General features: G+C 72.2%; 40 protein-coding genes and 5 pseudogenes (1 of these 45 only partly in view). 23 read left to right on the plus strand and 22 right to left on the minus strand.

The features are described 5' to 3' along the window. The 3 genes and pseudogenes from B1L11_RS11920 to B1L11_RS11925 all read right to left on the minus strand — a co-directional run. Positions 1–1,144, minus strand: the 5' portion of a protein-coding gene (locus B1L11_RS11920) for a cell wall metabolism sensor histidine kinase WalK (protein WP_079314528.1). The gene continues 275 nt to the left of window position 1, outside the view; 1,144 of the gene's 1,419 nt are visible here — the first part of the coding sequence; the start codon lies at positions 1,142–1,144; its stop codon lies off the left edge, out of view. A gap of 145 nt (positions 1,145–1,289) precedes the next feature. Continuing rightward, a pseudogene (gene pulA / locus B1L11_RS50460) lies at positions 1,290–3,339 on the minus strand (pullulanase-type alpha-1,6-glucosidase). Further along, complete coding sequence (locus tag B1L11_RS11925) at positions 3,252–7,022, minus strand: pullulanase-associated domain-containing protein (RefSeq protein WP_256862445.1); 3,771 nt, start codon at positions 7,020–7,022, stop codon at positions 3,252–3,254. The pseudogene pulA and the gene B1L11_RS11925 overlap by 88 nt, the downstream one beginning before the upstream one ends. 120 nt (positions 7,023–7,142) lie before the next feature. On the opposite strand from B1L11_RS11925, the gene B1L11_RS11930 reads away from it, so the two are divergent. Further along, a complete protein-coding gene (locus tag B1L11_RS11930) occupies positions 7,143–7,787 on the plus strand; it encodes an amino acid-binding protein (protein ID WP_256862446.1) in 645 nt (214 codons plus the stop codon). A gap of 6 nt (positions 7,788–7,793) precedes the next feature. Here the strand turns inward: B1L11_RS11930 and B1L11_RS11935 are convergent, their stop codons facing one another. Beyond that, positions 7,794–9,065 (minus strand): ABC transporter ATP-binding protein, encoded by a 1,272-nt coding sequence (locus B1L11_RS11935; RefSeq protein WP_079314529.1) that lies wholly within the window; start codon positions 9,063–9,065, stop codon positions 7,794–7,796. Positions 9,066–9,378: 313 nt separating this feature from the next. On the opposite strand from B1L11_RS11935, the gene B1L11_RS11940 reads away from it, so the two are divergent. From B1L11_RS11940 to B1L11_RS11965, 7 genes and pseudogenes are all read left to right on the plus strand, one after another. Further along, positions 9,379–10,674 (plus strand): extracellular solute-binding protein, encoded by a 1,296-nt coding sequence (locus tag B1L11_RS11940; RefSeq protein WP_079314530.1) that lies wholly within the window; start codon positions 9,379–9,381, stop codon positions 10,672–10,674. Positions 10,675–10,677: 3 nt separating this feature from the next. Next, positions 10,678–11,640, plus strand: coding sequence for a carbohydrate ABC transporter permease (locus B1L11_RS11945; RefSeq protein WP_079314531.1), 963 nt, complete (start codon positions 10,678–10,680; stop codon positions 11,638–11,640). Next, positions 11,634–12,500, plus strand: coding sequence for a sugar ABC transporter permease (locus B1L11_RS11950; protein ID WP_079314532.1), 867 nt, complete (start codon positions 11,634–11,636; stop codon positions 12,498–12,500). The genes B1L11_RS11945 and B1L11_RS11950 overlap by 7 nt, the downstream gene beginning before the upstream one ends. A 26-nt stretch (positions 12,501–12,526) precedes the next feature. Beyond that, positions 12,527–14,149 carry a glycoside hydrolase family 13 protein gene (locus B1L11_RS11955; RefSeq protein WP_079314533.1) on the plus strand — a complete coding sequence of 541 codons (1,623 nt, stop codon included), beginning with the start codon at positions 12,527–12,529 and terminating at the stop codon, positions 14,147–14,149. A gap of 10 nt (positions 14,150–14,159) precedes the next feature. Further along, positions 14,160–14,243, plus strand: a pseudogene (locus B1L11_RS50465) (LacI family DNA-binding transcriptional regulator); the annotation flags it as partial. A 194-nt stretch (positions 14,244–14,437) separates the two neighbouring features. Continuing rightward, positions 14,438–15,097, plus strand: a complete 660-nt coding sequence (locus B1L11_RS11960) for a substrate-binding domain-containing protein (RefSeq protein WP_256862458.1) — start codon at positions 14,438–14,440, stop codon at positions 15,095–15,097. 172 nt (positions 15,098–15,269) lie between these two features. Then, entirely contained in the window at positions 15,270–16,163 is an 894-nt protein-coding gene (locus B1L11_RS11965) for a carbohydrate kinase family protein (protein ID WP_079314534.1), read from the plus strand. Between the two features lie 213 nt (positions 16,164–16,376). On the opposite strand, the gene eda is transcribed toward B1L11_RS11965, so the two are convergent. The 3 genes from eda to edd are packed head-to-tail and all read right to left on the minus strand — an operon-like array spanning position 16,377 to position 19,776. Further along, positions 16,377–16,994 (minus strand): bifunctional 4-hydroxy-2-oxoglutarate aldolase/2-dehydro-3-deoxy-phosphogluconate aldolase, encoded by a 618-nt coding sequence (eda, locus tag B1L11_RS11970; protein ID WP_079314535.1) that lies wholly within the window; start codon positions 16,992–16,994, stop codon positions 16,377–16,379. Beyond that, positions 16,991–17,950: a glucokinase gene (locus B1L11_RS11975; protein ID WP_079314536.1), complete on the minus strand. Its 960-nt coding sequence runs from the start codon at positions 17,948–17,950 to the stop codon at positions 16,991–16,993. The genes eda and B1L11_RS11975 overlap by 4 nt, the downstream gene beginning before the upstream one ends. Beyond that, positions 17,947–19,776, minus strand: a complete 1,830-nt coding sequence (gene edd / locus B1L11_RS11980; protein WP_079314537.1) for a phosphogluconate dehydratase — start codon at positions 19,774–19,776, stop codon at positions 17,947–17,949. Before edd ends, B1L11_RS11975 begins: the two co-directional genes overlap by 4 nt. A 241-nt stretch (positions 19,777–20,017) precedes the next feature. Here edd and B1L11_RS11985 point away from each other — a divergent pair, with 241 nt between their 5' ends. Then, positions 20,018–21,169 (plus strand): ROK family transcriptional regulator, encoded by a 1,152-nt coding sequence (locus B1L11_RS11985; protein ID WP_079314538.1) that lies wholly within the window; start codon positions 20,018–20,020, stop codon positions 21,167–21,169. Between the two features lie 70 nt (positions 21,170–21,239). Here B1L11_RS11985 and B1L11_RS11990 read toward each other — a convergent pair whose 3' ends face one another. Continuing rightward, a complete protein-coding gene (locus B1L11_RS11990) occupies positions 21,240–22,100 on the minus strand; it encodes a sigma-70 family RNA polymerase sigma factor (protein WP_079314539.1) in 861 nt (286 codons plus the stop codon). 74 nt (positions 22,101–22,174) lie between these two features. Between B1L11_RS11990 and B1L11_RS11995 the strand changes: the two genes are divergently transcribed. The 3 genes from B1L11_RS11995 to B1L11_RS12005 all read left to right on the plus strand — a co-directional run bounded on the left by B1L11_RS11995 (position 22,175) and on the right by B1L11_RS12005 (position 24,126). After that, complete coding sequence (locus B1L11_RS11995; RefSeq protein ID WP_079314540.1) at positions 22,175–22,591, plus strand: DoxX family protein; 417 nt, start codon at positions 22,175–22,177, stop codon at positions 22,589–22,591. Positions 22,592–22,716: 125 nt separating this feature from the next. Beyond that, positions 22,717–23,481 (plus strand): ion transporter, encoded by a 765-nt coding sequence (locus tag B1L11_RS12000; protein ID WP_079314560.1) that lies wholly within the window; start codon positions 22,717–22,719, stop codon positions 23,479–23,481. 48 nt (positions 23,482–23,529) lie between these two features. Further along, the gene (locus B1L11_RS12005) at positions 23,530–24,126 is read left to right on the plus strand and encodes an HD domain-containing protein (protein ID WP_079314541.1); all 597 of its coding nucleotides are present in this window, start codon (positions 23,530–23,532) and stop codon (positions 24,124–24,126) included. Positions 24,127–24,152: 26 nt separating this feature from the next. On the opposite strand, the gene B1L11_RS12010 is transcribed toward B1L11_RS12005, so the two are convergent. After that, positions 24,153–25,106 carry a zinc-dependent alcohol dehydrogenase family protein gene (locus B1L11_RS12010; RefSeq protein WP_143737205.1) on the minus strand — a complete coding sequence of 318 codons (954 nt, stop codon included), beginning with the start codon at positions 25,104–25,106 and terminating at the stop codon, positions 24,153–24,155. 92 nt (positions 25,107–25,198) lie between these two features. Between B1L11_RS12010 and B1L11_RS12015 the strand changes: the two genes are divergently transcribed. Then, positions 25,199–25,813 carry a TetR/AcrR family transcriptional regulator gene (locus B1L11_RS12015; RefSeq protein WP_179155099.1) on the plus strand — a complete coding sequence of 205 codons (615 nt, stop codon included), beginning with the start codon at positions 25,199–25,201 and terminating at the stop codon, positions 25,811–25,813. A 13-nt stretch (positions 25,814–25,826) separates the two neighbouring features. Here B1L11_RS12015 and B1L11_RS12020 read toward each other — a convergent pair whose 3' ends face one another. The 4 genes from B1L11_RS12020 to B1L11_RS12035 all read right to left on the minus strand — a co-directional run bounded on the left by B1L11_RS12020 (position 25,827) and on the right by B1L11_RS12035 (position 29,578). After that, positions 25,827–26,393, minus strand: a complete 567-nt coding sequence (locus tag B1L11_RS12020; RefSeq protein WP_079314544.1) for an AAA family ATPase — start codon at positions 26,391–26,393, stop codon at positions 25,827–25,829. Next, on the minus strand, positions 26,390–26,641 hold the full coding sequence (locus B1L11_RS12025; RefSeq protein WP_256862447.1) for a hypothetical protein: 252 nt from the start codon (positions 26,639–26,641) through the stop codon (positions 26,390–26,392). Before B1L11_RS12025 ends, B1L11_RS12020 begins: the two co-directional genes overlap by 4 nt. A gap of 69 nt (positions 26,642–26,710) precedes the next feature. After that, a complete protein-coding gene (locus B1L11_RS12030) occupies positions 26,711–28,072 on the minus strand; it encodes a S8 family serine peptidase (protein WP_079314545.1) in 1,362 nt (453 codons plus the stop codon). A gap of 18 nt (positions 28,073–28,090) precedes the next feature. Beyond that, complete coding sequence (locus B1L11_RS12035) at positions 28,091–29,578, minus strand: LCP family protein (protein ID WP_256862448.1); 1,488 nt, start codon at positions 29,576–29,578, stop codon at positions 28,091–28,093. On the opposite strand from B1L11_RS12035, the gene B1L11_RS50470 reads away from it, so the two are divergent. Further along, entirely contained in the window at positions 29,568–29,789 is a 222-nt protein-coding gene (locus tag B1L11_RS50470; RefSeq protein ID WP_256862449.1) for a hypothetical protein, read from the plus strand. The genes B1L11_RS12035 and B1L11_RS50470 overlap by 11 nt on opposite strands. A 290-nt stretch (positions 29,790–30,079) precedes the next feature. Here B1L11_RS50470 and B1L11_RS12040 read toward each other — a convergent pair whose 3' ends face one another. After that, complete coding sequence (locus tag B1L11_RS12040) at positions 30,080–31,483, minus strand: neutral zinc metallopeptidase (protein ID WP_256862450.1); 1,404 nt, start codon at positions 31,481–31,483, stop codon at positions 30,080–30,082. A 699-nt stretch (positions 31,484–32,182) separates the two neighbouring features. Between B1L11_RS12040 and B1L11_RS12045 the strand changes: the two genes are divergently transcribed. The 4 genes and pseudogenes from B1L11_RS12045 to B1L11_RS54745 all read left to right on the plus strand — a co-directional run bounded on the left by B1L11_RS12045 (position 32,183) and on the right by B1L11_RS54745 (position 38,508). Beyond that, positions 32,183–33,052 carry a LysR family transcriptional regulator gene (locus tag B1L11_RS12045; RefSeq protein WP_079314547.1) on the plus strand — a complete coding sequence of 290 codons (870 nt, stop codon included), beginning with the start codon at positions 32,183–32,185 and terminating at the stop codon, positions 33,050–33,052. A gap of 217 nt (positions 33,053–33,269) precedes the next feature. Then, positions 33,270–35,699, plus strand: coding sequence for a LuxR C-terminal-related transcriptional regulator (locus B1L11_RS12050; protein ID WP_179155100.1), 2,430 nt, complete (start codon positions 33,270–33,272; stop codon positions 35,697–35,699). Between the two features lie 171 nt (positions 35,700–35,870). Beyond that, a complete protein-coding gene (folP, locus tag B1L11_RS12055) occupies positions 35,871–36,749 on the plus strand; it encodes a dihydropteroate synthase (RefSeq protein ID WP_079314563.1) in 879 nt (292 codons plus the stop codon). Between the two features lie 572 nt (positions 36,750–37,321). Continuing rightward, a pseudogene (locus B1L11_RS54745) lies at positions 37,322–38,508 on the plus strand (Cmx/CmrA family chloramphenicol efflux MFS transporter). A gap of 70 nt (positions 38,509–38,578) precedes the next feature. On the opposite strand, the gene B1L11_RS12065 reads toward B1L11_RS54745, so the two are convergent. The 4 genes and pseudogenes from B1L11_RS12065 to B1L11_RS12080 all read right to left on the minus strand — a co-directional run bounded on the left by B1L11_RS12065 (position 38,579) and on the right by B1L11_RS12080 (position 44,053). Then, positions 38,579–40,360 carry a bifunctional UDP-sugar hydrolase/5'-nucleotidase gene (locus B1L11_RS12065; protein ID WP_218671054.1) on the minus strand — a complete coding sequence of 594 codons (1,782 nt, stop codon included), beginning with the start codon at positions 40,358–40,360 and terminating at the stop codon, positions 38,579–38,581. Positions 40,361–40,567: 207 nt separating this feature from the next. After that, positions 40,568–41,985 (minus strand): annotated as a pseudogene (locus B1L11_RS12070) (aspartate aminotransferase family protein). A gap of 8 nt (positions 41,986–41,993) precedes the next feature. After that, positions 41,994–43,240: pseudogene (locus B1L11_RS53880) on the minus strand (sensor histidine kinase). A gap of 138 nt (positions 43,241–43,378) precedes the next feature. Continuing rightward, positions 43,379–44,053: a response regulator transcription factor gene (locus B1L11_RS12080; protein ID WP_079314548.1), complete on the minus strand. Its 675-nt coding sequence runs from the start codon at positions 44,051–44,053 to the stop codon at positions 43,379–43,381. 133 nt (positions 44,054–44,186) lie between these two features. On the opposite strand from B1L11_RS12080, the gene B1L11_RS12090 reads away from it, so the two are divergent. The 4 genes from B1L11_RS12090 (at position 44,187) to B1L11_RS12105 (ending at position 47,868) form a co-directional block, all read left to right on the plus strand. Next, positions 44,187–45,344, plus strand: coding sequence for a DUF2092 domain-containing protein (locus tag B1L11_RS12090; protein ID WP_143737201.1), 1,158 nt, complete (start codon positions 44,187–44,189; stop codon positions 45,342–45,344). After that, positions 45,341–46,396, plus strand: coding sequence for an ABC transporter ATP-binding protein (locus B1L11_RS12095; RefSeq protein WP_143737202.1), 1,056 nt, complete (start codon positions 45,341–45,343; stop codon positions 46,394–46,396). The genes B1L11_RS12090 and B1L11_RS12095 overlap by 4 nt, the downstream gene beginning before the upstream one ends. Next, positions 46,383–47,330 (plus strand): ABC transporter permease, encoded by a 948-nt coding sequence (locus tag B1L11_RS12100; protein WP_079314551.1) that lies wholly within the window; start codon positions 46,383–46,385, stop codon positions 47,328–47,330. Before B1L11_RS12095 ends, B1L11_RS12100 begins: the two co-directional genes overlap by 14 nt. A gap of 64 nt (positions 47,331–47,394) precedes the next feature. Beyond that, a complete protein-coding gene (locus B1L11_RS12105) occupies positions 47,395–47,868 on the plus strand; it encodes a hypothetical protein (RefSeq protein WP_079314566.1) in 474 nt (157 codons plus the stop codon). Here the strand turns inward: B1L11_RS12105 and B1L11_RS12110 are convergent. From B1L11_RS12110 to B1L11_RS12125, 4 genes are read right to left on the minus strand one after another with little or no spacing between them, the layout of a single operon-like run. Beyond that, positions 47,795–48,598, minus strand: a complete 804-nt coding sequence (locus B1L11_RS12110; RefSeq protein ID WP_079314552.1) for an ATP-binding cassette domain-containing protein — start codon at positions 48,596–48,598, stop codon at positions 47,795–47,797. The two genes, B1L11_RS12105 and B1L11_RS12110, sit on opposite strands and share 74 nt — an antisense overlap. Positions 48,599–48,603: 5 nt before the next feature. After that, positions 48,604–49,392 (minus strand): ABC transporter permease, encoded by a 789-nt coding sequence (locus tag B1L11_RS12115; RefSeq protein WP_218671055.1) that lies wholly within the window; start codon positions 49,390–49,392, stop codon positions 48,604–48,606. Positions 49,393–49,398: 6 nt separating this feature from the next. Further along, the gene (locus B1L11_RS12120) at positions 49,399–50,199 is read right to left on the minus strand and encodes an ABC-2 family transporter protein (RefSeq protein ID WP_079314553.1); all 801 of its coding nucleotides are present in this window, start codon (positions 50,197–50,199) and stop codon (positions 49,399–49,401) included. Then, positions 50,196–50,582: a hypothetical protein gene (locus tag B1L11_RS12125; RefSeq protein WP_079314554.1), complete on the minus strand. Its 387-nt coding sequence runs from the start codon at positions 50,580–50,582 to the stop codon at positions 50,196–50,198. Before B1L11_RS12125 ends, B1L11_RS12120 begins: the two co-directional genes overlap by 4 nt. 116 nt (positions 50,583–50,698) lie before the next feature. Between B1L11_RS12125 and B1L11_RS12130 the strand changes: the two genes are divergently transcribed. Next, on the plus strand, positions 50,699–51,347 hold a 649-nt coding region (locus B1L11_RS12130), incomplete at its 3' end, for an alpha/beta hydrolase (protein WP_256862453.1).

A 51,347-nucleotide genomic window follows, 5' to 3' on the forward strand; every position in this document is an offset into this window, starting at 1 on the left:
GCCTGCCGTCGTTGCGCACGCACAGGACGGCCGCGTCCTCGGTGCGCGCGACCCGCACGCAGACCACCGTCAGCGCGTGCCGCTCGGCGTTGTCGAGCAGGTTCGCCACCACCCGGGCGAGGTGGCGGCGCAGGCCCCTGACCGTCACCCCTGGGGTGTTGTGAAGGTGGGTCGGCAGCCGTTCCGACCGCCGCTCTATCTCGGTGACGACCAGGTGGGACAGGTCGACCTCCTCCCGGGCGGTCTCGGGAACCGTGGGGATCCGCGCGAGCAGGAGCAGGTCGGCGACGATCGCCTCCAGGCGCTCGGTGTCGCGCAGCGCGGCGCAGACGGCCTCGGGGGTGTCCTCGGGATGCAGCCGCGCGCTCTCCAGCTGGGCCCGGATCCCGGCGATGGGGGTGAGCAGTTCGTGCGAGGCGTCGGCGGCGAACTGCCGCTGCCGCTGGATCGTCGTGTCCAGCCGGGACAGCGCGTCGTTGGCGGCCTGGGCCAGCCGGGAGAACTCGTCGTCGCCGGGCGGCTCGGGCACCCGGCCGCCGGGGTTCCTCTCGGTGATCTCGGCGAGCTCCGACCTGATCGCCTCGACCGGCCGCAGCGCGCGGCCCGTCACCTTGTACGCCGTCCAGCCCGCGAGCGCGGTGAGCAGCAGGGCCGCCAGGAGCAGCGCCGGCAGCGTGAACGGGGTGTTGAGGATCGCCGGGGCAGCCCGGCCCGCGTAGACGAGGTCGGAGCCGGGCCCCGGGGAGACCCGCAGCACGGTCACGTACAGGCAGTCGTGCCCGGCGGGCGAGCAGGCCGTCGTCTGGGTGACCTCGCGGTCGGGGGCCGGGCGTAACGGGCTGAGGCGCGGCAAGGTCCTGGCCGCCGCGCTCTCGGCGACGACCCGGCCGTCCGGTCCCGTCACCTCGATCAGGTCGATGTCGTTCCCGCCGGTCGGGATGGGGTTGCGCAGGCGCCCGTCGCGGATCTGCGCGGCGACGTGCGTGGCGGTGTCCAGGCTGCGGTCCCAGATGCGGTCCGCGACCAGGTCGCGGACGAGCACGTGCACCACGACCGCGAGCGGGATCAGCAGGATCGCCGCTGTCCCGGTGGCGAGGAGTGCCAACCGGGCTCGCAGTGACGGGGAGCGCCTGGGGAGGAGCATTACCCGAGGCTACTCATGGTCATCTTTTGGGAAACTCGCGACAGCGAAAAGCTCGTCCCAAAGTTGCCCAAAGTCTCTCATCGAGTGCAACCGGGCGCGGGTGCCCGCCGCCCGGTTGGACTCCAGTGGCGTCCCTACGGCGCCCCTACGGTGTCTCGGTGAACACCGCGACCGTGCGGGCGGGCACGGTCAGCGTGCCGGTCGCCGGATCCGCCGCCGCCTGCCGGACCACCGGGTCGTCCGACGCCGCCTGCACGGGGTGCAGCACGACCCGGGCGCCCTTGAGCGCGGGCACGGCGGGTGCGGCGGTCTTCCCGGTGGCGTTGAACACCACGTAGATCGCCTTGTTCGCGGGATCGACGCCGGTGGCGTCGATGCGCATGACGATCACTCCGGGGGGCGCCGGACGGCGGGAAGGAGACCCGCCTGCCGATCTCCGTGGCGGAGCCCAGCGAGAAGGCGGGGGAGGAGTACCGGATCCGCAGGAACTCGCCGAACCTCGCCCGGGCCGACCCGATCGCGGCGCAGTCGGGCCGCAGCGCGGGGTCGGCCAGCAGGGGCCGCGCGTACGGCCAGCGCGCCTCGTTGTCCTTCGCGGGCGGCAGGCCGCCGCCGAAGCCGTTGCCCTGGCGGCAGTCCCACAGCAGGCGGTTGAACCAGTCGCCCGAGTCGTAGGAGTTGCGGTCGAGCGACTTCGACCGCAGCCGCTCGCTGCCGGCGTGGACGAACGCGGTGCCCTGGCCGAGCAGGACCGTCGCCAGCGACAGCGACTGCATCCTGACCCGGTCGGCCATCGGGGTGTCCTTGGGCAGCTTGTAGGCGAGCGCGTCGAACAGCGTCTCGTTGTCGTGGGCGTCCACGTAGGTCACCGTGTCGCCGGGCACGGCGGCGTACCCGGCGGGGCTGCCGTTGTAGTCCACCTCGGACCCCTTGACGGGCTTCCCGGACGACCCGGTGAACGTGAAGTCGCGCAGGTTGCCCGCGAGCCCGAGCTTGACCAGGTCCTCGTAGTGCGCGAGGCGGTCGCCGGGCTCATCGCCCAGGCCGGAGCCGAAGCCCCGGACGCCGGGGTCCGCGTCGAACGGCGTGCCGCCGCGCACGGCGTCGCGCAGCCGGTCGCTGAACGTGCCGATCCCGGTGCCCGCCATGTTGGCCTGGGTGGCCTGCTCGAACCGGGCGCCGTCGGCCACCTCGCCGAAGTTCCAGCCCTCGCCGTACAGGATGATCGACTTGCCGTCCACGCCGTCCTTCTCGGGCGTGAGCGCGTCGAGGGCCTTGCGCACGGCCAGGATGTTCGCCTTCGGGTGGTGGCCCATCAGGTCGAACCGGAAGCCGTCGACCTTGTACTCCTTCGCCCAGGTGACGATCGAGTCGACGACGAGCCGGCCCATCATCGCGTGCTCGGGTGCGGTGTTCGCGCAGCAGGTGGAGGTGGCCACCGTGCCGTCGTCCATGAGCCGGTGGTAGTAGCCGGGGACGACGCGGTCGAGCACGCTCGTGGGGTCCTGCCCTGCGGCGTGGGTGTGGTTGTAGACGACGTCCATGACCACCCGCAGGCCCGCGCCGTTGAGCCCCGCGACCATCTCGCGGAACTCCTTGATCCTCCGGTCCGGGTCGGTCGCGTACGAGCCCTCCGGCACGGTGTAGTGCAGCGGGTCGTAGCCCCAGTTGAACGAGTCCTTGGCGGCCGTCTCCGCGACGCACACCTGCTGCCGGTCGGAGTCGGGCGGCAGCGCGGCCAGGTCGCAGCCGGGCTCGGTGCGGTCGGCCTTCCGGTCGGGCACGGTGGCGAAGTCGAAGGCCGGCAGCAGGTGGACGTGGGTCAGCCCGTCCTTCGCCAGGCTCCGCAGCTCGGTCATCCCGGCGCTGCCGGTCTCGGTGAACGCCTTGTACGTGCCGCGTTCGGCGGCCGGCACGGTGGCGTCGGAGGCCGAGAAGTCGCGCACGTGCAGCTCGTAGATCGACGCCCGGTCCTGGCGCACCGCCGGGGGCTTCTTCAGGCCCGTCCACCCCTCGGGTCGCAGCGACCGGTCGTCCAGGTCGACGATCTGGCTGCGCCCCGAGCCCGCCGAGACCGACAGGCTGTAGGGGTCGGTCACCTCGTTGGTCACGATCTTCCCGGCGGCCGGGGCGTAGACGGTGACGAGGTAGGTGTAGTACCTGCCCCGCCACGACGCCGGCCGTCGATCGACCACACGCCCGTCGCGTCGTCCCTGCGCATGCGGTGGACCGTCCTGCGGTCGGCGGACGGGCCGTCGTAGAGGGCCAGCTCGACCTTCTGCGCGGTCGGCGCCCACACCGCGAGCCCGCCGCGGCCGGTGGGGCCGAGCGGGACCTCGGCGGCCCCGGCGTAGAGGTCGTCGAGGACGCCGGGGATCTGCACGCCGGTGGCGGTCAGCAGCGCGCCGGAGGGCCCGCGCTCGATCGCCACGACCTGGCCGCGCAGCGCGTCGCGGACGAGGCCGGCGTCGCGGGGATCCACCTTCAGCGCGCCGTACGCCGCCAGATGCGGCCACGCGGCCTTCTGCGCGTCGCTGAGCGTCCCGGGCGTCAACCGGATGAGATGGACGTCCCCGGTCAGGTCGCCCTTCTCGTACGCGATGTCGCCCTTGGGGGAGTAGGCCAGCGCGTAGTGGTTCGCCGCGGCGACCCTGCCCTTCCACGCGACCGTGTCCCGGTCGATCCACTGGGCCGTGGCCTTGGCCAGGTCGGCGTCCGCCCCGGTGGCCGCGGGCTGCGGCAGCAGGTATCCGTCCACACCTGACAGTTTCCACACCTCGTGGCCGGTCACGCCGAGATCCAGGGCCTGGTCGGCCTGCTGGTCCTTCTGATCACCCTTGTGGATGATCCAGCCGAGCGTCTTCGCGTCCTGTTTCAGCGGCACCTCGAAGTACACGCCGAAGGCGTCGGTCCCGGCCGGCTTCAGCGGGTCGCCCCACTCGACCGAGCCGGACGCGTCGCCCCAGAAGTGCAGGCCCCAGCCGTCGTAGTCGCCGTCGGCGCGGTGGTAGTGCAGCACCGCGACGTTCCGCGCCGCCGCCGCGCTGCCGTGGATCGCCGTACCGCCCGAGTTCACGTACGCCTCGGGCTGCCTGGCCGGCACGAACGACTGGTCGGGCCCGGGGTCCTTCGTGTCGCCCTTGTGGATGATGTAGTTCAGCGGCGCGTCGGCGTTCTTCAGCGGCACCCGCCAGAAGGGCCCGAACGCGTCGGTCCCGTCCGGCGGGCGCGGCGCGCCCCACTCGGTGCCCGCGCCGTCGGCGAGCGCGTCGCCCCACAGGTGCAGGCCCCAGCCGGCGTACGCGCCGTCCGGGCGGCGGTAGTGGATCGTGGCGTACCCCTCGGCGGCGGCCCGGGAGGCGTACACGTCCGGCCTGCCCTCCACGAGCCACACCTCCCCCGTACGGGCCGGGTCGACCATCCGGTCGCCCTGGTCCTTGGTGTCGCCCCTGTGGGCGATCAGCCCGACCTCGGTGGCCCCCGGCTTCAGCTTGAGCCAGGCGAATCGGCCGAACGCGTCCTCGCCCTCGAAGGCGACGGGGGACCCCCACTCGACCGTCTGGTCGATGTCGCCCCAGGCGTGCAGCCCCCAGCCGTCGTAGTCGCCGCCCTCGCGCTTGTAGTGGACCACGAGGTGGTCGCGCTTGACCGCGCCCGGCTCCTCCTCCGCGGGCTCCGGCCCGGCCGTCGCGGTCGCCGTGGCGCCCGCGTACCGGCCCGCCGCGTCCTTGACGACGGCCTTGTACGTGAGCGGGGTGCCCTCGGGCACACCGGTCAGATCATGAAATATCCGGTAGGTGTGGCCGTTGGGGGCGTCGTCGGTGCCGAGCACCCGCCACGGGGCGTCCCCGGCCTTGACGGCGAAGGTGACCTGCGCGAACCCGTCGCCGGGCACCTCGGCGGAGATCGCCACTCTGCCGTCGCCGGCCGTGCCGCGCAGCGCCTCGCCGGGCAGCGTGAGGGAGATCTCCGGCGCACCGGCCGGAGCGGCCAGGGCCTTGTCCGCGCGGTAGACGACGGCCGACAGCGGCGGCACGGTCACGGCCAGCTTCCCGTCTGCCGCGCCGGTCAGCCGTTGCGCCCCACCGTAGACCTGCGTGAACGAGGCGCCGGGGGAGTATGTCGGGATCTGGACGGTCTTGGCCGCCGCGCCGTTGTTGAGCGCCACGACGAACTCGACCCGTTCCTTGGCGGCGATGCGGGAGAACGCGAACACGTTCCCGCTCGCCAGCCGCACGATCTGGGCGCCGTCGGCGAGCGCCGGGTAGCGGTCGCGCAGCCGGGCCAGCTCCGCGATCGAGGTGTAGAGGGGATGCGTGGTGACGAAGTTGGCGGTCGCGTGGGTGGCGGTGGTGCCGATGAGGTCGTCGTCGAGGTAGTCGGCCGTCTTCGAGGCGAACATCGGCTGCCGGGCGTCCTTGTCGCCCCCGCCGCCGGTGAAGCCCTGCTCGTCGCCGTAGTACACGACCGGCTGGCCGCGGGTCAGGTACATGAGCTGGTGGGCCAGGCGGTCGCGGGCGAGCAGGGTGGCGTCGTCGGCCGAGGGGTCGTCCTGTCCGAGGAAGTAGCCGATCCGGCCCATGTCGTGGTTGCCGAGGAACGTCGGCAGCGACGAGGCGTTGGAGTCGGCGTCGGTGAAGTAGTCGTCGGCGGCGTACAGCCTGCCGAGGCTCGCGGCGTCGCCGCCGCTCGCGTACGAGCGCGCCGCCTCCTGGAAGCCGAAGTCCAGCGTGGCGTCGAGCGTGCCGGTGGTGGTGTAGCGGCTCTCGAACGCGGGGTCGGAGCTGTAGACCTCGCCGAACATGAAGAACCTGTCGTTGCCGAGCTTGGCGGCGTAGCCGTGCAGGGCGGGCGCGAAGCGCTGCCAGAACTCCATGTTGACGTGCTTGGCGGTGTCGATCCGGAAGCCGTCGATGCCGGTCTCCTTGACCCACGTCCTGTAGATGTCGGTCATGCCCTTCACGACCTCGGGCCGCTCGGTCCACAGGTCGTCGAGGCCGGAGAAGTCGCCGTACTCGGAGCTCTCGCCGGAGAAGGTCGAGTCGCCCCGGTTGTGGTACATCGTCGGGTCGTTCAGCCAGGACGGCACCTTCGAGGGGGCCGTCACCACCGGCGTGTACGGGAACGACTCGGCGGTGACCTTCGGGAAGTCGTCGCGCAGGGCGTAGTCGCGGTCGTCGAAGGCCCGGCCGGAGGCGTCCACGTAGGGGTAGGCCGCCTTGCCGCGATAGCCGTACGTCTTCTCGGCGTAGTCGATGAGGTCGGCGGTGTGGTTGGTGATGATGTCGAAGAACACCTTCATGCCGCGCTTGTGGGCCTCCTTGACGAGGCTCTTCATCTGCGCGTTGGTGCCGAGGTGCGGGTCGATCCTGGTGAAGTCGGTGATCCAGTAGCCGTGGTAGCCGGCGCTGGCGTTCGCACCCGTGCCCTGCACGGGCCGGTTCTTGAACGACGGCGTGAGCCAGATGGCCGTGCTGCCCAGACCCTTGATGTAGTCGAGCTTCCCGATCAGGCCCGCGAGGTCGCCGCCCTGGTAGAAGCCCTTGTCCGCGGGGTCGAAGCCGGTCGTCAGGCGGTCGCCGGACAGCCCGCCCCGGTTGTTGGAGGGGTCGCCGTCGGCGAACCTGTCGGTCATCGCGAAGTACAGCCGCTCGCGGGACAGGTCCGTGCGGAGGGCGTCGCGGGCGAGCTCGGCGTCGGACGGCGCGCCGGCCGCGACGGCGCCCGCGGCCGCGCTCGCCGCGACCGTGCCTGCCGAGACCAGGGCCGACGCCGCCGGGGGAGAGGTCAGGGGGAAGGCGATGAGCGCGGCGGCGAGTGCCGCGACGGTGGACAGCGCTATGGGCACGCGCGTACGCCGGTGCTGGGGGGTCACCATGGCCCGGAAGCTACTGTCGGCCCCGGCTCCCGCAAGACTTTGCTGCAAGTTCCAGAAACATTGCAGCCATTCCGTGACCCACCCGCGTAACAGCCGTGAAACCTGTGTCCGACACTGTTGGTGTCGCACGAGAAGGAGGTGGTGGGGATGCTGCTGCGGCTGCGGGTCTCGCTCCCCGACCGGCCCGGGGTGCTCGGCCAGGTGGCGCGCGCGTTCGGGGTCATGGGCGCGGACATCCTGCAGGTCACCGTGCTGGAACGGCAGGCGGGCCGCGCGGTGGACGACTTCACCGTCTCCTGGTCGGGCGTGTTCGAGCCCGGCGAGCTGCGCGAGCGGATCGGCGTGGTCCCCGGCGCGCGGGTGGAGGCCGTGTGGCCGACCCGTGAGGTGCCCGGATCGACCCCCGACTACGACCTGCTCGGCCACGTCGCCGCGGACCCCGAACGGGCGTACGTCACCCTCGTCGACGCGGTGCCCGACCTGGTCAGCGCCGAGTGGGCGGTGGCGGTCGACTCGGCCGACGGCACGATCGTCCACGGCAGCTGGCAGGCCCCGGAGAAGGTGCCCGCGGCCGAGCTCACCCCGCTGCGCGCCTCGGCGTTCGAGGAGGGCGGGCTGCACCTGGTGAGCGTGCCGATGGACGGCGTCCACCTGGTGGTGGCCCGCTCGCAGGGGCCCGCGTTCCACCGGGCGGAGCTGGACAAGATCGTCCGCCTGGTGGCGATCGTCTCCGTGCTGGCCGGCGGCGTCAGCCGGCCGGTCTGAGGGGTGTCAGCGGCGCGGCGGGTCGATGCGGGTGCCGTCCATCGTGAACAGCATGAGCCGGGAGACGTCCACGGCGACCCGGCCGGCGTCGCCCGCGCGCCACACGGGCCGGTTGCCGAGCCTGACGATCAGGTCCGCGCGGCGGTGCGTGCCCGACTGCGAGAGCGGCGGCGGCTGCTCCTCCTCCACCGCGGCCGCGCCGTTCAGCAGGCGGCGCATCATCGACCGCGCCTTGCCGCCGCCTCCCGCGCCGTTCATCTGGCGGCGGTCCGGCGGCTCCGGCACGTTGACGGCCGGGATCCCGGCCTCCAGGTAGGCGAGCCACTCGTGGCCGTGATACTCCAGCGTCCTGACCCGGCCGAAGAAGGTCGGGCCCTCCGTCCGCTCCGGCACCGGCACCAGCCCGTCCGGCCGGATCCCCACGATGATCTGCATGCCGGTGTGCTGCGACACCGCGTACGCCCGTGGATCGGTCCAGGGCATCGTGATCTGGTGAGGGCCGAAGTCGAGCATGATGAACTGGTTCTGCGGGGTACGCACGGTCGCCGCGAGCAGGTTGAGCTGCTGGGAGTTGAGGAACGCGGCGGTGAACGCGGTCGCGGGGTCGTTGTAGACCTGCGCCGGGGTGCCGATATCCTGCAGCACGCCCCGGTTCATGATGGCGATGCGGTCGGCCAGGGTGAGGGCCTCGACCTGGTCGTGCGTCACGTAGATGGTGGTGACGCCGAGGGCGCGCACCAGCGACGAGATCTCCATGCGCAGCTCGGTGCGCATGCCGGCGTCCAGGTTGGACAGCGGCTCGTCCATCAGGAACAGCGAGGGCTGGCGCACGATCGCGCGGCCCATCGCCACGCGCTGGCGCTGACCGCCCGACAGCGTGCCCGGCCGCCGGTCGAGCGTCTCGTCGATGTGCAGCGCGCGCGACAGCTCGACGACCCGCTGCTTGACCATCGTGGGGTCGGCCTTGGCGATCTCCAGCGGGAACGACAGGTTGCCGCGCACCGTCCGGTGGGGATACAGCGCGCCGTTCTGGAAGACCATCGCGACGTCCCGGTCCCGGGGCGCGAGGTGGTTGGCGAGCTGCCCGCCCAGCCACAGGTCGCCGGAGGTGATCTCCTCCAGGCCCGCGATCATGCGCAGCAGCGTGGACTTCCCGCAGCCCGACGGCCCCAGCAGGACGAGGAGCTCACCCTCGTCCGCGCGCAGGTTCATGCGGTCGACCGCGAGGTACCCCCCCGGGTAGATCTTCGTCACGTTGTCGAGGACGACGGTGCTCATGCGCGCTCGTTCCTCCCGGGCAGGCACGCCCGGATCCCCAGCCTTCGGTGTGAATGATGAGGTAGTACATCGCGTCGCGGGCACTCGTGTCCATACGTGTCGTGAAAGATCCGGCATCTACGTGCAACTTCTCGTTACTCCTAACTTTCCCCTTGCTAAAGACGGTTGTCAGGGTCGCGCCGTGACCTCCCCGCGCCCCTCTGGGAGGCGTCAAATGTAACGAAATTGCTGAAAGTTTCTGTAAGGCCTTTCATCCCGCTCGCGCCCCTGTTACGTTCCGCTCAAATCCCCCTGAGCAAGGAGTGCGACGCAGATGAGGCGAGTCCTCACGTCCGCGGCGGTGGCCGCGGCGCTCGCTTTGGCGGTCACCGCCTGTGGCGACGGTTCCGGCGACGCCGGATCGTCCCCGGCCAAGAGCGCCGCCCCCGCCGAGGTGTCCGGCACGGTCACCTGGTGGGACACCTCGGACGCCACGACCGAGGGCCCGGTCTTCCAGGAGATCATCAAGGACTTCGAAGCCAAATATCCGAAGATCAAGGTCAACTACGTCAACGTGCCGTTCGCGGACGCGCGGGACAAGTTCAAGACCGCCGCGCAGTCCGGTTCCGGCGCGCCCGACGTCCTGCGCACCGACGTGGGCTGGGTCGCGGAGTTCGCCTCGCTCGGCTACCTCGCGCCGCTCGACGGCACCCCCGCGGTCGACAAGCCCGAGGAGTTCCTGCCCGTCCCGGCCGCCAGCGGCAAGTACAACGGCAAGACGTACGGCGTGCCGCAGGTGACGGACACCCTCGGCCTCCTGTACAACAAGGAACTACTGAAGAAGGCGGGCTACGACGAGCCTCCGGCGACGATGGCCGACCTCAAGAAGGTGGCGCTCGACGTCAAGTCGAAGACCGGAGCGGGCGGCCTCGCCCTGAACGTGGACGCCTACTTCCTGCTTCCGTTCATCTACGGCGAGGGCGGCGACTTCGTCGACGTCCAGAACAAGAAGATCACGATCTCGTCCCCGCAGAGCGTGGCGGGGGTGAAGATCGTCGAGGACCTGATCACGTCCGGCGCCGCCGTCAAGCCCGCGCTGCAGGACAGCTACACGAACGCCGAGACCGCGTTCAAGGACGGCAAGGTCGCGATGATCTTCAACGGCCCGTGGTCGAACGCCGACAACCTCGGTGGCAAGGTGTTCAAGGACAACCCGGACAACTTTGGCGTCGCCCCGGTCCCGGCCGGCTCGGCGAAGGCGGGCTCGCCGCTGGGCGGCCACGACTACACCGTGTACGCGGGCTCGAAGAACCTGGACGCGTCCTACCTGTTCGTCCAGTTCATGGACAGCGCGGAGAGCCAGGCGAAGATCGCCGGCAAGCTCGGCCTGCTGCCGACCCGCCAGCCCGCCTACAGCGCCTCCGAGGCCACGGCCAACCCGAAGATCGCCCAGTGGCAGAAGCCGATGGAGACGGCCGTCGAGCGTCCGTGGATCCCCGAGGCCGCCTCGCTGTTCCAGCCGCTGGTCGAGGGCTACCAGAAGCTCGCCGGCGGGCAGACGACGACCGAGCCCATGCTCAAGGACGTCGCCACCGCCTACCAGGGCATCCTCAAGGGCTGGAGCCTGTAGGACATGACGGCTGACGTCGTCGCGACGAGAAGGGCCGCGCCCCGTTCCGGGGCGCGGCGCCTCCTGTCGCGTCACTGGTACGCCTGGGCGATGATCGCGCCGGTCGTCATCGTGATGCTGGTGCTGGTCGGCTACCCGCTCGTGCGAGGCGTGTACCTGTCGCTCACCGACGCGACCGAGGGCAACATGGGCCGCACGATCGGGATGAACGTCATCCCGTCCACGTACGAGTTCGTGGGCCTGAAGAACTACGCCGACATCCTCACGTCCTCGGAGTTCCTCGGCCGGCTGACCTGGACGGTCGTGTGGACCGTGGTGTGCGTCGCCCTGCACGTGAGCATCGGCCTCGGCCTGGCGATGCTGCTGAACCGGCCCATGCGGCTGCGGTCGCTCTACCGCATCCTGCTCGTCCTGCCCTGGGCCGTGCCGGCCTTCGTGTCCGCCTTCATCTGGCGCTACCTGCTGAACGGCGAGTTCGGCGTGGTCAACGCCATGCTGCGGGCCGCCGGGTTCGCCGGGATCAGCTGGCTGGACGACCCGTTCTGGGCCAAGGTCTCGGTGATCGCCTGCAACGTGTGGCTGGGCGTGCCGTTCATGATGCTCGCGCTGCTCGGCGGCCTGCAGGCCATCCCGCGCGAGTTGCACGAGGCCGCCGAGGTGGACGGCGCCACGCCCTGGCAGCGCTTCCGGCACATCACGCTGCCGGGCCTGCGCCCGGTGTCGAGCACGGTCGTCCTGCTCGGCACGATCTGGACGTTCAACCAGTTCCCGGTCATCTTCCTGCTGACCAAGGGAGGACCGGGCGGAGCCACGGAGATCCTCGTGACGTACGCCTACCGCCAGGCGTTCGAGGGCATCAGGAACTACTCGGGCTCCGCCGCCTGGGGCATGGTGATCCTCGCGCTGCTCGTCGTCATGGCCACGGTCTATCGGCGCGCGCTCAGGCAGCAGGGGGAGGCATGGTGAGCCGGGCCGCTCCCGCCCCCGCCTGGAGCCGCGACAGGCGCAGCCCCGGCAAGTCGATCGCCCTGCACCTCACGCTGATCGCGGCGAGCATCGTGTCGGTGTTCCCGGTCGCGTGGCTGGTGCTGACCTCGCTCAAGCCGCGGACGGTCATCGAGACCGCCTCGGTCGCGCCGATCGACCACCCCACGTTCGCCAACTACACGCAGGTCCTGGGGGAGACCAGGTTCCTGACGTGGGCCGCCAACTCCGTCGTCGTCTCGCTCATCACGGCCGTGCTCGGCGTGCTGCTGTCGGCCACCACCGGCTACGCGGTCAGCCGCTTCCGCTTCCCCGGCTTCCGCTCGGTGATGTGGATGCTGCTGATCACGCAGATGTTCCCCGTGGCGATCCTGATCGTGCCGATCTACAACCTGATGGCCGGGCTCGGGCTGATCAACCAGTTCCCGTCCCTCGTCATCGCCTACCTCACCTCCACCGTGCCGTTCTGCGCGTGGATGATGAAGGGCTACTTCGACACCGTCCCCACCTCGATCGACGAGGCGGGCCGGGTGGACGGCCTGACCCCCTTCGGCACGTTCTGGCGGCTCATCCTGCCGCTGGCCAAGCCCGGCCTGGCCGTGGCCGCGTTCTACTCGTTCATCACCGCCTGGGCGGAGGTCGCGTACGCGACCGCGTTCATGACGGGCGACGACAAGTACACGCTCGCGGTCGGCCTGAGCCAGTTCGTCGGCCAGCACAAGGCGGAGTGGGGCCTGCTGACGGCCTCGTCGGTGCTGATCGCCATCCCGGCGGCCGTCGTCTTCCTGCTCGTCCAGCGCCACCTCGTCACCGGCCTGACGGCCGGCGCGACGAAGGCGTGACCCTATATGAGAATCGGGGGATCCCAATGACCGAACTCGCCGTCCAGCCGTCCGCGGTCGCGACCCGGTGGTGGCGCGACGCGGTGATCTACCAGGTGTACGTCCGCAGCTTCGCGGACGGCAACGGCGACGGGATCGGCGACCTGCTCGGCGTGCGCAGCCGCCTGCGCTACCTGTCCGACCTCGGCGTGGACGCGATCTGGCTGACGCCGTTCTACCCCTCGCCGATGGCCGACTTCGGGTACGACGTGGCCGACTACCGCGACGTCGACCCGATCTTCGGCTCGCTCGCGGACGCCCAGGCGCTGATCGCGGACGCCCACCGGCTAGGCCTGCGGATCATCGTGGACGTGGTGCCCAACCACACCTCCGACCGCCACCCCTGGTTCGAGGCGGCGCTGCGGGCCGGGCCGGGCAGCCCGGAGCGGGAGCGCTACATCTTCCGCGAGGGCAAGGGCGCGGCGGGCGAGCTTCCGCCCAACGACTGGGAGTCGATCTTCGGCGGGCCCGCCTGGACCCGCGTCGCGGACGGCCAGTGGTACCTGCACCTGTTCGCGCCCGAGCAGCCGGACCTCAACTGGGAGCATCCGGAGGTGCACCAGGAGTTCGCCGACGTGCTGCGGTTCTGGCTCGACCTCGGCGTGGACGGCTTCCGCATCGACGTGGCGCACGGCATGGTCAAGGCGCCCGGCCTGCCCGACGTGGGCGCCCGGGGCCAGGCCGAGATGATCGGCGCGCAGGTCGTGCCGTTCTTCGACCAGGACGGCGTGCACGAGATCCACCGGGCCTGGCGCCGCATCCTCGACTCCTACGAGGGCGAGCGGATCGGCGTGGCCGAGGCGTGGGCGCCCTCGCCCGAGCGGCTGGCCAACTACGTCCGGCCGGACGAGCTGCACCAGGCGTTCAACTTCCACTTCCTCAAGACGCCCTGGGACGCGACGCGCTTCCGCGAGGTCATCGACGAGTCGGTGCGCACGTCGGCGCTCGTGGGCGCGCCCCCGACCTGGGTGCTGTCGAACCACGACGTCAAGCGGCACGTCACCCGCTACGGCGGCGGCGAGCGCGGCCTGCGCAGGGCGCGGGCGGCGGCGCTGCTCATGCTGGCTCTGCCCGGCTCGGCCTACGTCTACCAGGGCGAGGAGCTGGGACTGCCCGAGGTGCTCGACCTGCCCGAGCAGTACCTGCAGGATCCGCAGCGGCTGCGCGACCCCGACAGCGGGCGCGACGGCTGCCGGGTGCCGCTCCCGTGGACCGCCGCGGGCGAGCCGCCGTACGGCTTCACACCGCCGGGCATCTACGAGAGCTGGCTGCCGATGCCGGCCGACTGGCGCGACCTGTCGGTGGAGGCCCAACTGCGGGACGGCGCGTCGATGCTCAGCCTCTACCGGACCGCCCTCGCCCTCAGGCGCGAGCACCCGGATCTGGGCGACGGCACGCTGACCTGGATCGACAGCCCGGCCGGCACGCTGGCGTTCCGGCGCGGGGACTCGTTCGCCTGCGTGCTCAACATGACGCCGGAGTGGGTGGAGATCGAGCCGGGCCAGGGGTACGGCGACCTGCTGCTGGCCAGCGGAGGACCGGAGGCCGCCGGTGACGTCGTCCGGCTCGCTCCCGACTCCGCCACCTGGTGGACCGCGAGAGATGTCTAAAGTAATGCTCATGAACAACACACGGCTCGCCGACATCGCCGCCCAGGCCGGAGTCAGCGAGGCGACGGTGAGCCGTGTGCTCAACGGCAAGGCGGGGGTCTCCCCGGCCACCCGCCAGGCCGTGCTCACCGCCCTCGACCTGATGGGCTACGAGCGGCCGCAGCGGCTGCGCCAGCGCAGCAACGGCCTGATCGGCCTGGTGATCCCGGAGCTCGGCAACCCGATCTTCCCGGCGTTCGCGCAGGCGATGGAGAAGTCGCTGATCCAGCACGGCTACACGCCGATCCTGTGCACGCAGGAGCCCGGCGGCGCCCCCGAGGACGAGTTCACCGAGATGCTCCTCGACCGGGGGCTGCCGATCGTGCTCGTCGACGGCTACAACGAGGGCATTCCCGCGCCGTTCATCTCGCCCGACGACCGGCTCGCCGCGCGCCTGGCCGTGCAGCATCTGGTGGACCTCGGGCACGAGCGCATCGGCCTCGCGCTGGGGCAGCGGCGCTTCGTCCCGGTCATCCGCAAGATCGAGGGCTTCCGCCAGGCGATGGCGCAGCTGCTCGGCCCGGCCGACGTCGACGACCTCATCCAGCACTCGCTGTTCTCCGTCGAGGGCGGGCAGGCGCCGCCGCGGCGCTGCTCGACCGCGGCTGCACCGGGATCTTCTGCGCGAGCGACCTCATGGCGCTCGGCGCGATCCGCGCCGCCCGCGAGCGCGGGCTGTCGGTGCCGGGGGACGTGTCGGTCGTCGGGTTCGACGACTCGCCGCTGATGGCGTTCACCGACCCGCCGCTGACGACCGTGCGCAAGCCGATCGGCGCGATGGCGGCCGCCGCCGTCGAGACCCTGCTGGAGGAGATCGGCGGCACCCCGGCCAAGCACGTCGAGCTGATCTACCAGCCCGAGCTCGTGGTGCGCGGCTCCACCAGCTCGGGCCCGCTCGTCAACCGCTGAGCCCTGCCGTCAGCCCCGCCGCCCGCCGCCGCGGGAAGCGCGGGCGCGGTCGCGCGTACCCGCGAGGCCGGTCCCGGCATGCCCGCACCGGCCTGATCGCCCTGAGCCCCGTTCCGGCGGATGCGCGAGGTCACCGCGCCGGATTCCCCTGACGTCCTCTGGAGCGTTGCGAATGACCGATCACCCCCTTGACGTCCTGGTCGTCGGCGGCGCCGGCGTCGACACGACCGTCTACGTGCCCGAACTGCCCCTGCCGTACGCCGACACCTACGCCGTGCCGCCCGTCGTGGACAGGATCGGGAACACCGGCGCGGGGGTCGCGCTCGGCTGCCACGCCCTCGGCCTGCGCGTGAAGTTCGTCGACCTGATCGGCGACGACCCGCAGGGCGCGCTGATCCGCGACCACCTCGCCGCCCGCGGCGTGGACTTCGCCCACGCCCTGTCGGAGGCGGGCACCCGCCGCAGCGTCCTGCTCGTGGACTCGGACGGCAGGCGTCTTTCGCTCTTCGACCCCAGGGTCGTCCCCGGCCAGCGGATGCCCCGCGACCTCTACCTGCCGGCCCTGCGTTCGGCCCGGCACGTCCACGTCTCGATCGTGGATTTCGCCCGGCACGTGTACGCCGACATCCCGGACGGCACGACGGTCTCGACCGACCTGCACGACTGGGACGGCGAGAACCCGCACCACGAGGACTTCGCCTACTCCTCCGACGTGGTCTTCCTGTCCGCGGCCAAGCTCGGCGGGCGGCGCGAGGAGGTCATGCGGGCGATCGCGCAGCGGGGCCGCGCGTCGGTGGTCGTGTGCACGGCCGGGGCCGAGGGCTGCCACGTGCTGGCCGAAGGAAAGGTCCGCGGCTTCCCGGCCGAACCGCCGCCCGGCCCCGTGGCCGACAGCAACGGCGCCGGCGACGCGTTCGTGTCCGGTTTCCTGTACGGCCGCCTGGCCGGCCGGCCCCTGGAGGAGTGCGTACGGCTGGGCGCCGTGGCCGGGGCGCACGCGTGCACCTCGGAGGGCACTCACGAGAACCCGATCGGCCTGGACGCCCTGCTGGGCGCGGTGTCGTGATACTGGGCGCCGTGTCGTGAGGCGACGCCGGGCCCGCCACCGCAGGTGAGCGGTCGCGGGCCCGGCACCCATGGACGTGCCCGGGTCGCGGACACGAGCATGGCCACCGGCTCCGCCGAGGGAGGAAGGACGGACCGGCGAGCTGGAAAACTCAGGAGGTGCTCAAGGGCACTTGCGGGGCGGGAGCGCTCAGGGGCACAGCGCCGCCGGCGCTCATGGACACAGCGCGGCGGCCTCGGACGCGAGCTTCTCGATCCTGGCGAAGTCGCCCGCCGCCACCAGGCTGCGCGGCGTGAGCCAGCTTCCGCCGACGCAGCCGACGTTCGGCAGGGCGAGATAGGCCGGGGCGTTCGACGGGGTGATCCCGCCCGTGGGGCAGAACCGCACGTCGGGCAGCGGGCCGTTCAGCGACTTGAGGTAGGCGACGCCGCCGGCCGGCTCGGCCGGGAAGAACTTCAGCTCGCGCACGCCGCGCTCGGCCAGCGTCATCGCCTCGGTGGCCGTGGCGACGCCCGGCAGGAACGGCACGCCCGCGGCGAGCATGGCCGCGAGCAGGCCGGGCGTGGTGCCGGGGGAGACGAGGAAGCGGGCGCCGGCCCCGGTCGCGGCCTCCACGTCCTCGGGCGAGCGCACGGTGCCCGCGCCGATCACGGCCTCCGGCACCTCGGCGGCGATCCGCCGGATCGCGTCGAGGGCGGCCGGGGTGCGCAGCGTGACCTCGATGACCGGCAGCCCGCCCGCCACCAGAGCCCGGGCGAGGGGGACGGCGCTCTCGGCGTCGTCGAGGACGACCACCGGGACGACCGGCGCGAGGTCGAGAAGGTTGCTCATACAAACTCCACATCGGGGTTTCGTTGGGCGAGCCAGGCGGCCGCACCCGTCAGCGCGGGTTGCTCGGCGATGATCAGAACGGTGGCGATCGCGGCGGCGTACTCCGTCAGCGCCGGCGCGGTCGTCTCGAACCGGGCCCGGAACGCGCTGCCGGGGATCCGCGAGACCAGGCGGGGCAGCACGCCGCCGCCCAGGTAGACCCCGCCCCGCGCGCCCAGGGTGAGCGCCACGGCGCCGGCGAAGCCGCCGAGCAGGGCGAGGAAGACCTCCACGGTCTCGGCGCACAGCGGGTCGTCCGAGGAGGTGATCTGCGCCGCCGTGCGGGCCTCTGGCGTGACGCCGCGCACGAGCGCGAGCCCACGGTGCAGGCGCGGCAGCCCGGTGCCCGACAGCAGGTGCTCGGCGTCCACGTACGGCAGGCCGTCCGCGCGCAGCGCCCTGACGATCTCCATCTCCAGGTCCGTGACGGCGGGGACCGCCACGTGCCCGCCCTCGCCGGGCACCGGCTGCCAGCCCTCCCGTACGGGGACAAGACCGGCCACGCCGAGCCCGGTGCCGGGTCCGAGAACGGCCTTCGTCAGGCCGGCGGTCGGCGGCGGGCCGCCGAGCGGCACGAGGTCGTCCCCCGCCAGATGCGGCAGCGAGATCGCCAGCGCCTCGAAGTCGTTGAGCAGCACCGTACGCGGGATGCCGAGCTCCTCCACGGATCCCGACCATCCCGCGTTCGTCAGCCGGTACCGGTCTCTGTCGACCGGACCGGCGATCGCCAGGCACGCGGCCCCCGGCCGAACTCCGCCCGCATGGTCTGCGAGATAGGCGGCTACGGCATCGGCAAGGCCGAGATGCTGGGAAACGTCGAGTACGGCTACCGCCTCCGGCTGCCCTCCGGGCCGGGTCACCAAACCGAACCTGGCGTTGGTTCCGCCGATGTCCGCGACCAGCCAGGGAAGGCTCACGCGGCACCTCCGAAGACGCTCGCCCCGCGCTCGGCCGGGCCGACCGAGCGGCGGAAGGAGGCGAACAGCTCACGGCCGGTGCCGGCCCACTGCTCGTCGGTCAGCGGCGCGCCCTGCGGCGTGCGCCCGGTGAGGTCGGCGAGCACGGTGAGGGTCCCGGCGGCCGAGTCGAGGCGGATCACGTCGCCGTCCCGCAGCAGCGCGATCGGCCCGCCGTCGGCGGCCTCGGGAGACAGGTGGATCGCCGCGGGGACCTTCCCCGAGGCGCCGGACATGCGGCCGTCGGTGACGATGGCCACCTTCTGGCCGCGGTCGAGCAGGACGGCCAGCGGCGGCGTGAGCTTGTGCAGCTCCGGCATGCCGTTGGCCCGGGGGCCCTGGTAGCGGACCACCGCGACGAAGTCCTGCCCGTCGAGCTCGCCCCGCTCGAACGCGGCGAGCAGGTCGAGCTGGTCGTCGAACACCTTGGCGGGGGCCTCGATCACCAGGTGCTCGGGCTTGACGGCGGAGACCTTGCTCACCGCCCGGCCCAGGTTGCCCGACAGCATGTGGATGCCCCCGTCGGGGGAGAACGGCTCGGCGACCGGCCGCAGGACCTCGGTGTCGGCGCTGGGCTCGGTCCGCTCCTCCCAGGCCAGCCCGCCCTCCTTGAGAGCGGGGGCGGACCGGTAGAGGCCGAGGCCGCGCCCGGCGACCGTGAGCACGTCCTCGTGGAGCAGCCCGGCGTCCAGCAGGTCGCCGATGAACACCGCCATGCCGCCCGCGGCCTGGAAGTGGTTCACGTCCGCCTGGCCGTTGGGGTACATGCGGGTGATCAGCGGCACGACCTTGGACAGGGCCGCCATGTCGTCCCAGGTCAGCTCGATGCCGGCGGCCGCCGCCATGGCGACCAGGTGCATCGTGTGGTTGGTGGAGCCGCCGGAGGCGAGCAGCGCGACGACCGCGTTGACGATCGCCTTCTCGTCCACGACCTCGGCGACGGGGGTGTACTCCTCGCCGTGCGGGGTGATCTCGACCGCCCGCCGCGCCGCCGCCGCGGTCAGCGCGTGCCGCAGCTCGGTGTGCGGGTTGACGAACGTCGCCCCCGGCAGGTGGAGGCCCATGACCTCCATGAGGAGCTGGTTGGAGTTGGCGGTGCCGTAGAACGTGCAGGTGCCGGGGGAGTGGTAGGACGCCGCCTCGGCGTCGAGCATCTCCAGGCGGCCGATCTTGCCCTCGGCGAAGGCCTGCCGCGCCCTGGCCTTGACCTTGTTCGGCAGGCCGGAGGTCATCGGCCCGGCGGGGACGAATATCGCCGGTAGGTGCCCGAAGCGTAAGGCGCCGATGAGCAGTCCCGGAACGATCTTGTCGCAGACCCCGAGCAGCAGGGCCGCGTCGAACATGTCGTGCGACAGCGCGATCGCGGTCGCCATCGCGATCACGTCGCGGCTGTAGAGCGACAACTCCATGCCCGCCCGGCCCTGGGTGATGCCGTCGCACATCGCGGGCACGCCGCCCGCCACCTGCGCCACGCCGCCCGCCTCCCGGACCGCCCGCTTCAGCTCCGGCGGGTAGGTCTCGTACGGCTGGTGCGCCGACAGCATGTCGTTGTACGACGTCACGATGGCCACGCCGGGCTTCGCCGTACCGCGCAGGTCGAGCTTGTCCTCGGCAGGCGCGGCGGCGAAGCCGTGGGCCAGGTTGGCGCAGCCGAGCCGCCCCCGGGCCGGCCCCCGCTCACGCAGCTCGGCCCCGGCACGGCGCACCCGCTCCAGGTAGGCCCTGCGGCTTTCCCGGCTGCGCGCGGCCACGCGCTCGGTGACCTCGGTGATAACGGGGTTCGTCACGGAAGGTCCTCCTCCTGCCGGGGCCGCCGCGAGGCGGGGTCCAACTCGCCCCGGGACCTTCGTCCCGGGACGTGCGCCCGGCGGCACGTCCGGCCCCCGATCCGTTGATCGGGCACCAGGTGTCGATCAGGCACGGATGGGACAGTATCGGGAAGTTATGCAACTTTTCAAGCCCACTTATGTAACTCGAAATGAATAAGTCATTGAACTTCGGTGAGCTTCTGTGCTTCACTTACGCTCGATGTCACGTTTAGCCACCACCGGCGAGGTCCTCCAGCTCATCCGGAGCGGGGAGGCGGTGACGCGCGCCGACATCGGCCGCGTGACGGGCCTGTCCCGCCCGGCCGTCGCGCACCGCGTCGCCGACCTGCTCCAGCGCGGGCTGATCGTGGAGGACGCCGAGGGGCCGTCCACCGGGGGCCGCCCGCCCGTACGGCTGCGTTTCGCCGCCTCCGGGGGAGTCGTCCCGGTGGCCTCGCTCGGCGCCCGCCGCACCCAGATCGCGCTGTGCGACCTCGCGGGCGAGGTGCTGCAGCGCACCGACCTGGACATCGACGTCGAGGAGGGGCCGGGCGTCGTCCTGCCCCTGCTCATGGACACGTGGGAGAAGCTGCTCGACGGACGGGACGACGTCGTCGGCATCGGGCTGGGCGTGCCGGCGACCGTGGAGTTCGCCGCCGGACGGGTCGAGAGCGCCCGCGTGATGGCGAGCTGGACCGGCGTGGTGATCCCGCCGATCATCGCCGAGCGGTTCCGCGTGCCGGTGCTCGTGGACAACGACGTGAACGTCATCGCGATGGGCGAGCACCGGGTCGTCTACGCCTCCGAACTCGACGACCTGCTGTTCGTGAAGGTCTCCACCCGCATCGGCGCGGGCGTGATCTCCGGCGGCGGCATCCTGCGCGGCGCGCTCGGCGCGGCCGGGGAGATCGGGCACATCCCCGTGCGGGACGGCGGGGGCGTGCTGTGCCGCTGCGGGAACCTCGACTGCGTCGACTCGGTCGCCAGCGGCACCGCGATCCTGCGCGACCTGAGGGCCAAGGGCCGCGACGTGATGTCGCTCGCCGACGTGACCGCCCTGGTCCGGGCCGGCGACGCGGAGACCATGGCCGTGGTGCGGCAGGCCGGCCGCTGGCTCGGCGAGGTCATCTCGGGCGCGGTCAACCTGCTCAACCCCGCCGTCGTGGTCCTCGGCGGCGACGTCGCCGAGATGTTCCAGCCGCTGGTGTCCGGCGTGCGCGAGGTCGTCTACCGCCGCTCCACCCAGCTCGCCACCCGCAGCCTGCGCATCGAGCGCAGCCGCCTCGGGCCCGGCGCGGGCATCACCGGCTGCGCCCTCATGGTCCTCGACCACGTCCTGTCGGCCCAGGCCGTCGACGCCGCCGCCCGCTGAAGTCCGCCCCCGCGGGGGCGCAGCGGCGTCGCCGGACACGCCTCCGGGGGCGCGGCGGTGCACGGCGCGGTCAGGGGCGGAGAGGCGCCAGGTCGACGTGCCCTAGGCGTCCGGGATCACTGATCAGCTCGATCACGGCGATCTTGCCGTGGTCGAAGGTGAAACCGAGTGCTCCGATGAGGCGTCCTTGCGGGACGATCGCGAGACCCACGGTCCCGTCCACCAGCGCGGGCCGTACGAACCTGGCGGCGCGCGAGTAGGTGAGCGCGTGGGCGCCCACGGCCCGCGCACCCCGCACCAGCTCTGCGCCGCCGTCGCGGAGGAGGACATCGGGATCGAGTACGGCGAGGAGCCCGTCGAAGTCACCGTGCCGCAGCGCTGAGAGGAAGGCCTGGACGACCTGCCGCTGGCGGATGATGTCCACCTGCCGGGGCGGGGTCGCGCCCACGACCCGTCTGCGGGCGCGGCTGGTGAGCTGACGGGTGGCGGCCGGGGACCTTTCGAGGATGGCGGCGATCTCGTCGAAGGGCACGGCGAAGACGTCGTGCAGGACGAAGGCGAGCCGCTCGGCGGGGGCGAGGCTGTCGAGCACGACCATCAGCGCGGGACCGATCGAGTCGGCCAGCAGGGCTTCGGCTTCGGGATCGCCGGCGTCATGGCCTCCGGCGGAGGGCTCGGCAGTGGTGTCAGTGAGGGGCTCCTCGCGGCGATTCCGGCGGGCGCGCAGCATCTTGAGGCACTCCCGGGCGACGACGGTGGTCAGCCATCCGGCGAGGTTGGCCACCTCGGCGGTGTCGGCGCCGCTGAGACGCAGCCATGCGTTCTGCACCGCGTCGTCCGCTTCCGTGTGCGAGCCCAGCATCCGGTAGGCGACCGCCCGCAGATGGGGCCGCTGCTCCTCGAAGAGCACTGCCAGCCCGGCCTCGTCCATCGGTCACATCCTTCCGCCGTCGGGGTTCATGGCGATGAACCCGGAGCCCGCTCGGATGTGACAAGGAGCATCTCATGGAACCGACCTCGGGCAGCACCAGGCGCAGCGCGCACGTGCGAGCGGCCGGCTACTGGATGGCCACCGCAGCGGTAACGGCCGAACTGGCGGTCGGCGGCATCTGGGACATCGCGCGGATCCCGCAGGTCCGCGACCTGGTGACACATCTGGGCTATCCGCCCTACTTCCTGGTGCTGCTGGGGACCTGGAAGGTGCTGGGCGCGATCGCCCTGCTCGTCCCGCGTCGCGCGCTGGTCAAGGAATGGGCCTACGCGGGCGCCTTCTACACCTACACCGGGGCTGTCTTCTCCCACCTGACCACCGGGTACGCCCTCGGCGAGGTGTGGGTGCTCGCCATCCTGACCGCACTGACCGCGCTGTCCTGGGCGCTGAGGCCCCCCAGCCGCCGTACGCGCCGCCTCGCCGTGCGGTGACGGCCGGCGCGACGTGAGCGGATCGAACACCGAGCACCGGAGCGCTCCAGGCCGACGGGGAACGGATATGTCGGGCGGTGGCACTAGGCTCTTGCCGATCTTCCATGGCCCCCCAGGAGTCCTTCGTGCGTGAACGTGTCCGCCGCCTGATCGAGTCGCGGCGGTTCCAGCAGGCGATCACCGTGGTGATCCTCTTCAATGCGGCCACGCTGGGCGTCGAGACCTCCGCCGAGGCGGTCGCCCGTTACGGCACGGAACTGCACGTCGCCGACCACGTCGCCCTGTACGTCTTCGTGGCGGAGATTCTCGCCAAGATCTACGTCTACGGGTGGCGGTTCCTCCGCGACGCCTGGAACGTCTTCGACCTGCTGATCATCGGCTTCTCGTTCCTGCCCACCGCGGGCGGCCTGTCGGTGCTGCGAGCCCTGCGCGTCCTGCGGGCGCTGCGGCTGATCTCGGTGGTGCCGTCGCTGCGCCGGGTGGTCTCCGCGCTGCTCACCGCCATTCCCGGGATGACCTCGATCGTCGTCCTGCTCGGCCTCGTCCTGTACGTCGCCGCCGTCATGGGCACCAAGCTGTACGGCGCCGCCGCGCCCGAGTACTTCGGCGACCTGCCCACCTCGCTGTACACGCTGTTCCAGGTCATGACGGGGGACGGCTGGTCGGATATCAACCGCGAGTTGATGGAGAGCCATCCCTCGTCGTGGATCTACTTCGTCGTGTTCGTGCTGGTCTGCACGTTCGTCGTGCTGAACCTCTTCATCGCGGTCGTGGTGAGCGCGATGGAGGAGGAGGCGAGGGACGACCGCTCGACGCTCGCCGAGCTGTCGGCCCTGCGCGAGGAGATCAGGGGGCTGCGCGAGAGCCTGGGCGAACGGGTGCCCTCCTGACGTCAGGAACCTGATCGCCCATGATCGTCGCTTGCTAGACTCCGCCGCATGCGGCTTCCGACGGACGCTGAGATCCGCGCACTGCACGCGAGACACGCGCCCACGGAGGAGGCGTTCGAGCTCGTGCACACCCACTGCGAGATCGTCTGCGCGATCGCCCTGCGACTGGCCGACCGTGCCGGACTCGACGTCGACGCCGAGTTGGTGCGGGCCGGAAGCCTGCTGCACGACATCGGGGTCTACCTGCTCTACGACGAGGACGGACGGCTCGACCACGCCGGTTACGTGCGCCACGGAATCCTCGGCCACGAACTGCTCCGCGGGGAGGGCTTACCCGAGATCCTGTGCCGGTTCTGCTCTCACCACACGGGTGTGGGGATCAGCCGGGAGGACGTGCTGCGACAGGGCCTGCCGCTGCCTCCCCGCGACTATCTCGCGGAGTCGGCCGAGGAAGAGCTCGTGATGTTCGCGGACAAGTTCCACAGCAAGACCGACCCGCCGAGATTCGTCACCGCCGGCGCGTACGCGGCACACGTCCGCCGGTACGGCGAGGACAAGGCCGAGACGTTCGCGTCGATGTGCGCCGCCTTCGGCGTCCCCGACCTGCGGCCGCTCGCCACCGCGTACGGGCACGAGATCATGTGACCGGCGAGCGGCGTGAGCCGCGAGGGCTACGGCGTCAGCACGATTCTGCCGAACACCTCGCCGGCGTCCATCTTCCGGTGCGCCGACACGGCCTGCTCCAACGGCAGCACCTCGTGCACCACCGTGCGCAGCGCGCCGCGACCCGCGGCGGCGAACTGCTCGATCCGCACGGCACGCCGAGCGGGTCCGGCCACCGTGTCGGCGCTGAAGGTGGCGAACGACATCGACTTCCGGAACGCCGCCATCATCGTCGTGCCGAAGTCCGCCGGCGGCTGGCCTCCGACCGCGCCGACGGCCACCAGGCGGCCGTTGGGGTTGAGCTTGTCGAAGAAGGACGGCATGTCCGGGCCGGCGACGACGTCGATGATGACGTCGTAGCCCGTGGGAGCCTCCTCGCCTCCCTCGCCGGAGCGGTCCAGCACGTGGGTCGCGCCGAGCGTGCGCAGGCGCTCGCCGCGCTCGGCCGACGACGTCGTGACCGCCACCGCGCCGGCACCGCCACGAGCCGCGAGCTGGACCGTCATGATCCCGATGCTGCCGGCCGCGCCGCGCACCAGCACCGACTCGCCGGGAGCGAAGTGGGCATGGGAAAGGCCGAAGTGGGCCACCACACCGGAGTTCCCGAGCGTCACCGCGTGGACGGCGGACAGGTTCGCGGGGAGAGGAAGGATCTCCTCGACCGGAGCGATCGCCTGTTCGACGTAGCCGCCGCCCACGCCGGTGAACGCCCACACCCGCTGCCCGATCCATGAGGTGTCGACGTCGTCGCCGACGGCGGTCACGGTGCCCGCCACCTCGCTGCCGGGGATGTGCCCTTCCGCGAAACCGTAGGCGGCCAGAGCACCGCTCCGGATCACGGCGTCCACGCCGCCGACGCCGATCGCCTCGGTGGCGATCAGCACCTGTCCGGCGGCGGGAGCCGGGGCGGGGAGGTCGATGACCGCCAAACCTTCGGGACTTCCGAACGCCTGGATCACCACTGCTTTCAAGGTCGTCTCCACATTCCTGGATCGATCGGCACTGCCTCGGGACCGTAACGGACACCACCGTCCGTTTGGCTAAAGTGAGAGCGGTGACCGGTCGTTTGCCTCACAACCTGCGTTCCGACGCCCTGGACAACCGTGAGCGCATCCTCGACGCGGCTCGCGCGCTGTTCGCCGCCGAGGGTCTGGACGTCTCGATGCGGGAGATCGCCCGGCACGCCGGAGTCGGTCCCGCCACCCTGTATCGCCGTTTCCCGACCAAGCAGGTGCTGGTCACCGAGGCCTTCACGGACGAGATGCGCGCGTGCCACGCCATCGTCGACGAGGGGCGTGCCGACCCGGATCCGTGGCGCGGTTTCTGCCTCGTGATCGAGAAGATCTGCGAACTGCACGCACGCAACCGAGGCTTCACCGAAGCCTTCATGTCGGCCCACCCCAAGGAGGTGGATCTCGCGGCGAGCCGTGAGCAGACGCTGAACGCGATCGCCGAACTCGCCCGCCGGGCCAGGAAGACGGGTCACCTACGCGCCGACTTCGTCCTCGACGACCTGATCCTCATGCTCACGGCCCACAGGGGCATCCGCGCCACATCGGCGGCCGCCCGGGTCGCGGCGTCCCGGCGCTTCGCCGCGCTCGTGATCCAGGCGTTCCAAGCCTTCCCGGAGCGCTCACCGCTACCGGAGGGGGCGCGGCCGGCATCCTGAAGGCGGCCCCTGGCTAGGTCCTCGCCAGCAGCCGGTCGATCTGGGCCTCCAGCGGGGGCGCGCCGAGGCGGTTGTCGACCTCGTCGTACGGCACGGCGGGCGGTTCGTCGACGCGGATGGCGCGCAGGTATTCGGCGAACCTCTCCAGCTTCTGCCCGTCCCTGGCGAGGCCCCGGTGGATCAGCCGCTCACGCAGTGTGGGGCCGTCGGAGCGGATCCAGACCAGACGCACCTCGGGCCCGCCCAGCGCGTCCACCCACGCGTGCCAGAGCGCCGCGTCGTGCACCTGGGAGGTGAAGGGCCCGCCGAGCATCACCGGGCAGCCGTGGGAGCGGATCTCCCTGGCCGTCGCCGTCATGCCGGCGTACTCGTGCCGCTTGACGTGCTCGTCGTACCACGGCCCCTCACGCTCGCCCGGCGGCCTGCCGTACGCGGCGAGCGTGGCCTCGACGAAGCCGCCGTACATCGTGTCCTTGTCCAGCAGGGCGGGCACGGGGTCGAGGCGGGCCAGCAGCAGGTCGCAGACGGTCGACTTGCCCGCGCCCGGCGGACCGGACACCACCCAGAGGGGAGCGGTCATCGCGGCGGGCCGTAGGGCTCGATGGGCGGATCGGAGTAGGGCCCGCCGTCCGCCGTCCCCGCGCCCGAGTCGCCGACGCGCCGCCCGGCTTCCTCCGTCACCCGCAGGACGTACAGGTTCCTGCCGGGATCGACCGGCACCAGGCCGTACGCGGTGTCGACCTCGTCCTCGGCGAGGCCGAGCCGCCGCATCGCGTCCTCCAGCGTCGCGGGCGCGGTGAGCCGCACGGTGATGAGCACCTCGGCCACCGGCCCCGCCTCCCCCTGCTGGACGTCCGCGGCGCTGTGCTTTCAGGCCGCTTTCGCGGCGCTGCGCTTTCAGGCCGCCTTCGCGGCTCGGCGGCGCAGCGCGGCGATGATGCCGGCGGCGTCCACCACGCCGTACCCGTAGTCGTGGTCATACCCTACGGCACTGCGATCATCGGCCGTCCGGCGGAGCAGGGTCCGGAGCTGGGCCGGCGGCAGCACCGTCGAGGGCCAGCGGGAGCGGACGGCGGCGACCAGCCCGGCCGCGACGGGACAGGCCGCCGAGGTGCCCGAGTCGGGCTCGCCGTCACCGAGCGCGCCCGAGCCGGCGAAGTGCGTGTAGGCGCAGACGTCCGGCTTGCGCGCGGCCAGCCGCCCGGGGCCCTGCGAGGAGTAGCCCACCCGCGTGCCCGTCGTGTCGATCCCGCCGATCGACAGCGCGCGGGGATGGGAGTTGGCCCCGACGATGGGCCGGTCGGGGTAGGCGCACCTGCTGTCGCGGCACTGCGTCCCGCAGTTGCCCGCGGCGAACAGGATGTCCGCCCCCGCCTCGGCCAGGCTGCCGACGATCAGGTTGAACGGATGGGCCGGGTTGTCGGAGTAGTTGCCGGGGTGCCCGGGCGGGAAGTCCCAGCGCGGGGAGAACGACCCCCAGCTGTTGGTCACCACGAGCGCCCGCGACTCGGCCGGCTGCGCGTCGAGGACCTCGCGCAGGTGGGCGTACGCGGCGATCGCGTCGGACAGCAGGCCGTCGAGCGTCGAGCCGCCCTGCCGCCGCGACAGCAGCACGGGCACGTCCACGAGCGAGGCCTTGGGCGCGGCGATCAGCGCGTCGAAGGCGCACATCGTGCCGTGGTCCACCGGGAAGTCCCCCGGGGTTCCGGAGACGCTCTGGGGGTTCCAGCTCCGTTCGTGATCCACTGTCACGTCGTGGCCGCGGGCGGACTTGACGTACGCCGCGTTGATGCCGGTGTCGATGACCGCGAGGGGGACGCCGGAGCCGTCCAGCCCCTCGGCCGTCAGGTCGGGCACGCGCAGCAGGCGTTCGACGTCGTGCCAGTCGCCGACGGCGGGATCGCCCCCGCAGGTCAGCGTGGTCTCGATCGCCGGGTCGGCGTACACCGCGACCACGTCGCGGCGGGCCGCGGGCAGGAGGGCGACCCTGCTGGTGACCTCGTCGTCGGCGATCTCCCCGCGGACCACGACCGAGGCATCCTGAGGCGCCATGGAGAAGACCAGCGGCTGGTTGAGCGACAGCGGGTCCCCGCCGGGGGACGCGGGCATCGGCCGGGGCACGGCCACGGGGGCGTACGAGTGGTCGAGGACGACCCCGGGCAGGCCGTCGGCCACGTCCGACGCCATCGACGGGACCGACGGGTCGGCGACGGCGGCGACCAGGTCGGGGGACGGACGCAACTGGATGAGTACGCGCACGACGAGTCCACTCCGTTACTAGGCGGATCGTGACTGGGTGGATACGTTACGTGACAACCTTGCTGCATCCGGATGGCGGCGTCCACGCCTTCGCGGAAAAACCCTCCGGTGTCGCCAGGTCAGAAGCCAGTCCTCGCTCAGAAGTCCGGGCTCAGAAGCCGCACAGCTCCGACAGGCTCTTGGCCGCCTTGTCGTTGGTCGTGGGCGTCTTGCGGGGGCTCGCCCCGGCGACGACCGGCGTACGGGAGACGGACGGGCTCGGCGACGCGGACGGGGACGGGCCGGAGGGGGTGGCGGACGCGCCGACCCGGCGGACGTCATCGGCGAGGCGGTGGCCGCGACGATGTTCCGGTCGGACATCGACTCCCGGATCGCGTCCCTGGTCAGCTGCCTGATCTTGGCCCAGTCAGGGTTGCCCGTGTAGATGAGCGGCGGCACGAACTGGAGGCTCGTGATCTTGGCGCTCCGCACCTTCATACCGAGCGGGACGAGGTGCTCGAGCAGGTCGCGGGGGATGTCGGTGCGGAACATGTGCCGGGCCGCCGCGGCGATCTTGGTGAAGTTCGCGAGCACCGTGGCCGGGGTGACCTGCTGCGCGAGCGCGCCGATGACGCAGCGCTGGCGGGCCATGCGGGAGAAGTCGTCGCTGTCCACCCGGGAGCGGCCGTACCAGAGCACCTCCTCGCCGTTGAGCGTCCGGTAACCGGCCTTGATGGTCCCGGCGGTGCCGAACTTCCCGCCCCACTTGACGTCCTGCTCGACCCGGATCTTGAGCCCGCCGACCGCGTCGATCAGGGCCGCGAAGCCATACATGTCGACCATCGCGTAGTAGTCGATGTGCAGGCCAAGGGTGTAGCCGATGGCGTCCTTCAGTGCCTGCGCGCCCCTGTTCTTGCCACCCATGACCTGCGGGTTGTTGTCGGCGTAGTACCAGACGGAGTTGAGCAGGCCCTGCCCCTCGGCGTTGAAGCCGTTGGGGAACACCTTGTGCAGGGGGCTGGTCGGGGGGAAGCGGACGTACTGGAGGTTCCGCGGCAGACTGAACAGGACGGTGTTGCCGGTGGCGATGTTCACGCTGGCCACGGTCATCGAGTCGGTGCGCACCCCGACCCGGTTGCCCGCCGCGTCGCCGCCGATCAGCAGGAAGTTCACCCGCGTGCGGCCGTTCCACGGGTTCTCCGCGTGCACGGGCACAGGGGTCGAGCCCTCCACCGGAGCCGTGACGTCGTCGAGTAACTGGCTGGCCGTCCTGATCGTGTTCGCGGTGAAGGCGAACGGGGCCATGACGGCCACGCACAGCACGCCCGCCACGATGCCGGACACCACCTGCCCGGTCTGCGGCAGGCGCTGCGGGCGCAGAGCGACGAACGACAGGAGCACGAGCGCGAACCAGGCGAGCGCGCACGCGGCGGCGCCGGCCATGACGGCGGTCATCGTGCTGCCGCGCAGCACGACCCCCGCGTTGTCCTTCAGACGCAGGACCAGGACCACCAGGGTGACCAGCACGACGCCGAACGTCGCCAGCAGCGCGATCCCGGTGCGGCGGTTGCCCGCCCGCAGGTGGGCCGCCCCGGGCAGGACGGCCGACAGCGCCGTCCAGCCGATCAGGGAGGCGGTGGTCAGCGGAGGACCGAAACGCGGCCCTTTGGGACGCGCGGCCGATGTGGGCGGCGGGCTCGTCGTGGGTTCCCTGTCGTTCCCACTCCCACCACGCTGACCTGCGACTCCGCCGCGCTGAGCCGCGTCCCCGCTGCGCTGACCAGTGCCGCCCCTGGGCTGGCTTGTGTCCCCGCCGCGCTGACCGGTGTTCCCGCTGGGCTGACCTGCGTCTCCACTGGTCTGGCCTGCGTCTCCGCTGCGCTGATCTGGCCGCCGACCTTCCCCGGGCCCCCCGGCCTCGTCAGCGGGACCCCCGCCTCGCATGGTTCACCGCTCTCTCCTCCGAAGCTGTGGCTAGGGATTCTAACCCCCATATCCGGACAAGGTAGACGTAAATCAGAGGGCCGATCACGACACGGAACTGGAGCCGACGACCCAGGTGTTGCACTGGTAGGCCATCGGGCGGGTGTACCCCTGGCGGAACCAGGCGGCGTTGCTGCGCGTGTTCCCGTGGTCGCGCGGCCCTCCCGGCTGGTCGCCCAGGTGGCTGTACGCCCACAGGAGCGTGTTGCGCCGGGTGGCGTCGATCGGATACGAGGCGGCGACCGACCGCATGAACATGCCGCCGAAACACGTCGCCTGCAGTTCGTGCCGGCGGCTGAGGGCCATCTTGCCGCTGCGTGAGCCGGAGTCGAGCGTCTGCCGCCACCAGGAGTCGGAGATGCCCGACAGGTTCTGGATGTGGTGGCCGTACTCGTGGGCCATCATGCTGATGATGATCCCGTTCCACGATCCGAGCGGGCCGTACTCCCTCGCCATGGCCGAGGTGGAGGCGTAGATCGTGGCGTTGCTCGGGCAGTAGTAGGGCACGTTGCTGCCGGGGGAGGGATAGTCGCCGCACGCGCCCCTGCCCTTGCGGGCCGCGATCATGTACTTCGGCGGGCTCCAGTCGATCCCGACCCGCTCCAGCGCCGGCGCCCACGCCTTGCCCATGCAGGCGCCGGTCTTGAGGATCAGCGCCTTGAACTGGGCGTGGTTGTAGATGCTGGCGTTCCCGGCCCGGCAGTTCGTCTTCGCCAGCGACCCGGCCCGATAGACGCTGTTGTTCTTCGTCGTGCGGTTGAGCACCGGAGTCGGCCGCGTCGTGGGCTGCGACGTCGGCTTCGAGGTGGGCTTCCGGGTCGGTTCGGTGTCCCTGGTGGCTTCGTCGGAGGGGAACGGCGAGAAGGTGAAGGTCGGAATCGCGACCGGCGAGACCGACTCGTCGCGGTGCGACAGGCCGGCCAGCGCGCTCACGACCACGACGAGCACGAAGACCAGCGCCAGCACGCCCATGAGCGCGCCGACGACCGCCCCCGCGCCGGACTTGCGGCGGGGCGGGCGCCAGGCGGGCGGCGGATAGGGGGCGGCAGGCCCGCGCGGGGGAGGCGGAGGCTGCGGCGCCCACCCCGGCCCCTGCGGCGGCGGCGTCTGTGGTGGTGCCTGCGGCGGCGGCACCTGGAAGGGCGTCCCCTGGGCCGGTGCCGGCTGGGGTGCCGCCTGTGGCGGCGAGTGCGGCGGTGCCTGGGGTGGCGCCGCCTGGAACGGCATGCCCTGCGATGGGGCCGCCGTGTTCCCCGGCGATGCCGGGAAGCCCTGCGGGTACGCGAGCCCGCCCGGCGCGTACGCCTGGCCTCCCGGGTAGCCGGCGCCCCGTTCGGCGGCCCGTACGCAGTGCCGGGAGGCGGGCCCGCCGGAGCGGCGGGGGACGGCGGGGGCGCGTAGGACTGCGCGTAGGGCTCCGCGTGAGAGGGGGACTGCGCGTTCGGCCACGCCGGCGCCTGCGGCTGCGGCCCGGCACCGCCCTGGAACTGCCCACCACCCTGGAACTGCGCATCCTGGAATTGGCCACCGGGCGGATAGGGCGTCCCGCCCGGGTATGGGCCGTTCGGCTGGTAGGCACCGCCCTGCGGCACGCCGGGAACCGCGCCGTACGGCGCGCCGGAAGGGTGGGGACCGCCCTGCGGCGAGGCGTTCGCCGGCTGGGCCGGGCCGTGGGCGTTCTGCGGGTACGCGGCCGGGCCCTGGGGGTGTCCACCTGGCGGATAGGGGCCGCCGTAATACTGGCCTCCCGGCGCCTGGGGACCGTTGGAACCGTTTTGTGGCTGTGGCGGCGGGTAGGGAGCCCCGCCGGGCCCCGGCTGCCACGCGCCGCCCTCAGGTCCGCCCCACCCCGGCGGACCGTACGGCCCAGGCGCCGCGCCAGGAGACCGCGGTGCGTCCGGTGAGCCGGGCACAGCCTCCGGTTGCGGTGAATACGGCGGCCCGGAATAGGGAGAACTCTCCCCCGGTGGCTCCTGGGGAGGGTACTGCTGCGCCACGACATTGCCCCCTTTGTGGATTTGGGGCAAAAGAATACTGTTTTCTCATCCATCACGGATGTAGCAGATGCCGGGCACGATGTGTAATCGACCGACGTGATCTCTGCGATGTTCCGGAATCGCCGGGCTCGTCTGCCCTAGCGTTTTTCGCATGAATCTGCAGCAGCTCCGTTACGTGGTCGCCACTGCGGAGCACCGCACCATGACCGATGCCGCCAGATCGCTCTATATCGCGCAGCCCGCTCTGTCCCGCGCGATACGCGATCTGGAACGTGAACTCGGAATGACGCTTTTCGCGCGCTCGGGCCGCGGGGTCGTCGTGACGGCCCAGGGACGCCGGGTCGTGAAGCTGGCCCGCGAGGCCCTCGACGCGGTGGCCGAGATCGAGGCCCTCGCGACGCAGGGCAACTCCTCCGGCGCCGAACTGCGGATCGCGTCCACGCCGAGCCTGGAGCCCGGCCTCGCCGGGCGCCTGCTGCCCGCCTACGCCGCCGAGCATCCGGGGATCCGGGTGCACATCGTGCGGTGCGAGGGCCGGGAGGGAGTGGTCAGCGCGGTCCGCGAGCAGCGCGCCGATCTCGGGCTGACCGACCTCCCGGTGCCCACCGACCTGGTGAGCCACCCGCTCGAACGCCAGGAGATCGTGCTGATCTCCCCGCCCGGCCTCGACCTGCCCGACCCCGTCCCCGTGGCCCGGCTCGACCGCATGCGGCTGGTGCTGCCCGCCCCCGGCAGCCCCCGCCGCAGGGAGTTCGACCAGATCTTCGCCACGCACGGCGTCCGCCCGATCCCGGCCGTCGAGTCCGACGAGCGCCGGGGCTGGCTGCGGACCGTACGGGAGGGGCGGGCCTCGCTGCTGTGGTATCGGGGCATGGCCGAGCAGGCGGCCAGGGCCGGCCTGGTGGTCCGCTCGCTCGATCCCTCGCTCCGGAAGATCATCGCGGTCGTGCACGCCCGGCGGCGGCTGCCCGCGATGGCGCAGGATTTCGTGGCCCTGGCCGAGGGCGGCTCCGCGGCATGAATCGCATGCGTGTCGTTTGGATCGTTCCACTGCCTCGTCCATCTGGCGCGGGACCTGTCCCGTGCCATCGACGGCGATCCATACCAGCAGGACCGGCGGCGGGCGGGTGAAGCTCCCGGCTCCCGGCCGTCCCGGTCGAAGGGAGGCGGGCGAGCGGCCCGGTATTGCGGTGATAACAGCGTTTGACCTGGTAGTTCGCCCCGCCTAGCGTGAAGTGGTGGTCACCAGCGCGCCGCTCACGCGTCGGGTCGGCAACCTTCCAGCCGAGCTGACGAGCTTTGTGGGCCGCAGGCAGGACCTGACCGAGATCCGCCGCTTGCAGAACATCTCGCGCCTGGTGACTCTGACGGGAGCGGGCGGCGTCGGCAAGACCCGGCTCGCGCTGCGGGTCGCCGCCGAGCAGCACCGGGCGTTCGACGCGGTCTGGCTGGTCGATCTGTCCGCCCTCGACGACCCGGAGCTGGTCACCGAGACGGTGGCGGCGACCATCGGCGTGCGGGACCAGTCGGAGAAGTCCTCTCTCGCCTCGCTGATCCAGGCGCTGTCGGCGCAGCGGACGCTGCTCGTGCTCGACAACTGCGAGCACCTTCGAGGCGCCTGTGCGTCGCTCGCCGACCGGCTCCTGCGGGCCGTTCCCGAACTGCGGATCATCGCCACCAGTCGCCAATCGCTCGGGGTCACGGGCGAGCACCAGATGAAGGTGGCGCCGCTCGCGCTTCCCGAGCCGGACCGGCGGCTGCCGGGTAAGGCGCCGGAGCTGTACGACGGGGTCTGCCTGTTCCTTGAGCGGGCGGCGGCCGTCGTGCCCGGGTTCCGCCTGACCCCGGACAACGAGGACGCCGTGGTCGAGCTGTGCCGCCGGCTGGACGGGATCCCGCTGGCGATCGAACTGGCCGCCGTGCGGCTGCGGGCGCTGTCGGTCGACGCGCTGCTCGAACGACTCGACAATCGGTACGGCCTGCTTACGAGCGGGAGCCCGACCGTCGTCCCGCGGCAGCGGACCCTGCACGCGCTGGTGGATTGGAGCTTCCAACTGCTCTCCCCGACCGAGCGCATGCTGTGGAGCCGCATCTCGATCTTCCCCGGCCACTTCGATCTCGAGGCCGTGGAGGCGGTCTGCACCGGCGACGGCATCGAACAGCAGGACGTGCTCGATCTGATCGACGCGCTGCTCGACAAGTCGCTACTGCTGCGCGAGGAGCACGGGTGCCAGGTCCGCTACCGCATGCTGGAGACGCTGCGGGAGTTCGGCAGGATTCGGCTGCGGGGGCCCGACGAGCGGCGAGCGCTGGCGCGGCGCCACCGTGACCACTACCTCCGTCTGGTCGAGCGGGCGGTGGCCGAGTGGTTCGGCCCCGCCCAGTTGACGTGGTACACCCGATTGCGGCTGGAGCGGGCGCATCTGCGCGCCGCCATGGAGTTCTGCCTCGGCGAGCCCGGCGAGGCGGAGACCGGACTGCGCATGGCCATGCTCTTGTTCGATCCCCTCTGGATGCCCAACGCGTTCTACAGCGAGGGCCGTTACTGGCTCGACCGGTTGCTGGAGGCGACGCCGGGACCGACCGCCGTACGAGCCGAGGCGTTGTGCACCGACGCGCACCTGGCGTTCATGCAGGGCGACCCGACGGCGGGGGAGCTTCGGCTCGGCGAGGGCCGGGCGCTGGCGGAGAAGCTGGATGACTCCAGGATCCTGGCCTGGGCGTCGCTGATCGCCGGCATAGCGAGCCACCAGAGCGGCGACCACGCGCGGGCGGCCGTCATGCTGGAGGAGGCCGTGGACGGGCTCGCCGCCGCCGGGGAGGGCATCGCCCTCGTCGTCGGCCTCTTCTCACTCGGGGCCGCGGTCGGCTATCTGGGCGACGTGGAACGGGCGGAGCGGTTGCTGGAGCGCAGCCTCGCGATCGCCGAGCGCCATGGTGAGAGCTGGATCCGGTCCTGGGTGCTGAACGTGTACGCCATCCAGGCCTGGCAGCGCGGGGACAACGCCCGGGCGGCGTCTGCGGCCCGTGAGAGCCTGCGGGTCGGCCGCGGTTTCGACGACCGGCTTGCGATCGGGACCTCGATGGAGGCGCTCGGCTGGATCCTGCAGGGCGAGGACCGGCACGCCGCCGCCACCCGCATGCTGGGCGCCGCGATGGGGGTGTGCCGGACGGCCGGAATAGACGCCCTGTGGATGGTGCAGCACCGCGAGTTCCATGAGCGGTGTGTGAACGCGCTCCGGGCGCGGATGGGCGAGCGGGCCTTCGACCGCGCGCTGCGCCTGGGAGGGCGGTTGACGCTGGACGACGCCATCGCCGAGGCGCTCGGCGAGCCGGCGGACGCGGGCGGGACCGAGGACCGGGGCGAGGAACCGCAGGAGGCCGCCGTACCGGCGGCGTCACCGCTGACCAGGCGCGAGAGCGAGATCGCCGAGCTGGTGTCCCAGGGGATGAGCAACCGGGAGATCTCCTCGGCGCTCGTCATCTCCCTGAGAACCGCGGAGGGCCACGTCGAGCGCATCCTGACCAAGCTCGGCTTCAACTCCCGCGCCCAGATCGCCGCGTGGGTGACCGCACGGAAGGCCGGAGGTCAGGACGGCTGGGATCGCGGCAGAGCCACGCCGCCTCCCGTCCGCACTGAGGAGCATGGGCTTCGCCGTCCACGCTGACGAGCACGCGATCTCCGGCCTCCCCACCACCTTCGGCGAACGCCCGAACTCCTCGCCGTTCCGGCGTGGCGCCTGCCGCGGCCGTCTCACGGGTGTGGAGGGCGGGCGGCCGCCGCGGGACGGTCCTCAGCACGCCGGCGGCAGTACGCTGGCGGCGTGTCCAGTTCGCCGATGCCCACCGGAGCGCCCGGCACGCAGCCCGGCACGCCGTCCGTCCTGCGCCTGCGCGGCCGCGCCTTCGGTCCCGGCGACTTCGCGGTCATGGCCGTGGTCAACCGGACTCCCGACTCCTTCTACGACAGGGGATCGACCTACGCCTTCTCCGCCGCGGTCGACGCCGCCTCCCGCCAGATCGAGCAGGGGGCGGACATCGTGGACATCGGAGGCGTGAAGGCAGGTCCCGGCACGGAGGTCGATCCGGCCGAGGAGATACGTCGCGTGGCGGAGGTCGTCGCCGCGGTGCGCGACCGGCACCCCGACGTGATCATCAGCGTCGACACCTGGCGGTCGGAGGTCGCCGAGGTCGTCGCCGAAGCCGGGGCCGACCTGCTCAACGACACTTGGGGCGGCGTGGACCCCAAGCTCGCCGAGGTCGCCGCGGCGTACGGCATCGGCCTGGTGTGCGCGCACGCCGGGCGGGTGGAGCCGCGCACCCGGCCGCACCGCATCGCCTACGACGACGTGGTGGCCGACGTGGTCGCGTACACGACGGACCTCGCCGAGCGCGCGGTGGCCGCGGGAGTCCGCCGCGACGCGATCCTGATCGATCCGGCTCACGACTTCGGCAAAAACACGTGGCACTCGCTGGAGGTCAGCAGGCGGCTCGGCGAGCTGACCGCCACCGGCTGGCCGGTGCTGGTGGCCGTCTCCAACAAGGACTTCGTCGGCGAGACGCTGGGCGGCCTGCCCGTGGAGGAGCGCCACGCGGGCACGCTCGCCACGCTCGCCGTGTCGGCGCTGCAGGGCGCCCGGGTGTTCCGCGTCCACGACGCGGCGAGCGCCCGTACGGCTCTCGCGGTCGTCGCCCGCCTCGGCGGCGCGCCGTCCTGACCCGCTCTCAGCAGAGTCCTGGCAGGTTTCCGGCAGGGCCCGGTGTTCCTCGCGGCGGGCCGTGATCAAAACGGTGGACAGGGCGCTCGCGCCGTGACTAACGTGTCGGCCATGTCGAGCCCCGAGGCGTCGAGACGCTAGCCACCGGTCATTCGGTGGCTGATTCCTCGCACCGCTGAGCCGTCGCACCGCTCACCTGACGCGCTGAGCCGCAGCACCGGCGTGTCGCGCTGTCTTCTCCGCGCTGATTCGCGCGCCGTCTTGTCGCGCTGAATCGCCGCGGCCGTCGCCACCTCGCGTTGCGTGTGGGGGCGCCGCCGCGCCCGTTGCAGCGCGGCCGTGCGGTGCCTGTCACCGAATCACCGTCGTACGGGCCGTTTCCCCCGGGCCTCGCGCACGGTCGGCGTCGTCATGCGGCGCTTCCGCCGTCGGGCCCCGGGTTCTCTCGCGCGGTGGTCCCGTGTGCCCGGCTGGGCGCTCCTGGTCGTCCGGCTGTGTTCGCCGTGGCTCGCCGCGTCCTCATCGACCTTTCGCGATCCTTCGCGACCTCTTACGACGCGGTGTGGAGTGTCATGCCAATCGCCATCTACATGCTCGGACTGGCGGTCTTCGCTCAGGGGACGTCCGAGTTCATGCTGTCGGGCCTGGTGCCCGACATCGCCCGTGACCTGCAGGTGTCCGTCCCGGCCGCCGGGGCGCTGACGTCGGCCTTCGCCGTGGGAATGATCGTGGGCGCGCCGCTCACGGCCGTCCTCAGCCTGCGGTGGCCGAGACGGCGGGCGCTGCTGGTCTTCCTGACCGTCTTCATGCTCGTGCACGTGGCCGGCGCGGTCACCACCAGCTTCGGCGTTCTGCTGGCCGCCCGCGTCGCCGGAGCGCTGGCCAACGCCGGGTTCCTGGCCGTGGGTCTCGCGACGGCGACCGCCATGGCCGGGGCCGGCGCCAAGGGCCGGGCCGCCTCCGTACTGCTCGGCGGGATCACGCTCGCGTGCGTCGCCGGGGTGCCGGCCGGGGCCGTGCTCGGCCAGGTGTTGGGCTGGCGCTCGGCGTTCTGGGCGGTGGCGCTGGTCTCGATGCCGGCCGTCGTCGCGGTCGCGCGCGCCGTTCCGGCCACGCCGCCGGACGCGGCCGTGCCCGGCGCGCGGCGGGAACTTCGGGCGTTGCGCCGGCCCCGGCTGCTCGTGACCCTGCTGCTCGGCGCGCTGGTGAACGGCGCCACCTTCTGCACCTTCACCTATCTCGCTCCGGTGGTCACGACGTCGGCGGGTACGGCCGGCAGTGGGTGCCGGTGCTGCTGGCGCTCTTCGGCCTGGGGTCGTTCGTGGGGGTGTCGATCGGCGGCCGGATGGCGGACAGGCGGCCGATGTGGCTGCTGGTGCCCGGCGGCCTGGCCCTGCTGGCCGGCTGGGTCGTGTTCGGCGTCGCCGTGGGCGACGCGGCGGCCGTGTTCGTGCTCGTCTTCGTGCAGGGCACGCTGTCGTTCGCCGTCGGTTCCACCCTGATCACGCGGGCGCTCTACGCGGCGTCCGACGCGCCGTCCCTCGGCGGCTCGTTCGCGACCGCCGCCTTCAACGTGGGCGCGACCGCGGGGCCCCTGCTGGGCGGGCTCGCCATCGGCGCGGGGCTGGGCTACCGGTCCGCGCCGTGGGTCAGCGCGCTGCTGGTGGCGCTGGCGTTCGCGGTGGCGGGGCCGGCCCTGGTGGCGCGGAGGATCGGGAGGACCGGCCGGAGAACGTCTCCACGCGATGCCGCCTTCTGAGCGTGAGCCGCGCGAGGGCCGCCTCCCGGTGGGGGAGGCGGCCCTGCCGGCGCCGTACGCGGGCCGGATCTCAGAGCGCGGTCACCCGGTCGAGCGCGGGCGGAGCGACCGTCTCGTTCGCCTGGAAGTAGGCGCGGAAGGCGTCGTAGTCACGCGAGTTGCGCACCGGGTCGGTGAAGGAGGCGAGCGCGTCGAAGCCGTCCGCCCCGATCAGGGTGTATGCGAGGGCGGCCACCCTGTAGGTCCGGCCGAGGTCGAGCGGGGCGCCGCCGATCAGCACCTGGGAGGGGTCGATCCGGTCGCCCACCGGCCGGGAGGCGTCATAGGAGTACCGGACGTTGTCCGAGACCGCCAGCGGGCCGAACCGCACCGTGCCGTCGGCCTGCTTCTGCCACTGCTGCTCGAGCGCCTGCTCGATCTGCCGCCCGGTGAGCGAGACGGTGAGCACCGGGTTCGCGTAGCCGTACGCCGCCCACGCCTCGCCGAACAGGACGGTCCCGTCGCCGTCTGCCGGGTTGGTCCCCTTGGCGAAGCGCAGGTCGCCGCGCAGACTGGCGGAGCCCTTCAGCGGCGCCGTGGCCACCAGCGCCAGATCGACCGGCCCGCCGTGCCGCGCGTCGGCGTACTCCACGTCGGCGACGAGGTTGCCCAGCGTGCTCTCGCCGTCGGCGGCGCGGGTCCGCGTGATGTCGCCGCTGATCCTGCCGACCGGGCGGGCGGCCGTCTGCGCGGACCGGGCGTTCCAGTAGTCGACGAGCCGCGCCGCCGCGGGGTCGGGGGCCACGTCCCGGGTGACCGGGTGGTTTACCGCGGCGGTGGCGGAGCGGATGACCTCACCGGTCTTCGGGTCGATCTTGAGGTTGATCTCGCTGATCAGGCGTCCGTGGTTGGCCGCCTCCACCACCGGACGGGGGTTGCCGGCCGGGTCGGGGATCGTGCAGTTGAACAGCGCGTGCCAGTGCCCCGTGACGATCGCGTCGATGTCGGGGGAGACCTGCTTGGCGAAGTCGACGACCGGCCCGGACGGGTTCGTGCATCCGTCGTAGAAGCCGCCGGCCGAGCCGCCCTCGTGCACGTTGGCCACGATGGCCTCGACGCCCTGGCGCTTGAGCTCGGCCGCGTACCGGTTGGCCGTCTCCACCAGCGGCAGGTTGTCCAGTTCGGGCTGGTATGACGTCGAGCCGGCGACCGTCGTCGTGGTGGTCAGGTTGATGAAGCCGATCCGGACCTCCCGGCCGCCGTGGACCTTCACGTGCTTGATCACGTACGGCTTGAAGATCGGCGTGGTGGAGCCCTTGCGGGTGATGTTCGCCGAGGAGATCGTGTAGTCCGCGCCGTGGAACCTGCGGCCGGTCGAGTCGGTGAAGCAGCTGTCCACGTCGACGACACCGAAGCACTGACCCTTGCCCATGTGGCCGCGGAGGAACTCCTGCGTCCGGTCGAGCTCGTGGTTGCCCACCGCGGCGAACTCCACGCCGATCGAGTTGAGGAACTCGACGGTCGGCTCGTCCTGGTGATAGGCCACCTCGACGGGCCAGCCGCTGAAGTCGTCGCCGGTGGTGAAGGTGATGGAGTTCTGGTGGCCCTGCCTCAGGTTCTTCAGGTGGGCGGCGATGTACGGCGCGCCTCCCACCACGATCGTCCGGCCCTGGGCGTCCTTCACCGTGCCGTTCGCCGCGTCGTTCTGCGGCGTCAGGTAGCCGTGCAGGTCGGTGACGGACAGGAGCTGAACGTCCACGGGCTGCGGCGCGGCCTCGGCGGCGCCGACCGGCAGGACGGTCAGCGCCGATACGGCGGTCGCGGCCAGGGCCGCAGAGACCGTCGCCCAGCGCCGGAAGCTGTTGTGGTGCACGTCGTTACCCTCGCTTGCTCGTGGCTGTGACGGCAGGAATTGGATCAACGCCAGGTGACGTCCGGCGGGCGGGCGACCGCCGGACAGGTGAAGATCCGAGAGACGGGCGGGGGCGAAACCAACTTTCCGGATCTCCGGAAACCTGCGAGGGATAGGAATGACGCCCTGGCCCGCGCTGACCACGAGCACCGCCCGCCCGCCGACTCCTCAGGAGTACAGGACCGACAGGAAGCGGACGAGGATGGCCTCGCGGGTCGCGGCAGGCAGCGCGTCGAGCACGGCGTTCACGACCGCCATCCCGGGCTGTCCCGTCGCGGTGAGGTCGATCCCCACCGACGCGGCGAGCTCGGCGAACGTCGTGTCGTCCAGCGCGTCGAGGTCGAGGGACGCGATGAGCTCGGGCAGGCCCTCGGGCACGTCGGCGGGCCCCCGCAGCCGGGCGGCCTCGGCCGCCTCCGCGATCACCTCCAGCATCGCGTCCACCCCCGCCAGCGTCACGCCGGTGACCGTGACGTGGATGTTGGCCGGGATCCGGCGTACGACAACTGCGGCTGGAGGAACCAGCCGAGTCTGCGCGCCTCGTCGGCGAGCACGAAGACGTCCACCTCGGCGGAGCCGGCGATGGCGACCAGCGCGGCCTCGGGCTCCCCGAGCACCCGCAGCCCGGGGATCTTCCGCACGCCCTCCACCAGCCGCCGGGTCGCCTCCAGCGTCCTGCGGCCGAGCTCCAGGTAGCCCTCCCGGCCGAGGGCCTGCAGGGTGGCCCAGGCGCCGCCGAGCGGCCCGGCCGAGCGCGAGCTCTGCACGGTCGCGTTGATGATCGTGTAGCCGGGCCAGGCCGCCGAGGCGAAGTAGGCCCGGCGGCGCAGGTCCGCGTCGCGGAACAGCAGCACCGACGCGCCCTTCGGCGCGTACCCGAACTTGTGCAGGTCGCACGAGATCGAGGTGACGCCGGGGACGCCCAGGTCGAAGGGCGGGATCGCGGCGCCCGCCTCGCGCAGCCACGGCAGCAGCCACCCGCCGACGCAGGCGTCCACGTGGCACGGCACGCCCCGCGCGGCGGCGAGCGCGGCCACCTCCTCGACCGGATCGACGACGCCCTGCGGGTAGGAGGGGGCCGACACCACCGCCAGCGCCGTACGGTCGTCCAGGGCGGCCTCGAACGCCGGGACGGAGGCGCGGTAGGTGACCGGGTCCACCGGGACCGGCACGATCTCTATGCCGAGGTAGTGCGCCGCCTTGTGGAACGCCGGGTGCGCGGTGACCGGCAGCACGACCCGGGTGGCGCCGGGACGGGCGTCGCGGGCGGCCTTCACCGCCAGCATGATCGACTCGGTGCCGCCGCTGGTGAAGACGCCCGGCGCGCCGGGCCGTCCGAGCAGCTCGGCGACCGCCCCGACCACCTGCCGCTCCAGCGCGACCATGCTGGGGAAGGCCGTCGGGTCGAGCATGTTGACTTCGAGCATCTCCGCGTACGCCCGGTGGGCGGCCTCGTGCACCTCCGGCAGGCCGGTGTCGTAGACGTAGGCCGTCACCTTGCCGCCGCGCACGGGCAGGTCGGCCTCCTTCAGGGCGGCCAGCTCGGCGAGCAGTTCGGTGACGGGCCTGCCGTATTCGGGAAGCATGGAACTCCTCAACATGCCAGGGGGAGCCGGACGACGGCACGCAGTCCGGGGGAGGCGTCCTCCAGGTGGACCGTACCGCCGTGGGCCTCGACCGTGGTGCGCACGATCGCGAGACCGAGACCCGCGCCGCCGTCGTCGCGGCTGCGCGCGTCGTCGAGCCGGGTGAACCGGTCGAAGACCGCTCGCGGTCCTCGGGCGGGATGCCCGGCCCGTCGTCGGTGACGGTGAGCTCGGCGGCGCTTCCCTCGGCGCGTACGCCGATCCGGACCGCCGACGCCGCGTGCCGCAGGGCGTTGTCGACCAGGTTGGCGAGCACCCGGCGCAGGTCCAGCGCGTCGCCCAGCACGACGGGAGACACGCCGGGCGCGAGGTCGAGGCCGAGGCCGTACCGCTCGGCCGTACGGCGGGCCAGCTCCGCCAGGTCGACCGGCTCCCGCCGGCCCAGGCGGCCCTCGTCGAGCCGGGCGAGCGCGAGCAGGTCCTCGGCGAGGCGGGACAGCCGGAGCGTGTCCTCCAGCACCCCCTCGGCCGTCTCCTTCCAGTCCTGCCCCTCGGGGTGGCTGAGCGCGACCTCCAGCTGGAGCCGGATGCTCGCGAGCGGGCTGCGCAACTCGTGCGCCGCGTCGGAGACCAGCGCCCGCTGCCGCGCGTCGGCCTCCTCCAGCCGCCCGAGCATGTCGTTGAGCGTCGTGGCGAGCGCGTGGACCTCGTCGTGCGCCTCGGGCACCGGCAGCCGCCGCGACCGCGCCGTGGCGCCCACCTCGGCCGCGCCCCGCCGCAGCAGCGCGATGGGCCGCAGCGTGCGCCCGACGACCAGCCACGAGACCGCCGCCAGCAGCGCGAGCAGGAGCGGCATGCCGGCGATCAGCACGTGCCCGGTGGTCACCAGGCTGCTCTCCACCTCGGCGAACGACCGCGCCACGATCACCGTCACGCCGCGGTCCGCGCTGAGCGCCCGCACCCGCAGCGGCCCCGGCAGCGCGTACGGCCGGCCGTCCAGGAAGCGGGCCGCGCCGGTGCGCACGGCGTCCTCCCGCGCCTCCGCCGGCAGCAGGGGGACCAGGCGGTCGGTGTTCGGGGTGGCGTCGACGATCCGCCCGTCCCGGTCGAGCACCTGCACGATCGTGTTGTCCACCGAGACGACCGGGTCGGACAGCCGGTCCGCGTCGGACAGCGCGACGATCTCACGTCCCCGCTGGTAGATCCGGTCGTCGATGCCGCGGACGAGCGCCTCGCCGAGCACCGCGACGAACATGTACGCCGACACGGCGAGGGCGAGCGCCAGCACGGCCGTCGCCGCGGCGGTGACCCGGAACCGCAGGCTCTGCCGCCGCCACCACGTCACCGGGCGCGCGAGCACGGCCAGACCGGATGCGGCTGTACCCGGCACGACTCAGCCGCCGTCGCTCGCGAGCCGGTATCCGGCTCCGCGCACGGTCTGCAGGGCGGCGCGGCCGAAGGGCGTGTCGATCTTCCTGCGGAGATACCCGACGTACACCTCGACCACGTTCGGATCGGTGTCGTAGGTGTCCCACACGTGCTCCAGGATCTCCGGCTTCGACACCACCTCGCCCGGCCGGCGCATCAGGTATTCGAGCAGGGCGAACTCCCTGGGCGTCAGCTCGATCGGCGTCTCGCCCCGCGTGACCAGCCGCGCCGCGGGATCGAGCGACAGGTCGCCCGCGCACAGCACGGCGGGCCTACGGCCGCCGCCCCGGCGCAGCAGCGCCCGCAGCCGGGCCACCAGCACCACGTACGAGAACGGCTTGGTGAGGTAGTCGTCGGCGCCGAGGTCGAGCCCGTCGGCCATGTCGTACTCGCCGTCCTTGGCCGACAGCATGAGGATCGGCACCCAGTTCTCCTCCGCGCGCAACTGCTTGCACACGTTGTAGCCGGACAGGCCGGGCAACATGATGTCGAGCACGACCACGTCGTAGTCGCCGACGCGGGCCAGGTGCAGGCCCTCGTTGCCGTCGTGCGCCAGGTCGACGGCGAAGCCCTCCGCCTGCAGCCCGCGGCGCAGCGCCGCCGCCATCCGCCGCTCGTCCTCCACCACCAGAACCCGCATTGCCCCAGTGTGGACCCTTTCGCAGGTGCGGGAGAGGCGAGGCTGAGAGCCCTCTCAGCCTCTCAGCGTCGGCACAGGAACGTCCCGGCAGTCTCGGGTCGTCAGGTTTTCCGCCCATAGTGGGAGATGTGAGATGGCGAAGAGAGCCCGCGCCGTGAGGTGGGGAGTGCCGGTGGCGGCGGTGGCCGTGGTCGCGGCGGCCGTGGGGACAGGACCGGTGATCGCGGCGGTGCGCAGCGACCCGTCCCTGCCGGACCGTACGGCCGAGCAGTTGCTGGCCGACGTCGCGCGCACCTGGCAGAGCGGCCGGATGCCGCAGATGTCCGGCACGATCGTCGAGACGGCGTCGCTCGGCCTGCCCGCGCTGCCCGGCCTGTCCGGGGCGCCGGGGCCGTCCGGGGCCTCGGCGGCGTCGCTGCTGTCGGGGTCGCACCAGCTCAAGATCTGGTACGCGGGGGAGGACCGGTTCCGCCTCATGCTGCCGGGGGAGATGAGCGAGACCGACGTCGTCGCCGACGGCGGCACGGTGTGGCTGTGGGACAGCGCCGCCAACAAGGCGACCCGTCTCACCGCCCCGGCGGCCTCCGGCGGCGGACCTGACCACGCCTTCCCGCTGCCGTCCGGATCCGCGTCGCCGTTCGCGACCCCGGAGCAGGCCGCGCGGCAGGCACTGCGGACGGCCGGGACCGACACCGCGATCAGCGTCGGCGACGTCGTCACGGTCGCGGGCCGCGCGGCCTACCAGATCGTGCTGACGCCGAAGTCGCCCGACTCGCTGATCAAGGACGTCCGGGTGGCGCTCGACGGCGAGAAGCTGATGCCGCTGCGCGTCCAGGTGTACGCCAAGGGGGCGGCAGAGCCGGCCTTCGAGGTCGGCTTCGAGTCGCTGTCGTTCACCGCTCCCGCGCCGGAGAACTTCTCCTTCACGCCGCCGCCCGGCGCGAAGGTCGAGCAGGGGACGGTCACGCCGCCGACCGGCCACCGGCCGGAGGCGGCCGCCGAGGCGCACGACCGGGGCCGCGTCGTCGGCTCCGGCTGGGACAGCGTGCTCGTCACCTCCCTGCCCGACCTTCCCGCCCAGAAGCAGGAAGGGAAGGGGCGTGACGGCGTGGACCTCGGCGCGCTGCTCGACGGCGTGAAGTCGTCGGCCACCCCCGTCAGCGGGGAGTGGGGCAGCGGCCGGCTGCTGCGCACGAAGGTGGTGTCGATCCTGATCACCGACGACGGCCGCCTGCTCGCCGGCGCCGTGACCCCGGAGGCCCTCTACAGGGCGGCGGGTGTGAAGGAATGACCGAGCCCACGCACCGCGGACGAGCGGGGGTCGCGGTGGACGCGGTGGCGGTGGGCACGCGCGCGGGGGCGTCACGGGAGGACACCGGGGCGCCCCGCCCTCCCCCGAGGGGGCCGGGCGCGCACGCCATCGTCACGTCCGGTCTCACCAAGCGCTTCCGCGGCGGCCAGGTGGCGGTCGACGACGTCGGCCTGGCCGTGCCGCGCGGATCGGTCTTCGGCTTCCTCGGCCCCAACGGCTCGGGCAAGACCACGACGATCCGCATGCTGCTCGGCCTGGTCGCCCCGACCTCCGGCACGTGGTCGCTGCTCGGGACGCCCATGCCCGCCGGGCTGGCCGGGGCGCTGCCGCGCGTCGGCGCGGTGGTCGAGGGGCCTGCCTTCTATCCGTACCTGTCGGGCGAGGCCAACCTGCGCCGCTTCGACGCGGCCGACCCGGGGGCCGACGCGCGTACGGCGCGGGCCAGGATCGGCGCGGCGCTGGAGCGGGTGGGGCTGACGGCGGCGGCGGGCAAGCGCTACCGCGCCTACTCGCTCGGCATGCGCCAGCGCCTGGCCATCGCGGCCGCGCTGCTGGTCCCGAGGGAGTTGCTCGTGCTGGACGAGCCGACCAACGGCCTCGACCCGCAGGGCACGCGGGAGGTCCGCACGCTGATCAGGAGGATCGCCGAGGACGGCACGACCGTCTTCGTCTCCTCCCACCTGCTGAGCGAGGTCGAGCAGATGTGCACTCACGTGGGCGTCATGCGCACCGGCAGGCTGGTCGCCCAGGGCCCGATCGCCGCGCTGCGCGCCTCGGGCGAGGAGCCGCGCCTGCGGGTGGAGACGCCGGACGCCGGCGCGGCGGCCGCCGTGCTGGCCCGGGCCGGGCTCGGCGACGTGCGCGTCGAGGACGACAAGGTCACGGCGGTCGTCGGCGCCCGGGCGCCGGAGGAGATCTGCGCTCTGCTCGTCGGCGAGGGCGTGGCCGTGCGCGGGTTCGGCGTGGTCCGGCCCACGCTCGAGGAGATCTTCGTCGGCCTGACCGGGGAGGGGTTCGATGTCGGTGCATGAGAACGGGACGGCGGTGTCGGAGGTCCCGTCGCCGGCGCCGGAGGAGATCGGGCCGTCGCGGCAGGCGGAGACTCGGGAGGAGCGGCCGTCCGTCCGCGCCGCCGGGCCCGCGTCCGGCCACGTGCGGCACCTGACGCGGCTGCTGGCCTCCGAGATCGGGTTGACGTTCCGCCGCCCGCGCAACCTCGCGATGCTCGGGGTGCTCGCGGTCGTGCCCGTGCTGGTCGGCGTCGCGGTGCGGGTCGCGTCGGACGGCGACGCGGGCGGCTCGATCATCGGCCTGATCGCCGGCAACGGCCTGATGCTGACCTTCGCCGCGTTCACCGTCATGATGCCGATCGTGCTGCCGCTGACCGTGGCGGTCGTGGCGGGTGACGCGATCGCCGGCGAGGCGGCGCAGGGCACGCTGCGCTACCTGCTCGTCGCCCCGGCGGGCCGGACCAGGCTGCTGCTGGTGAAATACGCCAACGTCGTGGTCTTCTGCCTCGCGGCGTGCGCGCTGGTGGCGCTGTCGGCGCTGGCGGTCGGGCTGGTGCTGTTCCCGGTCGGGCCGGTGACGCTGCTGTCCGGCGCGACGATCCCGGCGGCCGACGCCCTGCTGCGCGTCGGGGTGGTCGTGCTGTACACCACCGCGGGGATGGCCGCGCTCGGCGCGGTCGCCCTCGCCGTCTCCACGCTGACCGAGGCGCCGATCGGAGCGGTGGCCACGAGCGTCGTGCTGGTGGTGGTCAGCCAGGTCCTGACCGCGATCCCGCAGGTGGCGGCCGTACGGCCGTTCCTGCTGACCTCGTGGTGGACCGCGTTCGACGGGGCGCTGCGGGCGCCGGTGGCGTTCGACCAGATGGGGCAGGGGCTGCTGGCCTTCGCCGCGTACGTCCTGGTTTTCGGCTCCCTCGCCTGGTCGCGCTTCACGAGCAAGGACATCACGGCGTAAGTGCTGCCCTTTACCGTTCTTTGTCGCTAGTGTTGCCGCGGACCTCTCACCCAAGGCGGTGTTCATGCGGCACTTCTTCGGGCTGCTCCTGGGCGTTGTCGTCGCGGCGGCTCTTCTCCTCGGTGGCGGATGGGCGTCCCAGGAGGCGGTCCGGGGAGCGGCACAGAGCATCGATCCGGCAAAAGACACGCGGATGCTGATCGCCCTGGGCGTGATGGCCGTCGTGGGCCTGCTGCTCGGGCTGGTGCTGGTCGGCCGGGTGTCCCCGCTGGCGACGTTCGTCCCGTCGATGGCGCTGCTGGCCTGGACCGTGGTCTACGTCCTCGACGTGTCGCGCGCCGCGAGCCTCGTGCCCACCGGGCCTTCGGTGCAGGCCGAGCTGCTGCAGGCCGGCCGGGGCATGCTCACGCTGCTGTCCACCGGCGTGTACGGCCTGCTCGGCGTCGCGCTGTTCCTCCCGGTGCTCATGCCGTCCCGCTGGGCCCGTCCGGAGCCGGACGAGGAGCAGGAGGAGTACGAGGAGTCGTACGGCTTCTGAGATAGAGGTCGGCCACGACGTCCTCGATCGACGCGCGCCCCGGCGCCGTCGCCCGCAGGCCCTCCACGGTGCCGTCGAAGGCCAGCCGGCCGTGGTCGATCAGCAGCACTCTCCGGCACAGCCGCTCCACGTCGCCCAGGTCGTGGGTGGTCAGCAGCACCGTCGTCCCGCGTTCGGAGTTCAGCCGCCGCAGGAAGTCGCGCACCTCCGCCTTGCTGACGACGTCGAGCCCGATCGTCGGCTCGTCGAGCACCAGCACGGCGGGGTCGTGCAGCAGCGCGGCGGTGATGTCGCCCCGCATCCGCTGGCCCAGGCTGAGTTGGCGCACCGGCGTCCCGAGGAAGCCGCCCAGGTCGAGCAGGTCGCACATCTCGTCCAGCCGTTCGCGGAACGCCTTGCGATCTACTTTGTAAAGGAGCCGGACCAGCTCCAGGCTGTCCCGCAGCGGCAGGTCCCACCACAGTGTGGTCCGCTGGCCGAAGACGACGCCGATCCTGCGGGCGAGAGCCGTACGCCGCCGGGAGGGATCGAGACCGGCCACCCTGACCCGCCCCGACGTGGGCGTGAGGATCCCGGTCAGCATCTTGATCGTGGTGGACTTGCCCGCGCCGTTCGGGCCGAGGCAGGCGACGAACTCCCCGGCCGCGACGCGGAAGTTCAGGTCCCGTACGGCGTGCACGACCTCGCGGCGGACCGTGAAGGTCCTGCCGAGCCCGTCTGCCTCGATCACCGGTCTCAGCTCCCCGTCGATCGGTAGCGGCGGATCCCCGCCCGCCAGGCGAGCGCGGCGACGGCGGCCAGCGCGAGCGCGGCGGCGGGGGACAGCAGGCCCGTCCAGGATGGCAGCCCGAGCGGGTCGGGGCGGCCGAGCACGTAGAGGCCCGGCTGCCAGTTGACGAACGCCAGCGGGAGCACGAAGGTCAGCCCCCGGACGATGCGGGCGTCGTAGACGCTCAGCGGATACTGGTTGAGCATCGCCCCGCCGTAGGTGAACGCGCTCGCCACCTCGGTGGCGTCGGTGAGCAGGAACTGCAGCGCCCCGCCGAGCGTGAAGAGCGCCGCGAAGATCACGATGCCCGAGACGACCATGACGGGCACCATCCAGGCCCGGGCGAGCGGAATGTCCAGCCGCGCCAGCCCGATGCCCAGCACGGTTCCGGCCTGGACCGCGCGGCCGATCCGGTGCGGCGTGAACCGGTCGGTCGCCATCTGCACCCAGGGAGAGGCCGGCCGGATCAGCATCACGTCGAGCGTCCCGGCCCTGATCTGCTGGCTGATCCGGTCGACGTTGCCGAACAGCAGGTCGGCGAGCGCGAAGGCCAGTTCCGACGCGCCGTACAGGAACATGACCTCGGTCAGGCCGAAGCCGGCCAGCGAGCCGGTGTTGGCGAAGATGATCCAGATCACGGCGATGTCGAGGCCGCCGATCACGAACGCGCCCGCCGTCATGAGCGCGAACGAGACCCGGTACTGCGCCGCGGCTCGCGTCCATGCCCAGGCGAGCAGCGCGTACGTCCTGATCACCGGCGCTCAACCACCCTGGATCACGACCTTCCTGCGGGCGGCGGCGGTCATGAGCGCGCCCAGCGCCAGCAGGACCGCCGCCCACATGGCCTGGAAGGCGAGGGCGCGGGCGGGGCCGGCCGTGCCCAGGTAGACGTCGGCGGGCACCTGCGCCATCGCCGACCACGGCAGCGCCCGGGCCAGCGAGCCGAACCATCCTGGGAAGATCGCCAGGGGTAGCATCAGCCCGCTGAAGAACGTGGTGACGACCAGGGAGAACACCGTGAGGCCCCGGTCGTCCATCACCCAGCAGGTGGCCAGGGCGACGATGTAGCGCCACCCGAAGCTCACCACCACGCCCAGGGCGACACTCGCGAGGAACGCGGCCGGGGCGTGCGGGGCGACGATGCCGAACAGCAGCGCGCCCGCGAGGGTCGGCGGGGCGCCGCGGACGACGAAGAGGTACGCCGCCCGGCCCAGGTCCTCCGACAGGCACCACAGCTGGAGGGACGCCGGGCGGACCAGGTCGAGCGCGACGTCGCCGGTGCGGATGCGCTGCGGCAGGTCCAGCCCGCCGCCGAACAACTGCATCGGGCCGATGCACGCCTGTGTGAGGAACGTGTAGGTGACCACGCCCGCCACGTCGTACCCGCCGAGGCCGGGGCGGGCCTGCCACAGCGCGATCAGCACGTACGCGCGGAGCACCCCGAAGACGGTGTTGGTGAACGCCCCGGCCAGCGCGGCGGCCCAGTAGGTCGCGTGCCTGCGGAAGCCGTACCAGGCCAGCCGCGGATAGAGGGAGACGGCGGCGCCGTGACCGAGGATCACCGGTCGGCGAGGCGGTAGACGAAGCGCAGCCCCGACCACACCTCGTCCACGGCGCACACCTTGTTGTCCACCAGGCCCTCGCCGAGCCCGAAGGCGCGGACGACGTCGCCCGACAGGTCGGTGGCGACGCCGCTCGACTTCTTGGGCCAGCCCACCCACAGGCCGCCGTCCCGTGCCAGGCGCTCGCGCGCCCGGGGGAACCCGGCCCGCAGGGCGGCCTCATCGGGGCAGAACATCACGATCACGTCGTACGGCTCGGGGCTTCCATCGTCCTTCTCATGGCCGTCGATGGGCAGATTTTGCGGAGCGTTTACCAGCAACACGCGGTGGCCGGGCTTGACACCGAGCTTCCGGGGCAGCGGAGCCCCGCAATATCCATTCATGGGTGCCTCATGTCCTGCGGCCGTTACCTTCTCGTAACACCGCTGTAAGGGGAGTGAAACATACCTACCGGTAGAACGGATGACCAAATGGGGAATGTCCCTTTTGGGAGGCTTGCATGGGGCATGAGCTGAATGTAGACATCCGTCCGGAATATCCGGTCAGTTGGCAGGCCGCCGCGATCAACGGGGTCCTGCGGGGCACCATGAAGCCGATCTCCACCATCCTCGTGCGCAACACCGCGGGCATGGCCGTGGCCAGCCGCATCATCTGCCTCGGCGAGCGGGTCCCCGGCATCCTCCCCAAGCACGTGTCCATCGTTCCAGACGAGTTCGGCTCGTGCACGGGGGAATGGGTGCACGGCGGGCCCGGCCTGGACGAGGACAAGGTGGTGCTCTACTTCCACGGCGGGGCGTACTTCGTCTGCTCCCCGGCCACCCACCGGCCCATCACGTGGCGGCTGTCGGCCGTCGCCGGCCGCCCGGTGTTCTCCCTCGACTACCGCCAGGGGCCGGTCCACTCCCTCGCCGAGTCGCTGTCGGACGCGCTCCAGGCGTACGAGTGCCTGCTCGACCTCGGGTACGCCGCCCACGACATCGTGCTGGCCGGGGACTCCGCCGGAGGCCACCTCACCCTCGCCACGCTGCTGTCCCTCCGCGACCGGGGCATGCCCTCCCGCCGCAGGAATCTGCCTGTCCCCGCTGGACGCCGCCTCGCAGGTCGCGATCCCCGAGTTCGACGGGCGGATCATCACGGTGCCGTTCTCG

It is taken from the genome of Microbispora sp. GKU 823 (assembly GCF_002027145.1).
Taxonomy (GTDB): Bacteria; Actinomycetota; Actinomycetes; order Streptosporangiales; family Streptosporangiaceae; genus Microbispora; species Microbispora siamensis.

Excerpts from the sequence above, each read along its gene's own strand:
- B1L11_RS11925 (WP_256862445.1), bottom strand. The coding sequence starts at position 7,022 with ATGGTGACCCCCCAGCACCGGCGTACGCGCGTGCCCATAGCGCTGTCC.
- B1L11_RS11935 (WP_079314529.1), bottom strand. The coding sequence starts at position 9,065 with ATGAGCACCGTCGTCCTCGACAACGTGACGAAGATCTACCCGGGGGGG.
- B1L11_RS11940 (WP_079314530.1), top strand. The coding sequence starts at position 9,379 with ATGAGGCGAGTCCTCACGTCCGCGGCGGTGGCCGCGGCGCTCGCTTTG.
- B1L11_RS11945 (WP_079314531.1), top strand. The coding sequence starts at position 10,678 with ATGACGGCTGACGTCGTCGCGACGAGAAGGGCCGCGCCCCGTTCCGGG.
- B1L11_RS11950 (WP_079314532.1), top strand. The coding sequence starts at position 11,634 with ATGGTGAGCCGGGCCGCTCCCGCCCCCGCCTGGAGCCGCGACAGGCGC.
- B1L11_RS11955 (WP_079314533.1), top strand. The coding sequence starts at position 12,527 with ATGACCGAACTCGCCGTCCAGCCGTCCGCGGTCGCGACCCGGTGGTGG.
- B1L11_RS11965 (WP_079314534.1), top strand. The coding sequence starts at position 15,270 with ATGACCGATCACCCCCTTGACGTCCTGGTCGTCGGCGGCGCCGGCGTC.
- eda (WP_079314535.1), bottom strand. The coding sequence starts at position 16,994 with ATGAGCAACCTTCTCGACCTCGCGCCGGTCGTCCCGGTGGTCGTCCTC.
- B1L11_RS11985 (WP_079314538.1), top strand. The coding sequence starts at position 20,018 with ATGTCACGTTTAGCCACCACCGGCGAGGTCCTCCAGCTCATCCGGAGC.
- B1L11_RS11990 (WP_079314539.1), bottom strand. The coding sequence starts at position 22,100 with ATGGACGAGGCCGGGCTGGCAGTGCTCTTCGAGGAGCAGCGGCCCCAT.
- B1L11_RS11995 (WP_079314540.1), top strand. The coding sequence starts at position 22,175 with ATGGAACCGACCTCGGGCAGCACCAGGCGCAGCGCGCACGTGCGAGCG.
- B1L11_RS12005 (WP_079314541.1), top strand. The coding sequence starts at position 23,530 with ATGCGGCTTCCGACGGACGCTGAGATCCGCGCACTGCACGCGAGACAC.
- B1L11_RS12020 (WP_079314544.1), bottom strand. The coding sequence starts at position 26,393 with ATGACCGCTCCCCTCTGGGTGGTGTCCGGTCCGCCGGGCGCGGGCAAG.
- B1L11_RS12045 (WP_079314547.1), top strand. The coding sequence starts at position 32,183 with ATGAATCTGCAGCAGCTCCGTTACGTGGTCGCCACTGCGGAGCACCGC.
- folP (WP_079314563.1), top strand. The coding sequence starts at position 35,871 with ATGCCCACCGGAGCGCCCGGCACGCAGCCCGGCACGCCGTCCGTCCTG.
- B1L11_RS12080 (WP_079314548.1), bottom strand. The coding sequence starts at position 44,053 with ATGCGGGTTCTGGTGGTGGAGGACGAGCGGCGGATGGCGGCGGCGCTG.
- B1L11_RS12090 (WP_143737201.1), top strand. The coding sequence starts at position 44,187 with ATGGCGAAGAGAGCCCGCGCCGTGAGGTGGGGAGTGCCGGTGGCGGCG.
- B1L11_RS12095 (WP_143737202.1), top strand. The coding sequence starts at position 45,341 with ATGACCGAGCCCACGCACCGCGGACGAGCGGGGGTCGCGGTGGACGCG.
- B1L11_RS12100 (WP_079314551.1), top strand. The coding sequence starts at position 46,383 with ATGTCGGTGCATGAGAACGGGACGGCGGTGTCGGAGGTCCCGTCGCCG.
- B1L11_RS12105 (WP_079314566.1), top strand. The coding sequence starts at position 47,395 with ATGCGGCACTTCTTCGGGCTGCTCCTGGGCGTTGTCGTCGCGGCGGCT.
- B1L11_RS12125 (WP_079314554.1), bottom strand. The coding sequence starts at position 50,582 with ATGAATGGATATTGCGGGGCTCCGCTGCCCCGGAAGCTCGGTGTCAAG.